This is a genomic window from Nocardia grenadensis NBRC 108939, assembly GCF_001613445.1.
Taxonomy (GTDB): Bacteria; Actinomycetota; Actinomycetes; order Mycobacteriales; family Mycobacteriaceae; genus Nocardia; species Nocardia grenadensis.
Genome location: NZ_BDCJ01000004.1, coordinates 172,287 through 229,957 on the forward strand (window position 1 = coordinate 172,287; position 57,671 = coordinate 229,957).

Genomic DNA, 57,671 nt, shown 5'->3' on the forward strand with positions numbered 1-57,671 from the left:
CAGACCTTGCCGATCGGGCCGCTCGTCGGCGTGATGCCGTGGAACTACCCCTACTATCAGGTGGCGCGCTTCGCCGCGCCGAACCTGCTGCTGGGTAATTCGATCATCCTGAAGCACGCCTCGATCTGCGCGGCCTCGTCGAAACTCATGGCCGATGTGCTGCACGACGCGTCGGTCCCGGAGAACGCGTATATCAATGTGTACGCGAGTTCGGGGCAGATCGCCGAACTGCTGGCGCATCCGGCGATCCGCGGGGTGTCGTTGACCGGTAGTGAGCGAGCAGGCGCCGCGGTCGCGACCGAGGCAGCGAAGAATCTGAAGAAATCGGTACTCGAACTCGGCGGTTCCGATCCATTCATTCTGCTCGACACCGAAGATATGGCCGAAACGGTCCGCGTCGCCGCCCGGGCACGCCTGTCCAATGCCGGTCAGGCGTGCAATTCGCCGAAGCGCTTCATCATCCTGGACGATCTCTACGACGACTTCGTCGACGGGCTGGTGGCCGAGTTCGAACGCGCGGTCGTCGGCGATCCAACAGACCCGGAGACCCAGGTGGGGCCATTGTCGTCGGTCACCGCCCGCGATACCGTCGCGGACCAGATCGGCACCGCCGTGCAGCAGGGCGCGAGCCTGCACACCGGCGGCAAGCCGTTGGACGGCGACGGCGCGTTCCTCACACCCGCCGTCCTCACCGGTATCACCCCGGAGATGAACGCGTACTCGGAAGAGGTCTTCGGCCCCGCCGCGATGGTCTACCGGGTGTCCTCGGTCGACGAAGCGGTACGCCTGGCCAACGATGTGGAATTCGGCCTGAGCGGGTCGGTGTGGAGCACCGATACCGCACGAGCCGCCGAAGTCGCCGATCGGCTCGAGGTCGGGATGGCATACATCAACGAACACGGGACGACACTGCCCGGGCTGCCGTTCGGCGGCGTGCACCGGTCCGGTTACGGTCGTGAGCTGGGGCGCTGGGGAATGGGCGAGTTCGTCAACGCGAAGCTCCGGCGCATCTCGGCCCACCCCCACTAGATGTGATGTCCAGGGAGGTTGGTCAGTCTCGAGTGCTCATCGATCTGCTCGCCCACCTGGGCCCTGAACTGGATCGGGTGTGGGCGGTGACAGCGGATCTCGCCGGACCGGCGCGGCTGAACGTGTCGTGGGCCGGGTCCGATACCAGTCCGGCCTGGCTCGATATCGCCCGGGAGTACACCGAGTTCTGGGTCCATCAGCAGCAGATCCGCGATGCGGTGTCCCGGCAGGGGGCCGACGAGGTCGCGCTGATGCGCCCCGTGCTCGTGACTTTTCTGCACGCGGTGCCCTGGGCGCTCCGCGATCGAGTCCGGGCCCGCGGGACATCGGTGCGTTTCGAGATCACCGGTCCGGCGGGCGGTAACTGGTCGGTGACGTCCGACGGAACGAGGTGGGATCTGATCGCGGCGCGGCCCGAGGAGCCCGCCGCGGTCGTTCGTATGGACCAGGACGTGGTCTGGCGGCTGGCGACTCGCGGGATCACCGTCGAGGAGGCGCGGCGGCGCTCCGAACTTCGGGGCGACCCGGAACTGACCGAATCGGCGACGACGCTGCTCGCCGTGGTCGCCTGAGTCGGCGCCCGGCGGACAGCGCAGGCCGGGCCGGATTGGGCAGCCCGTGGTGGTCGGTCCGGGGTCAGAAGCGGCGTTCCGCGCTCGGTGTGGAGAGATACGTGTTGTTCGTGACGGACTACAGCACCCCGGTGGGTTACTTCATGGCCACCCGTCACCCCGCGGCTGGTTCTTCATCGGCTCCTCTCGCGGCCGTCGGCGGCGCTGGTGCAGCAGGAAGACCTGCGGCAACCAGGCCAAAGCGGCCCGCTACCGCTCCTCGCATCCGTGATGCCATCGACCGCGACCGCAATCCGTTGAAACCGGCATGAACTCCGGGCTGCGGCCGTCGGAGCGGCTGCTCACCGAGGTCCGGCCTCGCGCAGTCGGTCGGCGAGCCGGGCCAGCACCGGCCGCTGGCCGGTGCTCAGCTTGTCGTGGGCGGTGGTCAGATCGAACCATTCGGCCCGATCGACCTCGGGAAACGTCCGGTATTCGCCCGACCGCGGCGGCCACTCCATTTCGAAAGTCCCCGGCACCACCCGAGCCGGATCGAGGTCGCCCTCGACCGCCCACACCGTCACCTGCTTCTTACCCCGCCCGCTGCCGTACCGCACCTCGCCCAGCGCGATCCACTCCCCGTCGGGCACCGGCACACCCAGCTCCTCGTCGAATTCGCGACCGGCGGCGGCGCGGGCGTCCTCGGTCTCCGGCTCGTACTCACCCTTGGGGATCGACCAGGCCCCCGAATCCTTACGCGCCCAGAGCGGCCCGCCCATATGCCCCAGCAGCACGTGCACCTCCGGCTCACGACGAAACAGCAGGACTCCCGCGCTGTACTTCATGGCGTGCAGTCTGCCGGACTCCACGCCGGCGGCGAGAATTACCGAGAACGAGACCGGCCCGGGCCTGTCGGCTCCCCGGTCACTGCGGGGTGACGGGCCATTTCAGCGCCGTGAGCAGTTTCGCGCGGTCCTCGGGCGAACCGGTCCACTTCTCGTCGTCCTCGACGATATCGGTCAGGGCGCGGAACACCACGTCCAGCAGCCCCGGGAACCGGGCCTGCAGATCCGCGTAGCGCAGGCGCATCACCCGGGTGCGTCCGGTGACCGTCGTCCGGGTGATGCCCGCTTCGCGTAGGACCCGGTAGTGGTGCGAGAGCGTGGACTTGTGCAGGTCGATGTGCCGGCCGAGTTCGCCGCAGTTCTCACCCTCGTCGGCGGCCAGGCAGGCCACCAGTTGGAGCCGGATCGGGTCGGACAGCGCGTGCATGACCGCCGCCAGCTCGAGGTCGGCGGTATCCGGGTGCGACAACTCGGCGGGCACGAACGCGCCTCCCTCCAATGCTTGACAGTTTGAGAATCATACAACAATCATTGTTGGACGTTATTCAAACAATCAGGAGGCAGCATGTCCGGCGAAGCACGCACACCCGTCGCGGTTCTGGGGCTGGGATCCATGGGTTCGGCGATCGCGCAAACTTTTCTGACAGCCGGGCATCCGACGGTCGTGTGGAACCGCACCGGGGCGAAGGCCGGCGCACTGGTCGAGTTCGGCGCCATCCGCGCGTCGTCGGCGGTCGCGGCCGTCGCGGACGCTCCTCTTGTCGTCGTCTCACTGCTCGACGACGACGCGGTGGGCGCGGCATTGCGCGACGCGGGTCCGCGGCTGCGCGGGCGGGTGCTGGTGAACCTCACCTCCACGACTCCCGAGCAGTCGAGGAGGCGTGCCGAATGGGCCGGTCACCACGGTGCCGAGTACGTGGACGGTGCCGTCATGGCGGTGCCGCAGGGCATCGGTACACAAGATGCGCTGCTGCTGTACTCGGGCTCCGAAAGTGGTTATCGCACAGCGGAACCGGTACTGCGCACGCTCGCCGGACAGGGCACCTACCTGGGCGCGGACCCCGGACGCGCGGCCGCGTTCGACGCCGCGCTGGTGTCGGTGTTCTGGCTCTCGTTCTTCGGTGTGTCCCTGGGCCTCGCACTCGCCGCGGCCGAAGGGATCGAGGGCAGTGAACTCGTCCCGTTCACACCCGCCGTGGTCTCGCTGCTGCCCGATATGGCGGCGCAGACCGCCGCGCAGGTCGAGGCCGGGCACTATCCCGGTGACGACACATCCATTTCATCGGCCTATACCGCCTTCACCACACTCCGCGACGTGATCGCGCGCCACGGGATCGACACCGGCGTGCTCGACGCGACGGGCGAGGTCTTCCGGCGCGCGCTGGCGGCGGGTCACGGGGCCGAGGGACTCGCCCGTCTGGTCCCGGTACTCGCCGGCAACCGCTGACGGTTCACGCGGGCCCCGGCGTCGAACGACATTCGAGCACCGGCCACCGCCCGAGCCCTTCCGGGTAGTGCGGCCACTGCGGGCTCGGAACCACCGCCGCGCACCGGACCGAAACCGGGCGCGATCACCGGCCTCGGACCGGAGCGGGGACGCGGGCCCGAGGATCGATACCCTGACCGGCGGCCCGGGCGCGCTTCGAATGTCGGGAACTTCGCCGGAGGGCTGCGGGTTCTCCCGGTCCGCTGCCGCGGCATCGGCGGAGCCGGTTTCGTGGCGCTGACGACCAGCGCGGCCCGCCCCCGGACCGAAACCCGTCCGGCCACCCGGCCGGGTGCGCCGGATCAGGTCGCCGGGGGCTGGGCCGGCATCGGCAACTGCTGCTCGCAGACGTGTCCCACGAATTCGCCCGTCGTGGCCGCGGGCAGGTGTCGCGCGATATCGGCCTCGGTGACGATCCCGATCAGGCGGCCGCCCTCGGTCACCGGGAGCCGACGCAACTGGTACCGCTCCATCATCGACAGCGCGTCGGCCACGTCGATATCGGCGGCCGTGGTATGCAATTCGTCGGCCTGAGCGAACTCTCCGGCGGTGGAGGTCGCCGGATTGCGGCCGAGAGCCACACAGTTCACCACGATGTCCCGGTCGGTGACGATCCCGACCGGCCGCCCTTCGCCGTCACAGATCGGCAGGGCGCCCACATCGCGCTGCCGCATCTGCTCGGCAGCGGTGGCCATGGTGTCCCGCACGCCGATGCACACCACTGCCGGATGCATGATGTCACGCACTGTGGTCATACTTCCTCCTGGTTCCGAGGTCGTTACCTGTTGTTCGTTCATCACGCTCCGGCGGCGCCGGCGTGGCACTACCCGATCGACTCCTGGAAGGTCACGCCCTCCTGGAACGCCTGCGCGACGTCGGCGAAATCGGCGACCGGGTAGACCTGGTATTCGGCGATCACGCCGAGTTTCTGGGGACCGTCGAGCAGGTCCATCTGGTTGTCGGTCTCGATCGCCACGAATCCGCCGGTGCCGTCGAGCAGGCCGACCATCTGGTGGTGGGTCACGCCATCGGCCGGTTTCCAGCTTCCGAACACTTGCAATGCCCGCTGAATACTCGCCTCGTTCGCCGCTGCGGAGCCGTTCCAACGATACGTCCAGGAAACCACGTATTCATCGTTCCTCCCAGAGATGTTCCGAAGATGTTGTTCTCGTGCCGCGCGGCCCGCCCGGAAATGCCGGACCACCGGCGCGACCGCCGGATCACCTCTTCTCGACGGCCTGCCCCGGCCCTTTCACACCGTCGCCGTGATACCGCTGCGGACGGCCTGCGCGACGGCCGGATGGGCGAGGTATTCGGGGGCCGGACCGGGTGGCGGTGGAGCGACTCCGGTCCAGCCACGCCGTACAGAGCCGGCCGCGAAGAGTCAGTCGCGCATATCCGCCGTCACCGCAGTCCGGCCGGGTGGGTGTCACGCCGCCGTCACCGCGACCGGCTCGGTGGCGCGGAGCCTCCGCGCCCCTGTTCTCCCCCTCGGCCGGGCCGGCGCCGAAGCTGCCGGACACGGGGAAGAAGACATCGCGCTGTACGGGCGCGCAGTCGGCACCGGCCCGTACCGGCGGGCGCGCGAGCAGGCCGGCCAGCTGGGGTGAGGGTGGCACGCCGAGCTCCCGCGGGATCAACCGGTGGACCGAAATGGTCCGTGCCCGTCCGCTCGGCTTGCGCACGGGCTCGGGCGCGCGACTCTACTGCCGTACGACCGGCACCGCGCGGTACCGGTCCATGCCACCGCCTATGCAGCGATCGACATCCCCGGGCGGGCCGCCGCCTTACGCGGCCGATAGGGACGCCAGAAAACAGGGCAGGGTCGGTGGGTACTGCATGGTGCAGACGAGGCCGGCCTCCGTGGCAGCGTTCTCTCGTTGCGTCACCACGGGCTGCTCGAGCGGCAGGGCCCGAGACGGAACCGCGATGGCGAGAGGAGCCGCCGAGAGGAGAACGGCGAGAATTCCGCCGCGAACAGCATTGCGCACGATGTTTCCTTTCCGAGTGACATCCCGACCCACACATGTTCCAGTGTGCCGGAGTCGGCCCGCCCGTCCGGCAGACCTGTGCCGGCACCGCACGGATTGCGGCACCGGCTTCGGGGAACTCCTGGACAACCGACTACATCCGAACGAACAGCTTCCGGTGGTCAGCCGCCCGATTGTGCGGCACGACCGGGGCGTCACCCGAACAGCAGGAGGTGTTGCGTTGTCCGTGGACCGACGCGACGGAAATTCCGGGACAGACGTCGAACAGCCCGGCGACCAGGCCCGGCCCCGTGCGGCCGCCGAACGATTCGCCGTCCGGAGCGCCGCGGGGTTGCTCGCAACGATGGGCGCCGGGATCGGGTTCGGACTGCTCACCGCGCTGGTCCGGGTGCGGTGGCAACCCTTGCAGGCCGCGGATCAAGCGGTCGCCGACCGGGTGACCGCTGTCGTCGCCGAGCACGCGATCCTGCGCGATATCCTCTTCGCCGTCACCGATCTCGGCGCGACGCTCACGTTGACCGGGGTGCTCGCCGTGGGTGCGCTCTGGCTGCTCCTGCGTCGTCTGTGGCGGCCGGCCGTGCTCGTAATACTCACCGGCGCGGGCGGATTGACCCTCAACCCCGTGGTCAAAGAGCTCGTCGCGCGGCTACGGCCGGTGGTGGAAACCCCGGTCTACCGCTCCGACGGGTGGAGCTTCCCCAGCGGGCACGCCATGAGTTCCCTGGTGTGTTACGGCATTCTCCTCCTGGTTTTCGCACCCGTCCTGCACACGAGAGCCCGGCGCGTGGTCACCGGGTGCGCGCTCCTGCTCGTGGCGGCCGTCGGGCTCAGCCGGATAGCGCTGGGCGTGCACTACCTCACCGATGTCCTCGCGGGGTGGCTGCTCGGCTCGCTGTGGCTCACCGCGATCACCGCCGCGTTCCATCGCTGGCGTGGTGACGCCGGGCTCGGCCATACGGGCCCGCTGCCCGGCGACGTCGGGCCGGACGAGCGAGACGACCTCCGGCCGGTCCCGGACCGGCACGCCCCCACGATGCCGCATCCATGGCGCGGGCTCGGCGAGCTCGCAGTCGCGTGGGTTCTGCTCGTGGGACTGCTCATCGGGATCGGCAAGCTGGTAGACCTCGGCGGAAACGGCAGTATGCTCGCCCGCTGGGATCACGGTGTCGTGACCGCACTGGCCGCGCACCGCGATCCCGCTCTCACCCCCGTGCTCGATGTGTTCGGCGAAGTCGGCAACACCATCGCGGTCGTTATCGTCGCCCTGGTCATCGCCGTTCTCGCGGTGGCGGTCCTGCGCAGCCGGCGACCGATGTTGTTCCTCGGCGTCGCACTGCTGGGCGAGGTCACGCTGTTTCTCACCGCCTCCGCCATCGTCGACCGCGCGCGACCCGACGTCACCCCGCTCGATCCCGCACTGCCGCCGACCTCGAGCTTTCCGTCCGGACACCTCGCCGCGTCCCTGACCCTCTACGCGGGCAGCGCCGCACTGCTGTGGTACTCCACCCACCGGCGGCCGTATCGGCTGCTCGCCGCGGCGCTGCTCCTGATCCCCGCCCTGGTGGCGGCGCAGCGACTGTATTCCGGTGCGCACCACCCCACCGACCTCCTCGGTTCGGTGCTGCTGGCATCGATATGGATCACGGTCTCCTGGTGGGTCGTCCGGCCGGTGCCGGCGCGCGCGACTACCCGCGAAGTTTCAGCAGCAGGTAGGCCGCCATGGACGGGCCGTCGGTGAGCACCCCGGTGCGCAGCATCGCCTCCACCTCCGACTCGGGGAACCACCGCTGGCGCATATCCTGTTCGGTGTGCTCACGATTCGGCTCGCCGGGCGTCAGCTCGGTCGCGAGGAACACGTGACAGCCCTCCCCGGTCATCGCGTTCGCGCAGTGCAACCGGCCGAGTCGTTCCAGCCGGCCCGCCGTGAATCCGGTCTCCTCGGCGAGTTCGGCCGCGGCCAGTTCCTCCGGGCTACCGGTCACGCCCTCGGGGAAGGCGCCGGACGGGAACTCCCACGACCGGGCCCGCACGGGATAGCGGTACTGTTCCACGAGGTGGAAACCGCCGTCATCCCACGGGATGACGAGCGCGAAATCGGGTTTGTCGATCACCGAGTAGAGCCCGGGTGACCCGTCCGCGTGCTCGATCCGGTCCTCGCGCAGCGATAACCACGGATTCCGGTAGACGACCCTGGACGACAGCGTTTTGATGGACACTCCTCCAGTGTCGCGCCTTGTCTGTGCCACCGTCCGGTCACCGGCCGTGACGATTTTCGTGCTTCCGGCTCGCAGCGGCTCCGCGCCGGCGCAGTTCTGTTCGCTCCAGCCAGGTGTAGACCGCGTCGTACCCGGCGATACCGAGCGCGATCGATCCGAGAAGTCCGGTGATCACCGTGGCCGGGATCAGGCCCAGCATTCTGCAGAGCACGGCGGCGACCACGAACCCGATACCGACTACGAGGTTCCACTTCCCGATGCTGCCCATAACTCCACCGTCTCTCCGGGCGGTGTAGGCACCCGGTTCGAAGCCGCTCTCCGGAAACCTGTACCGCATCGCTCTTCGTTCGTCGAAGCCGTTGAGCACAATCGACAACGCGGACCGGCACTCTTGTCCCCGTCGCACGAATCTGCGGCCCGACGACGAAAGTCGTCACCGTTGCGGAACCGGAGCGCAATCCTCTTCGTTGCCTTGGTGTCCGCGGATGGCAAGACCCCCGGTATGGGGTCGGGCACAGGCATCAGACACGGTGTAATCCTCGGCCGCCGTGGGCAACACAACCATAAATAGTGTTGCCGTGTTACATTCGAAAGGGCCCCCAGAGGGCGACCGTTCGGTATGTGATGGAGGCGCGATAATGACCGATACCGCCCTCTCGCTCGGTGTTCGGCCCCGCGGTGTTCAGCCGGTCGGCGCGGACACCGACCGGCCCAGCATCCCCCGCGCCTACGACTACAGCCTGGGCGGGAAGGACAACTACGAGGTGGACCGTTCGGCCTTCGAACGGATCCGGCGAACCGCGCCCCGGCAGGGCGATGTGCACGTCACGAACCGACGCTGGCTGACCCGTGCCGTGCGATCGCTGGCCGAAGGAGCCGGGGTCCGGCAGTTCCTGGATCTCGGTGCCGGACTGCCCACCCGCGATCCCCTTCATGTCGTCGCGCAGGAATGCGGACGCGGCGATGTGGAATTCGTGTACATCGACAACGACCCGCTCTGCGTCGCCCACGGCCGGGCGATATTGGAGCGCAACGAGAACACCCATTACCTTCCCGGCGATCTCACCGATCCCGCCGCCACAGTGGACAGGGCCGGCCGCTACCTGAACCTGCGGCAGCCGATCGCGGTCCTGTTGGGTGCGGTGCTGCACCACCTCGCCGACGACGACGATCCAGCGGGCGTCGTGGCGCGGTACATCGATCTGCTCCCGGCCGGTTCGTATGTGGCGATCACGCACTACTGCGATCCCGGCCCCAGTCGTCCCGAACTCCACGAGCTGGCCCGGGAACTCGAACGGTACATGCAGGAGGAATTCGGTTCGGGACGGTACCGCAGCCCGGAGCACATCCGGGGATTCTTCGGCTCGCTGGACCTGGTGGAGCCGGGGCTGACCCCGCCGGACGAATGGTGGCCGCAAGGGCCACCGGTCCGGGTCGCGGCACCCGAAGAACACCTCATCCTGGGTGGTCTCGGACGGAAACCGGGGCGCTACCTCGAACCGCTCCGGCTGGTCCGCCGATAAGCCTCCCGGCGCTTCCTCAGCCGGGGCCGCTCCGAACCAACACCGCTGCCCCGCGTGGTACCGCATCGCAACAGGCGCCCGTCACTCATCACACCCGGCGGCGACCAGGGCGCGTAGGGTGGGGTGACGGGTGCACATTTGCCTTGAGACTCCAGGGTCGGCCCGGCCACGATGCAGTAATGCATCTCGACTGATCCAGGTCTTTTATGAAGCCAACCAGTTTTTCCGCCGTACCTCGCGGCCCCGCCGCACCGTCGTCGAGAACGCCCGACGACCAGCTGACCTTCCGGACTCTCCGGCGTGGCGAAATCGTCGTTCTGGCCGTCCGCGGCGAAGCGGACGCGTTCACCCTGCGCCTATGGCGGCAGCGGGTGCGCGAAGCCGCCGACAGCGCTACCACCGGATGTGGCGCGCTGATCATCGATGCCACCAGGCTCGATTTCCTGTCGTTGTGCACACTGGGGGCCTTGGCGGCAGACGCGGCGGACTACCGCCGCGTCGGTGTGGAGATATGCCTGGTGACCGGTAACCCGAGCCTCGCGCGTCTCGCCCGCATCGACCCCCATACCGCCGGCCTGCCCATCCGGTCCACCGTCGTCGCGGCGGTGACCGCGCTGCGGCCGGAGACCGCGACGGTCGGGCCGGGCCGGTCTCGAGCCCCGCTCATCACCCGGGGCGAGCCGGGAATCGACCGGCCCGCTTATCTGGCTGGCCAGATCGTTCCCGGACACACGGCCGGAATCCCGGACGCTGTGATCGGTGCGGCCACACCGCGCCGCCGCTAGTTCGCATTCCGTTCGACCTGCACCCCGGCCGGGGACCACGGTCTCCGGCCGGGGTTTTTCACGCCTCCGGCCGGGCGAGCACCATCACACCGGTGCCCCGACGTAGGGTGGGAGGCGGGCGTGGCCACCGGCAGACGCACGCGGCGACGCCGCCGGCCGAGGATGGGTCGGCACCTGCTGCGGAAGGTATCCCCGACCATGGCGACCAGCACACAACCCGGTGACGGCACGTCGGACACCGCCGAGCGGTCCCGGATACCGGCGGACCTGGCCGAGCGATTGGGCGGTCCGGCCCGGTACCTGGAGTCCCGGACGGATGTGAAGGACACTCTGCAGGGCATTGTCGATACCGCGGCGGGTACCGTGCCGGGCGCGGCGTACGCGGGCATCTCGGTGATCACGCGGCGGCGGACGATGGAGACACTGATCGTCTCGGCGGCGCTGGTCGAGGAGATCGACCGCGCCCAGATCGAGTTCGAGCAGGGGCCATGTCTCAACGCGCTGTACGAACGCCACACCGTGGCACTCCCCGATACGGCCAGTGAGAAACGGTGGCCACGATTCGCCGCGCGCGCCGCCGACCTCGGCATCGGCAGTATGCTGTCGTTCCAGCTCTATGTGCTCGGCGATGATCTCGGCGCCCTCAATCTGTACGCGCAGGTGCCCCGCGCCTTCGGCGCCGACTCCGAGCGGGTGGGACGGCTCTTCGCCGCCCACGCCGGCGTGGCGATGGCCACCGCACAGCAGGTTTCGCAGTTGAAGCACGCCATCGACACCCGCGACCTGATCGGTCAGGCCAAGGGCATTCTCATGGAGCGGCACAAACTGACCGCCGAACAGGCCTTCGCCCTGCTGGTGCGGGCCAGCCAGCACAGCAATACCAAGCTCACCGAAGTCGCCTCCTACCTCTGCCGCAGCGGCGAGTTGCCCACCGGCCGGTAGTGCGGGCCGGAGGTACGCCGCGTCGTGGCCCTGTGCACCGGACCACAATCCTTCAACCACACTGAAGGCACTGTTAAGCTTCAGGCCACCTGAAGGCCTAGAGGGAGCTGTTCGTGCACAACCTGCTGCTGTCGGTCCATGTCCTGTCCGCGATCGTTTTCATCGGAGGCCCGGCTGTGGCCACCAGTCTGTTCCCCCGCTACGCGCCGGTGTCCGGAACCGTCGCGGCGGCGACGGAACGTCATCACGCCGTCGCCGCCGTCCTGCACCGGATCACCGGCACCTACGCCCGGCTCGGCCTGATCGTGCCCGCTGCCGGCATCGCCCTCGCGATCCTCCAGAACCGCCTGGGCGAGATCTGGATCACCATGGCGCTCGTTCTCACCACATGCGCTGCGGCGGTCGTTATGACGATGATCCACCCGATGCAGCGCCAGGCCCTCGATACGCCCGACGACGGGCAGCGACTGCGCACTCTCGGCATGATCACCGGCGGCTACAACGTGCTGTGGCTCATCGTCGTGGTGCTCATGATCGTGCGCCCCGGCGCCTCCTGACCCGGCACGACCGGCGACGAGGTCACCGTGCCGACCACCCAAACGAAATGAGGACCGATGAGCATTCGCCACTACCTGTACCGCGCACCTTCTCTGTCGGCGCGAGAGGCGATCGACGCCGTCCGCGACGGAGCGCTGATCGTGGATGTGCGTCGGATGTTCGAATGGAATCGCACCCACATTCCCGGCGCGCTCCACCTACCGCTCGAACAGATGACGACAGGATGGGAACAACTGCCCGACGATCGGCTGCTGATCACCTTCTGCACCGGCGGCCTGCGGTCCTACGGCGCCGCGAACCTACTCGTCGACCACGGCTTCGAGGCCGTGAACATGTCGGGCGGCCTGATCGAATGGCGGGCCGCCGGCGGCGCGCTCGAGGCGGGTGGGCTACCGGGCCGGTGACGGCCGCCGCTCCGAAGACGGGAGTGTCCCGCGGCGAGACCTCGAACACCCCGCCCGGCCGGCACCGAAAATCAGCAATCGAGCGGCCACCACATTCTTACCCTGTACGGGCCGAACCCATTCCCATCGACTCCAGCACTTGCGCAGGTGAGCCGGAATATTGTGCGATTTCCGTGGGTCGAACTGCCAACGTTCCGCAAATTTCCGACATGCGCATTCTCTGTCAACGGTGGTTAAGTTCTCGTTGTTCGTCTCCTCTCACAGCCCGGAAAGTGATCGAATGTTCTGTACCGGAGGAGAAAAGGAAATATCGTCCGGGCCCATGCCCAGGAGGTTGTCACCGTGACCGAGACCAGCGGCGCCACGCTGCGTCCGTCCAGACTGGACCGGTTGGTCCAGCTCGACGAGAACGAGGAACTGTCCGTCGAAGACGTGCGGTCCGCAGCGCGCGAGCTAGGTCTGGCGGAGGGACAACTTCAGCAGTGGCTGACGGTTCACAGAGCGCGGCGTACTCCGCCCGCGCCGGCGGTGGTCCCGGAAGCCGCCACTCGCATCATGGGTTACCGCGACGGCGAACACCGGGACCGGATCTCCGAAGTCGTACTGACCACCGGTGACGATGTACTGCCCCGGATACCGGACAGCGATGTCACCACATTTCGCGCCGACGCCCACCGCGAGCTGACCGCCTCGGAATTCGCCCGCCTCGACGCGGTGTACACCGAAGGTATCGAGGCGGCCTGTCGCCGACTCACCGCGCACACCGGCCGCCCGTGCACGCACCACCACCCGGACGGCGCCGCCGCGGCCGCACCGTTCGGTGGCCCCGGCGCCGCCGGATACCTCTCGGGCGCCCGTCCCGGGTTTCCCGAGACGAACCACCCCGGCGATCGGCGCGAAATCCTCGGGCTGTACCGGTTTCTCGGCGAACTCGCCTGCGGCAGTCCGGGCCGTGGACACACCGTGGCCCGGCTGCGCGGGGCGCAGGCCGGCTTCCTACTGCACGGTATGCGATTGGAACTGCCGCCCGACCTCAACTATTCGGTGGGCCCGGGGTTGACCACAGCGCGCATCGAGGACAGCACCATCGACAGGATCCGCCAGCGCACCACGAACCCGGTCGACGCGGCGGCGCTCGCCACGGTGTTGTGTACCGGCGCCACCACAGTGGAACTCGGCTCGGTGCCGTGTACGGGGCTCAGCCGCGACGGGCTCGTCTTCACCGGGCCGATCGGTTACATGCAGGCCGCGGACCTGTACGTATGGGTTCTGCCGAGTCCGGTGCGGACGCTGCTGCACGAGGCCCGCGCGTACCAGGAAGCCCGCCCCGAGCCCGCGCCGAGACTGTTCGCCGGCGGCATCGGCGGTGCCGGTCGCCGCCTGCGCCAGACCGCCGCGCGGTGCGCGGTGACAATGCCGGACCTCCATCACTGGCACCACAGCTGGATTCGCGGGGCCGGGTTGCTGCGGGGGGTCGACTCACCGGAGCCCGCGCGCAACACCGATATGTTGTTCGCGCTGCGGCTCTGCCCGGATCCCGCGCCGCCGCGGAGTCGTTCGGTCTGATACCGCGGCGATACGATTCGCCGCCCGGCCGTGGGCGGCCGACAGGCGCAGCGGGCCGGACGCGCCGTGTCGGCGTTCGAGAAAGTCCCGGACGCCGCCGATGCCCACGGGAGTGGTCACCCGGGCCATGCGCCTTCCGGGGCCGCAGCGCGGCCGGTGGTGTGCGCGGGTACGGACGGCGCGGTGGGCACGCCGTGTCCGGGGAGGACTGTCGCCAGGCCCCCGAGCACGTCGGCCGTCTGGTCCGCGGGACCGCCCCGGGTGTGCGCGGCCACTGTGAAACCGGGGCCGAACGATACCGAGGCGACCTCCTGCGGCGGGGCATCCGACCACCCCCATTTCGTGCCCTGGACACCGGGCAGCGCGCCCGTCCCCCAGTTCTGCTCGGTGCCGTCGGTGGCGCGGGGTGCGGCGGTGGCCATCCAGGACAGGATCGGTGAGGCGGGATCGGTGCGCAGTGTGGCGTCGAGGAAGTCGGCGACGTCGGCGGTACTGGTGGTGGCGCTGCCCCAGTTCGGTCCCGGCCGGGTTTCCGCCAGCCCGTATTCCGTGGCGACGGCCGCGATGGCCCGGGGGTATTTCGCCGCCACCGCGTCGGCGGCCGCATCGTCGGAATACCGGATCATCCGCTCACCGTGGGCGAGGTCGTCCGCCGAACCGTCGCCGTGGCGCAGTGCGTAATCGGTGAGGTAGAGCTTGGCCAGCGACAGCGCGCTGCGCACCTGGTGTTCGTCGGCCGTACCCCAGTGCAGGCCGGTCAGTGAACGCACCGAGATGGTCGTGCGTGGCGCGGGCTCGCCGGCTGCGGGCGGAACCGGGACAGGTACCGGCGCCGCCCGCGCGACAGGAGGGCCGAGAGCGCAAGAGGTGACGAGTGCGGCGAAGGCAAGAGCGCGGTAGTCCATAGCCTCTCCCGGCGTCGGTGCGGGCACGGCCGGCCCGCGTCATCGACCACGTTCCCCCGGACACGGCGCACAAACTCCGGTCACGACTCATCGCGGTAACAGTCGGCGAACGGTGCAGCCAACCCGGCGGACCGACCGGCCGGATCCGCCGGCGCACCGGTCAAGCCCGCCCGGCCGCTGGTTCCGCCGCCGCCGGCGCGATGGCCCGCGGCCGCCGGGCGGCACCGCACAGGAGTGCCGCCACCACACACAACCCCGCGGCCACCACGAAGGCGAGATCGTAGGAACCGTGGGCGTCCCGCACATATCCCGCGCCGAACGCGGCCACCGCGGCACCGAGCTGATGCGCGGCGAACACCCAGCCGAACACCACCGGAGTCGAGGCACCGAACCAGCTGCGGCAGATCGCGATCGTCGGAGGCACGGTGGCGACCCAGTCGAGACCGTAGAAGATGATGAAGACCCAGGTGCTCGGCCCGGCGCTCGGGGAGAGCAACGCCGGGAGCAGCAGCAGTGACGCCCCGCGGCCGAGGTAGTAGATCACCAGCAGCACGCGGGGATCCACGCGATCGGTGAGCCAACCGGAGAAGACCGTGCCCGCGACATCGAAGATCCCGATGGTGGCCAGGAGCGAGGCGGCCACCGTGACCGGCATACCGTGATCGTGCGCGGCGGGTATGAAATGTGTGCCGATCAATCCGTTCGTCGTCATGCCGCAGATGGCGAAACTCCCCGCGAGCAGCCAGAACGTGGGTACGCGGGCACCCTGCGCGAGCCCGGCCGGCGCCGTGAAGGTCGCGTCGGGCAGTGGCTCGGCGGGGGGCTCGGCTTCGCCGCCATAGGCGGTGAGGCCCATATCGCCGGGACGGTCCCGGATGAACAGCACGACCGGTGGGATCACCGCCAGCGCCGCGAGGGTCACAATGATCGAGGCCCAGCGCCACCCGAACGCCTCGGTGGCCCCCGCGACCACGGGCAGGAATACGAGCTGACCGGTCGCGCTCGCCGCGGTGAGCACCCCGGTGACCAGTCCGCGCCGGGCCACGAACCACCGGGTGGAGACGGTGGCGACGAAACCCATCGAGAGGGATCCGGTACCGAGCCCCACCAGCACACCCCACAGCAGTACCAGCTGCCAGCTCGCGGTCATGCCGGCGCCCACGCCGGTCCCGGCGGCGATGAGCAGCAGCGCGCCGACGAGTATCGGACGCACGCCGAACCGGTCCATGAGCGCGGCGGCGAACGGCGCGGTGACGCCGAACAGCACCATGTTCACCGACATCGCGGCGCCGATCGTGGCATGCGACCAGCCGAATTCCTCGTGCAGCGGCGTCATCATCACACTCGGTACCGCCCGGAATCCGGCGGCGCCCAGGATCGCCACGAAGCTGACACCCGCGACGATCCAGGCGAAATGCAGTCGCGGCCACCGCCCGGCGCGCACGCCACCGGGATCGATCTTCGTCATCACGATGATCAGCTTCCGGTAGTCGCGGTCACGCCACCAGTGGCAGAATCGACAATATGCGTGAAAATCATGCCAACAGCAGTTCTCTCCGGCGGCCGCATACCGTCGCCGTGCTGTTGCTCGATCCGGTGGTCGGTTTCGACGCGACCATCCCGTCGCTGGTGTTCGGCGAGGCCACCGACGACGACGGGAACCCGCTGTACCGGGTCGTGACATGCTCCCTCGACACCGGGCCCGTACCCGCCACCGCGGGATATTCGATGGTCGCCGCGGCCGGACCGGAAGTGCTCGCCACCGCGGATACGGTGATCGTGCCGGGCACCAAGTACCGCGCCGCCCGCTCCGGCGGCGAACTCGGCACCGCCCTCGCCGCGGCACTGGACACCGTGCCCGCCGATGCCCGGATGGTGTCGATCTGCACGGGCGCGTTCGTACTCGCCGCCGCGGGAGCCTTCGACGGTCGCCGCGCCACCACCCACTGGCGCTACGCCGACGATTTCCGCCGGCTGTTCCCGGCGGTCGAACTCGACGAGACCGTACTGTTCGTGGACGAGGGCGAAGTACTCAGTTCGGCGGGCCTGGCCGCCGGAATCGATCTGTGTCTGCACATCATCCGCCGCGACCACGGCGCCACCGTGGCAAACCGGTCCGCCCGATACTGCGTCGTACCGCCCTGGCGCGAGGGCGGGCAGGCCCAGTTCATCGAGCATCGGATACCCGGACCCGACGATCTCAGCACCGCCGCGACCCGGGCGTGGGCACTGACCCGGCTGGCCGAGCCGCTCAGCGTAGCGGTCCTCGCCACGCACGCGCAGATGAGCCCGCGTACCTTCAGTCGCCGATTCCGGGCCGAGACCGGGCTGTCCCCGGGGGCCTGGCTCCGCGACCGCCGGATCGATCTGGCGCGGGAACTGCTGGAGTCGGCGGATATTCCGGTGGACGAGGTCGCGGAGCAGTCCGGGCTGGGTTCACCGGACAACCTCCGCCACCATATGCGGCGTGGCCTGGGGATGTCGCCTTCGGCGTACCGGAAGACATTCACCGGCTTGTGACGGCGGCGCCCACCCGCCAGTGGGAATGTGCCCGGGCCCGTCCGGGTAGATTTCCACCGTGGCCGAAAAGCTCAGCATTGAACAGCAGGGCCGCCACCGATGCCCATAGATGTACCGACCGCGACCGGACTGGTGATCCCGGGTCAGGAGTTCCGATGGGACGAGGCCGATGCGCGGCGCTATCGGCACGCTATCGGCCAGCACGATCGGCAATCAGGGGTACTGCCCACTTTTGCCATGACCGCGCCCGGCGCCTTCGGTATCGCCTCCCCGGATTTCTATCACCAGCAGCCACCGGAGATCCGTTTCCCCGGTATCCGATTGCGTCTGGCCACCCTGTTGCAGCAGGAACAGGAGCTCCGGGTACACGCCCGGATACCGGAGTCCGGCGTCGCGTGGTGCCACAGCCGGGTGCTCGAGATAGCGGATCGCGGCTCCGCCGCTGTCCTGGTACAGCGCACCGAACTGATCGGCGCCGACGGGGTACCGCTGGTGTCCGGTGTCTCACGCATTCACGCGCGCGGCGAGGGCACCGGCACGGGCAGGGGCACCGGCGGAAGTTCACCGGCCCCACCCGCTCCGGATCGGGCAGCAGACGTGGAGATCGTCGTCCGTACCGACGACCAGCAGGCGGTGTGGTATCAGCGCAGCGGGAAGAACAACTCGATGCGCGGCAATGTGCACACCGATGCGGAATTCGCCCGCGCGGCCGGTCTGGACGGTCCGATCTTGCAGGGGGTGTGTACCTATGCGATGGTGTGCGCGGCGCTGGTCGACACCGTTCTCGATGCGGAGATCGCCCGCCTGCACACCTATACCGGACGATTCACCGGCATCGTGTTCCCCGGCGAATCACTCCGCACGCGGGTCTGGACCGGCAACCGTGTACACCACTATCACACCACCGTGCCCGAACGCGGGGACAAATCCGTCCTGGTGGGGGACCTGCGCACCGACTGAGGAACTGGTTCTCACCCGGAGGCCATGAACGCGGCGATCTCCCCGGCCACAGCGTGGGCGTTCTCGATGTGCAGATGGTGTCCTCCCGGGAGCGTGACCTGACGCAGTTTCGGGACGATACCGATCCGGGCCGGATAGTAGGGCTCCACCAGCGCTGTGCGCTCGGCCGCCACCAGTAGCGTCGGTGCGGTGATCTCGCCCAGGAAGGCGAGCACCTGTTCCTCGGCGAGAGTCGGGGTGATACCGCGATTGAGCCGCACATCGTGGCGCCAGGAGAATCCCTCCGGTACCTCGATCAGGTCCCGCGCCACCAGCAATTCCGCCGTATCGAGAAGGATATCGGCGAGTTGAACCCGCGTTTTCACGGCGTGCATGCGGCTGCGGTACACCGGATGCCGATCCCCGCGGAGATAGGTGTCGAGGTATCGGGCGATGCCGGACACCGCCTGTTCCGGGGCAGCGGACAGTGGCCCGATGGCGTCGATCAGCACGAGTCGATCGACCTTGTCGGGATGAAGTCCGGCGATGAGGGAGGACACCGCGCCGCCGAGGGAATGCCCGATCAATCGGAATCGGTCCCAGCCCGCGGTGTGGGCCAGTTCGAGTACACAGGCCGCGTAATCGAGATAGCCACAGGTGATCGACGGTATCGGGTCGGACAGACCATGGCCGGGAAGGTCGACCGCGATCAGGTCGGCACCGGCGAGTTGTTCGGCCAGTGGATCGAATCCGGCGCAGTTGTCCAGGATGCCGTGCAGGCATAACACGGGCAGTCCGCTACCGCCCCGACTGCGCCGGCCGCGCACCGTGATTCCGGCCTTCGGCAGCGAGAAGGATACCTCGTCCATCGCGGTCACCGGCGGTCCAGCCGTTCCAGCACCAGATCCGACAGCTGCAGCACACTCGGTCCCTTCATCAATTCCATGATCGTGACCTTGGTTGCCAGCTCCCGTTCCAGCCAGGCGCTGATCTCCACCGCCAGCAGCGAATCCAGGTAGTCCATGAGCGGCATGTTCTCGTCCAGCGTGTCGAGTGGGATGCCGAGCACGGCGGCCAGGCGAACCTTCAGCGCGCCACCGAGCAATTCGGCGCGATCACCCGCACCGCACGCGTCCAGCTGCTGCCGCAGCGAACCACCCACGGCAGCGGCGGTGGCACTCGCGGCCCGGACCGCCAGCCGCTCGTAACGAGGATGGCTCTGCGCAGTGATGCCGTGATGGCCGAAGAACTGCGCCCAATCCATCGGCAGGACGCCGACCTGCGGCGCGGTACCGGACCACAGTGTCGTCAGCGCTCGATAGGCAGCGGCGGCACTGAACCCGCGCATCCCGGTCGCTTCGACGAACCGGCCGATATCGTCGTGCCGGGCCACATATCCGGCATCCGAGATCGCACCCCAGTTCACCGACAGCGCCACCTGCCCGCGTGCCCGTCGCGTATGGGCCAGCTGATCGAGGAATGCATTGGCCACCGCGTAGTTGCCCTGCCCGCGGTTGCCCACCATCGACGTCGCCGAGGAGAACAGTACGAAAGCTTCCAGTGGCAGACCGGCGGTCAGTTCGTCGAGATACTGCGCCCCGAACGCTTTTGCCGCCAGCACCCTGCGCACTCGCTCGGCGTCCAGATCGGCCAAGAGCGCGTCGTCCAGCACCATCGCGCAGTGCAGCACTCCGCGCAGCGGCGGCAGCCGGTCCTCGATCCGGTTCAGTACCGCGGCCAGCTCGGCGCGGACGGAAACGTCCGCGGCTTCGACCGTCACCTGTATGCCCCGGTCGCGCAGGGACTCGACTCGCGCCGCCTGTTCCGCACCACCGATCCCGGAGCGGCCGAGGAGGACGAGGCTCCGCACCCCGGAGGCCACCAGCGCCTCCGCCATGGCCAGCCCGAAACCACCGAGACCGCCGGTGATCAGCCAGGTCCCGTCGAACGAGGGTGTCCGCGGCGGCGGCACCACCGCGACATCCCGTTCGCTCATCGCCAGCACCACCTTGCCCACGTGGCGCGCGGCAGCGAGATGACGGAACGCCGCCTCGGTCTGCGCCGGGTGGAAGACCCGGTACGGCAGCGGCCGCAGCTCACCGGAGTCGAAACGCCGCATCAGCGTCCGGAACACCGTATTCGTCGCCGCCGGCCGGTCCACCAGCAACTGCCGCAGATCGAAAGCGAAATAGGTGAGATTGCGCAGAAAAGGACGCAACCCCATCCTGCGGTCCTGCAACAGATCCCGTTTGCCCAGTTCGACGAAGCGTCCGTAGGGAGCCAGGCAGGCCAGACTGCGCGTGGCTCCTTCCCCGGCCAGCGAGTTCAGCACCACGTCGACACCGGTGCCACCGGTCGCTGCTCGGATCCCATCAGCAAAATCCAGTGCGCGCGAATCGAACACCTCGCGGACGCCGAGCGTACGCAGCAGGTCGCGTTTGGCCGGGCTGCCGGCGGTAGCGAACACCTCGGCGCCGGCCGCGCGGGCGATCTGCACCGCGGCCAGACCGGTGCCACCGGTGCCGGCATGGATCAGGACCCGCTCCCCCGCGCCGATCCGGGCGAGTTCGTGCAGGGCGTACCACGCGGTGAGAAAGACGATGGGCACCGATCCGGCGGCGTCGAAGCCGAGCGTCTCCGGCTTCGGAACCACATGCGCCACGGAGACGGTGAGATGACTACCGAGACTGCCCTGGGCCGGGCTGACCGCCACCACCGCCTCACCCACGCGCAATCCGTCCACTCCACTGCCGACCCGGGTGATCACCCCCGCGCATTCGGCGCCGAAACGTGGCTCGGTGGCCGATTCGAGCGGCGGGATCTGGCCGAGCGCGATCATCACATCCAGGAAGTTCAGGCCGGCCGAGACGACCTGGATCTCGACCTCTCCGGCCGCAGGCGCGATACGGTCGCGCTGGTGATAGGCCAGCGAGTCCAGTGCACCGGGCGCTCCCGAGGTCAGCAGGAAACCGCGCTCCGCCGGCACGGCAGCTCCCGAGATGAGCTCCGCGCGGGGCGTGAAGGTTTCGAGCCGTCGGACGAACCGTTCACCGCCGCGGACCAGGACTTCGCGCTCGAGCCCGTCGGCCAGCAGCTCTGCCCGGAGCGCGTCGAGATCTCCGGATGCGGGTTCGGCATCCAGATCCAGCGCGGTGAATCGCAACCGCGGCAGTTCCACCGCGACCACCGCTGCCAGACCCCATACCGCCGCACCGGCGCGATCGGTATGCGTACACCGGAAAGCGTGCGCTCCCCGGGTCACCTCGACCACTCGCGGCCATGGCGCGCGGTCGTCGTCGTGACAGACCCGGCGCAGAAGTTCGAGCACGGCCAGCGTCGTCGCGGTGAGGTTTCCCTCGAAGGAACCACCGCCGCCACCGCGGAGATCGATGATCGCGGCGGGCGCCATATCGTCGAGATCGATATCGTCCGGTCCGCGCACCACGACCGCGCGGCCGCCGTGCCGCTCCAGATCACCGGCCAGCTTTTCGGCCAGTGGATCGCCGTCGGCGAGGACGAGCCACGGGCCCACGGGCTGCGGGAGGGCCGCGGGGGCCGGCTTCAATTGTTCGGCGACCGTGCGGGCCACGATCACCGACTGTGATCCGGCGCCGGTATGCGCCGGATCTCCCAGTACCACCACCTCGTCGAAATCCAGCGACCGCAGTAGTTCTTCCCAGTCCGCCGCGGCCAGTAGCGGTGTCTGCGGACGCAACTGCTGGTCCCGGAAGGACCACCAGCCCTCGGTGAGGCCGAAGGTGAGATCCAGCCACGGGTTGCCCGGAGTTGCCTCCAATAACATGAGCATTCCGCCCGGGGCGAGCATGTCTTGCAGGTAGAGCAGCGTTTTCTTGGCGTCAGCGGTCGCGTGCACCACATCGGAGGCCACCACCAGGTCGAATGTCGCCGGATCGATGCCCTGGGCGGCCGGATCGTGTTCGATATCCAGCACCCGGTAGTCCACGAAGTCGTGACCGGCGAAACGTTCCCGGGCCGAGGCGAGAAACGCCGGGGAGATATCGGTGAAGACGTATTCGGAGCGGTCGGCGGGCAGCACGGGCAGCAGGCTCGCGGTGAGCCCACCGGTGCCGCCGCCGACTTCCAATATGCGCAGGGTGCGCCGCGGGTCGGCGGAATCGGCCAGCCGGCGCAGCACTTCCCGGCCCAGCACGTTGTAGAACCGGGCGATCGGCGAATTCTGATAGATCGCCTCGAGATCCACCAGGGACCCGTCGGCGAACAGCAACTCGACCGGATCGGCAGCACCGGTCAGCACGTCGTACAAGCGTGGCCCGGTCCGGCGGAGCAGCAGCAACTCCCACGCGCAGGAGGGGTGTTCGGCGAACAGTGCGGCCCACTGCGCCTCCGCGTCGTCGGCGACCGCCGCGGTGAACTGGTACTGCTCGCCGCGCTCGCGCAGCGCTCCGTGGTCGACGAGCAATCGCAGCAAACCTCGCAGGGCGCGACAATATTTCGGGAGAAGACCCGGGAGCTCGGCCACCGCGAACTCCTCCGCGGGCCCGAACTCGTCCAGGCAGCGGGCCACATAGGTCGCGCACAACCGGGCAATATCGCGCTGGTAACCGGTGGCATAGGCGGAACTGCCGAGCTGCCGCGACAGCAGGTCGGCCAGCGGGACGAGCTCGCCGGCGAGGGCCGTGGGGTCTGCGGTGAATGCGCTGTGGTCGGGCGGCGCCACCGGTCCGGTAGATCGCCATTCGAGAGAGTAGAAGTGCTCGTCGAGGCCGGCGGCCTCGCCGTCGGGACGGGTACGCACCGCCTTACCGGACAGCGAGGTGTACTCGGCGACCACCGCGCCCGAATCGTCGAGCAGGTAGATATCGACGAGCAAGGTGTCGTCGTTCTTGCGCGGCCGGGTGTAGCACCACACCGGCAGCTCGACCCGGTCGTACACCCGGACTCGCTCGATGCCGGTGGGCAGATAGCTGATCGGCAACAGTCGGCCCGGATACTGCGGCACCGGATGCAGGATGGCGCTTTGGAAGCAGGCGTCGAGTACCGCCGGATGCAATAGATAGCCGTCATCGCGGCGGCGCAGTACCCGCGGGACCTGAATACGGGCGAGTGCCTCGCCCGGTCCGATACCTATCCGATCGATACCGCAGAAGGCGGGCCCGTAGGCATACCCGCTCTGAGCGAAACGGCCGTACACATCGACGGCTTTCGCGGTGGCCGTGCACCGTTCGCGGATCGCGGCCAGGTCGAAGACCTGCGTGTTCCCGGTGCCGGAGTCCAGGACGTGGAAGCGCCCGCGCGCATTGCGCAACCAGGTGTCGCCGCGCACCGAGCGCTGATGGAATTCGAAGGTCCCGTCCTCCAGGTCCAGTTCGAGCCGGCTGATCTGCGGTTCGTCGGACAGCACGCACGCCCGCTCGAACTCCACGAACTCCAGCGCGCACGACTGCCCCGTCGCCTCGGCCGCCGCGGCCAGGGCCGCTTCGATGTAGGCGGCGCCGGGCACGATCACCGAACCGAACACATCGTGCTCTCGAACCCAGGACAGCCGGTAGTCGTCCCAGCTGATCTCCCAGGTGGGCCGGGCGCCGTCCACCGGTTTGAGCATGGGATGGCGCTGCCCGCCGGCCCGGTAACGCTGCGAGACCTCGCTCTCGTTCCAGAACGACTGCCTGATCCACGGATTCTTCGGCACGTCCAGCACCGGAACGCCGGCCGGATGGCGCCGCTGCCAGTCCACCGCATATCCGCCGGTGTAGAGCCGGGCGAAAGTATCCAGGAATACCGCCCAGTCGTCCTTCTTCCGCATGAGCGACGGCACGATGGTCGCCTCGGCGGAGATCTCGGTGACCGAGTTGGCCAGTACCGGATGCGGGCTCAACTCGACGAAGGTGTCGTAGCCGTCCGCCAGCATCGCGCGGATCGCCGATTCGAACAACACCGGCTCCCGGAAGTTGCGCCACCAGTATTCGGTGCCGAGTTCCGAGCCTGCGATGCGGGCGCCGGTGAGCGTCGAGTACAGCGGGATCTCGGTCTCGGAATGCGCGATCTCGCCCAACGCGTCGAGTAGTTCCGCGCGCAGCGGATCCATATCCCGGCTGTGACAGGCGCAGTTGACCCGCAGCAGTCGTGCGAATACACCGCGGTCGGCCAACTCGGTGGCCAGCGCCTCGAGCACCGGGCGCCGCCCGGACAGCGTGCTCGCCTTCGGGCTGTTCAGCGCGGAAACCCACACATCATCGGGGTAGCGTGCGGCCAGTTCCCCGGCCTGCGACTCGGGGACCGCGACGAACATCATGCCGCCGGTGGGGTCTGCGCCGTCCTGGATCCGCGCCCGGTGACAGATCACCTTCAGCGCCTCGGACAGGCTCAGGGCTCCCGAGACATGCGCGGCGGCGATCTCACCCATACTGTGCCCGATCACCGCGTCCGGTTCGACACCCCAGGAACGCCAGAGCTCGACCAGCGCCACCTGTACGGCGAACATCGTCGGCTGTAGATAGCGGGTCTCCCCGATACGCGACGATTCCTCGTCGGCGGTGAGCGCTTCGTGGATGGACCAGTCGATGTACCGGCGGGCCGTCCGATCGCATTCGAGAATCTTGTCCCGGTACACCGGCGCGGTCTCCAGCAGTGTGCGCCCCATGGCGTACCACTGCGGTCCCTGTCCGTTGAAGACGAACGCGACCTTCCCATTGCCGCCGCGGCGCGCCTGTCCGGTGACCACCTCGCCCGCCCGCAGTTTGGCGGCGGCCGCCGCCGCATCCCCGGCGACCACGGCCCCGCGGAATTCGAGATGGCCGCGGCGCAGCGCCGTAGCGGCACTGTAGGAGACCAGGTCATCGGCGTTGTCGAGTGCCTGTGCGTGCCGCACGCCCAACTCGTCGAGCGCCGCCGCGCTGCGCGCGCTGAAAGTGAGCACGGCCGGTACCCGGCCGGCCTCGGGTCCGTAGGGCTCGGGAGCCGGTCCGGAGGCCTCGGTCGCCTCGCCCAATACGACGTTGGCGTTGGTACCGCCGAAGCCGAAAGAGTTGACGCTGGCGTAGGCCACCGGATGTCCCGCGGGCCACTGCTGTCCGGTCGCGGCCACCGCGATCGGCAAGGTCTCGAACTCGATATCCGGATTGCCCGCACGGTAGTGGAGGCTGGGCGGCACCCGCCGGTACCGCACACACAAGGCGGCCTTGATCAAGCCGGCGATACCCGCGGCGGCCTCCAGGTGGCCGATATTCGTTTTGATCGACCCGAGCAGCGCGCTGCGGCCCGGCTCGCGGCCGGCACTCAGCACCCGGCCGAGCGCGTTCGCCTCGATCGGGTCACCCACCGGCGTACCGGTCCCGTGCGCCTCGACATAGCCGATCTCCGCGGGTGCGACCCGCGCAGCTGCCAGTGCGGCACGGAAGTTGGCCTCCTGTGATTCGCCGCTGGGCACCGTGATGCCCTGGGTGCGGCCGTCCTGGTTGACGGCGCTGCCGTGGATCAGCGCGTAGACACGGTCACCGGCCGCGCGGGCGGCGCTCAGCGGTTTCAGCAGGACCAGACCCACCCCCTCACCGCGCACATAGCCGTTCGCCGACGCGTCGAAGGCCCGGGACCGGCCGTCCGGCGACAGCATGGCGGCCTGGCTGAGCGCAATACCGAACTGCGGTGTCAGCATCAGGTTCACACCGCCGGCCAGCGCCAGTTCGCTTTCCCCGCGGCGCAGGCTCTCCACCGCCAGATGCACCGCGACCAGCGAGGACGAGCACGCCGTATCGATGGTCATACTGGGCCCGCGCAGATCGAACGTGTAGGACAGGCGATTGGAGACGATGCTCATGAAGGTGCCGGTAGCCGAATGCGGGCCGAGCCCCTCCACTTCACCGGGCGCGGATTGGAGCGCGCCGTAGTCCTGGCTGCACGCGCCGATGAACACACCGGTCCGCGTACCCGCACAGGAGCCGGGCACGATACCCGCGTCCTCGAAGGTCTCCCAGGCCACCTCCAGTAGCTGCCGCTGCTGCGGGTCCATCTGCTCGGCGATCCGTCCCGAGATCCCGAAGAAGGCGGCGTCGAAGGTGTCGACCTCATCGAGGTAACCGCCCTGCCGTGCACTGATCCGCCCGGGCTGCTGCGGTTTCGGTGAATAGAAGCGGTCGACGTCCCAACGGTTGCCGGGGGTGGGCGTGATCGCGTCGACGCCTTGCTCGAGCAGCTCCCACAGGTCCCCTGGTCCGGAGACGCCGCCGGGGAGCCGGCAACCGATGCCCACGATGGCCACCGGCTCGCTGTCGCTGTAGTTCATTGCTGCTCCAGATATTTGAAGGCGGCGAGCACCTGTGCTGTGGTGTAAACGTCCTGGGTCGCCCGGAACGAGCTGTAGCTCTCGGTTTCCGGGTACGGGTAGCGGCCGCCGAACCAGGATCCGTCGTCACGCCGCCGGTCCAGCAGCCAGTCCACCGCGCGCCGCACCGGGAGCTCATCGATCCCGAACCCGGTCTGGGCCAGAGTCATCAACGCGAGCGCGGTCTGCAATTCCGGTGCCGACGGCTCCCCGCGGAATCCGGGAACCTCGGAGAACCAGCTGCCGTCGGGACGTTGCTGTTCGAGTACGAAATCACGTGCCCGAGCAGCGGCCGCGTAGTCGCCGAATTGTACGAGCGCGGCAACCGCGGGGCGCATGAGATAGTAGTGCGTACAGTAGTAGTACCAGTTGATTCCGAAATGGCCCTTGTTTTCCTGCTTATCGGCGAGAAAGTAGAGGGCTTCGTCGAGATGGTCCGGGTCCACCCCGGCCTCGTCCAGCGCGCACAGGGCAAACCCGGTTACCGAGGACTCCAACTGAAATGCTCTGGGGATATGGCTGTGCACTTCCGCCCACGGCCCGTCCGGCCGCTGCCTGCTTCGCAGGAATTCGGCCTTCTGCCGGGCTTTTTCACCGTATCCCAGAAGCGCCAGCGATGAGATGTACTCGCAGCTGGTCTCCGTACAGTACTCGGCGGGCCCGATCTCGGTCGCGCCCCAGCTGAGCATGCCGGTCGGCTTCTCACGCGTGGCCAGAAAGGCGAGTATCCGATCGATCACTGCTTGTAGGACGGCAGGTAACACCTCCTGCCACAGTGCCATAGCCTTCAGCGCGTTGACGGAGTCCCACTCCTGGAACACCACTATCGACGGATCCTCGGCAATCGAACCGTCCGGCTGCTGAACCATTTGGAAGTACTCGCACGCCTCGGTCACCACTCGATCGACCGATAGTGAACGTTTCTCGAAATGATCGGAAAGCATGCCGACTAAAACGGGCTGTCTTCCGAGTAATTACAGCAGCCAGAAGTATTTCGATCGCTCATATTTCACTCCGCGTACCGCAGGAAAGTTCCGACGGCGAATGGCGCGCCGACACCCGCGAAGCTAACACAACGCAACTATTCCGTGGAACTCCCAGATTTGGGAATAGTCGACTTGCGTGGACCGCACAGTTTCGGAGGCGGGGCGGGCCTGCTCTCGATACGCGGACTTCCCGGGCCGCCGTCGCGGCACCCCTTCTCGGCATTTCGAGCTACCGTTTGCGGCGCCGCATTGAGTGCGGTACGTTCCCGCCTGCCGGAGTCGCTGATCCGGTGGATTTGGAGTCACGAATGAATCGTCGAGCTTTCGAACCGCTTCGCTGGGTCGAGGTCACAACACTCGGCGATCTGCTGGATCGGCGAGCGCATGAGCATCCCGAACGCATCGCCCTGTCCTTCCCGGATGTCGAGGTGACCTACGCTCAGCTCACAGCACGTGCCGATCTGCTCGCCCGCGGGCTGCTCGCCGCCGGTGTCGATACCGGCGACACGGTCGGAATCCTGGTGCCGAACTGCCCCGATTCCATTGCCGCACTCATCGCGGTGACGCGGATCGGCGCCCTGCCGGTGCCGATCAACGGCCGGTTCAAGGAACGCGAACTCGCCCAAGTGGTGGACCACGCGCGGATGCGGCTGCTGTTCGTCCATTCCGGCACACCGATTCCAGCTCCGGTGCGACAGCAGTGCGAGCGGCTGCGCGAGCTGGTCCAGCTGGGTCCGGGCGAGCCGCCGGCGGGTATCCGCAGCGAGCGCGAGTTCCTCGACGCGGCGGCGGAAGTGGATCCCGGCGCGGTTCGCGAGCGCAGCCGCTATGTCCGCGTCCGCGATACCGCGGTGGTCATGTACACCTCCGGCACCTCCGCGAGCCCGAAAGGCGCCATGATCAGCCACGAGGCGCTGATCCGCTTCGCGGACGGCGCGGCACACACCCGGCTCGAACTTGTCGGCGCCGACCGTGTGTGGACACCATTGCCCCTGTTCCACATCGGTGCTGTCGCCTTCGCGGTCGCCAGTATCTACGCCGGGTGCACCTACTGCCACGTCGGCCTCTTCAATCCGGCTGCCGCGCTGGAGCAATTGGAGAAGCAACGCGCTACGGTCGCGCTGCCCGGTTTCGAGACGGTCTGGCTGCCCGTGCTGAACCATCCCGACTTCGCGGACCGTGATCTGTCGGCACTTCGCCTGGTTATGACAGTCGGCGTCCCCGAACGTGTTCGCGAGATGGCGAATCGTCTTCCGCACGCCGTGCAGGTCTCCTGTTTCGGGATGACCGAGGCTTCCTCCTTTCTTTCGCTCAGCGAGCAGACCGATACCCAGGAGCAGCGAACCACCACCGGCGGCCGACCACTGCCCGGAATGCAGTGCCGGGTGGTCGATCCCGAGACAGGGCTCGACCTGCCACCCGGTTCGGAGGGCGAACTGTTGTTCCGGGGGACCAATTGCTTCGACGGCTACCTGCACGATCCGGAACTGACCGCGAGATGTTTCGACGACAAGGGCTGGTTCCACACCGGTGATGTAGCGGTGATGGACGCCGAGGGCCGGGTCACCTTCGTGAGCCGCCTCAAGGACATGCTCAAAGTGGGGGGCGAGAACGTCTCCGCGGTGGAGGTGGAGGATTTTCTGCTCCGCCACCCCGCAGTCCACATCGTGCAGGTGGTCGCCGCGCCGGATTCCTACTACGTCGAAGTACCGGCCGCCTTCATCGAACTCGTGCCGGGCGCGACCGCGACCGAACAAGAGATCATCGACTACTGCCTCGGCAGCATCGCGACATATCGAGCGCCTCGCTACGTGCGGTTCGTCGACGAATGGCCCATGTCGGGCACCAAGATCAAAAAATATGTGTTGCGCGAACGTATCCGGGCCGAACTGGCCGAACGTGGTATCGATCGCGCACCGAAGCTACATGCGCCGCAGGAGATCCGATGAGCGGCGGACTACACACCGTCACCCGGCTCTACCGGAACTCGCTGCGCCTGCACACCTCCACCTTGCTGGGCGATCCCGTTGCTTCGGTGCTGAATCTGCGGAGAGGCAGCGACGGCCACACCCACTACGAGCGGATCCGGGCCCGCGGTGATCTGATCCGCGGACGCAGTGGACTGTGTATGACGGCCTCGCACGCGGTGTGCAAAGAGGTGCTGCGCGACAACCGGTTCGCGGTGGCACCCACCTCCGCTGTCCGGCTGAAGCTACGTCCACTGCCCGGACAGCACACCGATTTCCTGGTGCATCCGCTCGACGACTCTCTGGCCTCCGCCAACCCTCCGGAACACACCAGGCTGCGTAAGCTCGTTGCCCCGCTCTTCGGTGCCGCGCAGCTGCGCGCGCGCCGTGAATTCGTCGAAGAACTGGTCGAGCGGCAACTGGACGCTCTCGACGGCGGCGAACCGGTCGATCTCATCGACGCCTTCGCGCTGCGCATTCCGAGCCTGGTCATCGCCGAGCTACTCGGTCTCCCGGCCGCCGACCACGATCATTTCGCACGCTGGGGAATCGAGTTCGGCGCGACGGTGGATGGGGCGCGCGGGGTGCGCGAGCGCCGGCGCACCCAGGTGCTGCTCGCCGAACTCACCGACTATTTCGCTGCGGCGGTCGCGAAGCGTCGTGCCGAACCAGGCCCCGATCTGATCACGGCGCTCGGCGCCGCGGTCGACGAAGGCGCCATGACCGAAGCCGGTCTGGTGGCCACCTGTCAGGCACTGCTCATCGGCGGTTTCGTCACCACCGCCAATATCATCGGCAACGCGGTGGTCGCGCTGTCACAGTACCCCGCCCAGCATGAGATGTTCGCCGCCGACCCGGGACTGGCCGGGGCCGTGGTGGAGGAAACGCTGCGGTGGGAAGCCCCCGCACAGTACAGCGTCCGAGTGGCGGGCGAACCACTCGAACTGGCCGGTCGGCAGCTGACCGCGGGCACTCCAGTGGTGGCCCTACTGGCCGCCGCCAACCGCGATCCGGCAGTGTTCGCCGAACCCGGCCGCTTCGATATCGCCCGGCGGAACGCACGGGAGCATCTGGCGTTCGCGGCCGGTGTGCACTACTGCTTGGGCGCAGGACTGGCCCGGATGGAGGGTGAGATCGCGCTGCGCGGCCTCTACCGCCGTTTCCCCCGGGTACGTGCGGTGGGGGCACCCGTCTACTGCCCGTCACGGGTCATCCGCGGCCCACGGCACCTGCTCGTGCGCACAGACAGCTGAGTTCGCCCCCGAGGGATATCACCGACTCTCCCGTTTCGAGCCGGGCCGACTCTCGACGGCCGGCTATCACGCGAGGTGAATCATGTCCCATCCGTGTCTTTCTCGGTCCCTTCGTCGCTGGACTGCCGCACGCCGGGTGTCGCTCCCATCGGCGGCACTGCTCGCCGGATCGCCGGCGCAACAGCACCCGCCGCCGCGAACTACGACACACTCGGGGTGCGCCACGAAGTATCGACCCCTGGTGCGGTCGTCGCGGACGGGCCGGCGGACAACACTATCGCCACGGCCTTCTGCACTCCGCGGCATTGGGCGGACGGCCCGCGCCGGGCCGACGTGCTCGTAGCGGGTGCGACCTACAACCGGGAGTACTGGGACTCCTCGTTCGATCCGGAGACCTACTCCTACGTCGACGACACCTCGGCCGCCGTGCGAGCGACGTTCAGTTTCGACTGCCTCGGCACAGGTGCCATGCGCAAGCGCAAGGCACTCTCCGTTGGTTTTCGGCGATTACCACGGGGACCGCAGTGTGCCCGGCGGAGACTTCCGGGCACACTGCTACCGGCGAGAACACCGCCCGATCAGGGGGCTTCAGGACTTGTCACCGCGGGCCGATCCGAACCTCCGGAAGGCGACAGCCGACGCAGCAACAGTTACCCGGCCACCGCCCGAGTCGGCCCGGATCAGGCGGCCGTGGTGATGGAAGCGGCCTCGTCGGGTTCGGCCATCGCCTGCTCGCGCAGGGTCCGCAGCGTTTTGGCGAGGATGCGTGACACCTGCATCTGCGAGATCTCGAGCCGTTCGGCGATCTGCACCTGGGTCATGTTCGCGAAGTACCGCCAGACCAGGATCTGCCGCTCCCGCTGCGGCAGTTCCGCGATCAGCGGGCGCAGTGTCATCGCGTCCTCGAGCAGCCGGTAGCAGGGGTCCTCCCCGCCGAGCCGGGCCAGTACCGCCGGCGGCGAGACGCCGTCGTCCTGGTCGTCGGAGGGAGCGTCGAGGGAACTGCTGGTGTGCGCGTTACCGGCGATGAGCGCCCTGGTGACGTCGGTGAGATCGGCATCGAGTTCCGCGGCGATCTCGCGCGCGGTGGGCATCCGGCCCAGCCGCTGGTACAGCATCTCGGTGGCCGGGCCGATTCGCAGATGCAGTTCCTTGGTGCCGCGCGGCACCCGCACGGCCCAGGTGTGATCACGGAAGTGGCGGCGCACCTCGCCCATGACGGTCGGGATGGCGAAGGACAGGAACGAGCTGCCCCGCGACCCGTCGAAGCGGTCCACCGCCTGGACCAGGCCGAGCCGCGAGATCTGGAGCAGATCGTCGAACGCTTCGCCGCGGCCGGAGAACCGGCGCGCGATATGTTCGGCCAGCGGCAGGCAGCGGTACACGATCTGCTCGCGTAGCGCCCGCCGGCGCGGGTCCTCGGGTGCCAGCGCGGCCAGCTCGGCGAAAAGCGGTTCGATGTTGTCGTAGCTGTCGCCGGGACCGGGCACATGGGTAGTGCGTGACGCACGGTCTCCGGCGTACCGGTCGGTCGTGGCTTCGGTCGTTTCGTTCACCGGATGCTCCTCGGGCTTTCCCAAACCTCGTTGGACGGGATATACCCCCGCCATGTGGTGATTGAAACGTGATCTGAAAATCCCGCGAGTGTGAAACGGCCGACGCCGGTGGCGATGTTTCGGACGGTCGAAAACGGTCATGCGCACATGACGGGCGCCGTAGCCGGCAGACAGTCGTGCGGCGCGATCGCCCAGGCGAGAGAACGGAGGACCGATGACCATTCAGGACACCATCGCTCAGCTGAACCAGGACATCACCACGGCCGAGGATGCGGGTGACGAAGCCACCGCGGCCCGGCTGCGCCGGGAACTGGAAACCGCGCTGCGCAGCGCCGAGGACCCGGACACCGGGCAACAGGGCGCCCAGTAGTCGCTCCGGAATACCGGCGGGGACGCTCGGTGCGGGCGTCCCCGCCGGCCGTTATCGCGCCGGTGGCGCGACAGTGGTCGTACAGAAGGTCTGGCACTGCCCCGGGGTCGGCGTCACCTGTGCCGGCTGTTCGCCGAAATCAGCGGTGCTCACCAGGATCATCACCAGCAGCGCGCCCCCGACCACCAGGCCGAAGATGAGCAGCGTGGGCCACAGCCAAGTGCGCATCGGCCGCTCGTCGGCAACCGGTACCACCGGCACCACTGTGCCCGCCGGATTGATCGCATCCTCGGGACCCGCCGGGTTCACCGGACTCGCCGGGTCGAGCGGGTCCGCCGGATTGAACGGGCTCACCGAGCCGGGCGCGCCGCCCTCGTCTTCGGCCTTCACACAACACCTCCAGTAGGTCTCGTGTGCCGGGTACCCCGAAAACGGCTCCGCTCACGTGAGTTCGTCGGGTGCCGCCGGGTCAGGACGAGATGTAGATACTCCAGTCGGGAAAGCCCCACCGGCCGTTGTGCTCGCCGCGTTCGATCCCACCGCCGTAGGTGCCGCGGCAGCCGATGCCGTTCCAGAGTTTGACCTTCCGGTCGGTGAGGTTGCGCACCGACGCCCGGCCGACGACCCCGACCGCACTGAGATCGATACAGCCGCTGGGGTTGTCGATGATCTTCTCCACCCGACTCCCCTCGGCGATCCACCGCAGTGCGACCTGCCCGCTCGCGGCGTGCGCGCTACTGTCCACTGCCGATGTCACCGCTATCGCCATCGCGGCCGAACCCAGAGCCATCACGAAACGACGCATACGAGAACCTTCCTGAACGGGAGGACATCCCACACGGAAACCGATCGAGCGCCGACCATTACAGCCGAACCCTCCCCCGTGCCCGCGCCGACGCGCCGGTGTCGATGCCGGAAAATGCGGGCCCGCTGCATGTTCGGACCACGCACCCCGCGATGTCACCGCCCGACATACCCTCTGACCAGCCGATACGAACCGGACAGCGGTCCAATCCCCGTCGCCGCCGCGCGAAGCCCGCCAACGCCCCTTTCTTCAGAGGTTCCCCATCACGGCCATACCGTCGGTCGGCCCACCCTTGCGGGGCAAGGTTCTCGGGGACAGTTGATCCTCGGTGAAAGGTCCGGTTATGCCCGATCTCGTCTTCCTGCTCGGCAGGATCCGGCCCGCCGGCGCTCGCCCGGGTCCACCTCGATACCGGCGGGCCGGCTCGGCTACGCCGGCCGCGACCCCGCGGTGACCTGATCTCGGACGCCCGGTTACCGCCGCAGCGGCACAGGCCGCTGTCCCACCGCGACGCACTCGATTCCGAACCCTCGACGACGGGTCAGTGTGTGCGCCGCCGGGCCCGTTCCAGTTCGACCGTCGCCGCCCGGACCGCGTCCCGGGCGGCGCGTTCGGCGTTGCGGGCGAATCGGTGCCGGTCTTCCGCCGCGGCGAGTTCGTCGCGGAGTCCGGTCAGCCGCGCGGTGGTGGCCGCGAGGTGCTCGGTCGCACGTTGTGCTTCCTTCTCGGCGGCGGTGAGAGCCTCGCGCGCAGCGGTTTCGGCGGCGCGGAGTTCTTCCCGCGCGCGCAGCCGGTCCGTTTCGGCGCGCGTGTATTCGGCATCGCCGGCCTTCTTCTTCGGCCGTGTCTCCGCGTCGGCGGCCTTCGGCTTGCCCCGGACCACGGACAGATCGGGCTCCACCGGGCCGAAGCCCGCATAGCTCTGCGCGGTGACCAGGGTGCCGGCCCGGACCTGCTCGGCGATATCGGGATCGGCCAGAGCGGCCGTCAGCGTCTCGCCCACCTGCCGCAGTACCGCTCCGGAAACGGGTCGGCCCCGGCCGGCGGCCACCTCACCCGCCCGTTCGGCCAATGCGTCCACCACCTGCCGGCGCTGCCGGGTCAGTTCACGCAACCGGGCACCCGACAGTTGCCGCTGCGCCGTTCGCAGCTCGGCGCCGAGCCGCAGCAGGGCGTCCACCTCCCGAGGGGCCGCACGCACCAGTGTGTTCACCGCCCATGCCGCGACCGTGGGTTTGCGCAGGGCCGCGATCGCCGCCGCCAGTTCCCGATCCCCGAGTTCCTTTGCCGCACCGGCGCGGGCGTCGCGCGCGGCGACGAACTCCGCGGGCGCCAGCCCGTACAGGTCGGCGGCCACCTCGCCCAGGCTCATACCGCACGAGCCTAGCGGCGCGGGGCGCGCCCGGATCGGTACGCGCGAGCGGGTCAGCGCGCCTCGATCGTGCCGCGGAGGATGTGCAGCAGGCCTTCGGAATCGTCCCGTACCGAATTGTGCCCGCCGTCCAGTGCGTATGTGGTCCACGCGGGGTCCCGGCCCAGGCGCGCGTACACGCCGGTGAATGGTGAGGAGGTTGCCCATCCGGCGGCGTAGACGTAGGTCATATGGGATCGAGATTCACGCCGGCCCGGCGCAGGTGGCCGCGTCCACCGACGCCGGTCGGCGTCGACGGCAGCACTCGGTGCCCTTCGTCCGGCGGCTGTCCGGAAGCTGGTGCAGGCGTGCTGTGCGATCCACAACCCGCGCTGGTCGCCGACCACAGTGTCACCGCCGGGGCACCGCGGCGCATCGCCCACGACGTCGGTGGGTGATGTCCTCGAAACACCATCCGCCGTGGCACATACGCCCACGACTCCGGCGGTCGAGGCCGACCGCCTCGCGACGACCGAGTACGCCGAGGGGATCTCGCGCCGAAGGCCACCGGAGGCGACCGGTTGCCCGCATCGCACCCGGCGGCGGCCTACCGGGGGCACGTTCCCGCCGCACTGGGCGGTCCGGTGCGGCGTCGGTCTCGATCACGCGTCGTTTCCGCAGGTCGCGACGGCGTCTCCGGGGCGTCTGAGGAAAACTGTGGGAATGGGTGCGCCCGCCACGGAGGTACCGGCCGCGCAACGGCATCGCAGACTGCTGCGTAGTGGGGTGTGGTCGGCCTATCTGCTGGCGCTGCTGGTGGTCACCGTGCTCTTCGGCCCGCCGACCCAGCGGATCTACCAGGCGCTGTGGATCGTCGTGGGGATCGCGGCATTCGCACCGCACCGGCCGTGGCGGGACCAACTACGCATTCTCGTGGACTGGGTGCCGCTGATCGCCGCGCTGGTCGTCTACGACCACACCCGCGGTATCGCCAATACACTCGGGATGCCGCTGCGCGTCCGCGAACCGGTCGGGGTCGAACGCGCCCTGTTCGGCGGGGCCGTGCCCACGGTGTGGTTACAGGAGCAACTGAACGGTGACGGCGGACGGCCCTGGTGGACCGTATTCACCGGCCTCGTCTACACGAGCCACTTCCTGGTGCCCTGGCTGATCGCCGCGATCCTCTACGTCTTGTCGCGGGAGCGCTGGTCGAAATATATGCGCCGGATCCTGCTGCTGTCCTATCTCGGTCTGGTGACCTATGTCCTGCTGCCCGCCGCGCCGCCCTGGTACGCCGCCCGCGTCGGGGTGATCCCGGCCGAGATCCACCGAAGCACCGGTTTCGGGTTCCGGCTGTACTCGGTCGATATCGGCGCCGACTGGCTGGCCGCGCAGAGTAATCCCGTCGCCGCGATCCCGTCGCTGCACGCGGGCTTCGCGCTGCTGGTCGCGGTCGCGCTGTGGCCGTCGGCCCGGCAGTGGTGGTGGCGGATCCCGTTGGCCGCCTTCCCCGTGGCGATGGGTTTCACCCTCGTCTACGGGGGTGAGCACTATGTGATCGATGTGCTGTTGGGCTGGGTGTACGTCGGGCTGGCGATCGGGCTGGCCACCGCCTGGGAGCGGCGCCGGACACCGGCGGGACCGGTCCCGGCGCCCACATCCGCGGCGCCGGGCGGCGATCGCGGCGGCTAGCCGGCCGGGCCGCGCGATACCCAGGGCGCCAGCAGCAGCGTGGCGGCCCGGCGGATATCGGCCACCGCCTGTTCCGCACTCAATTGGCCCGCCGTGGCCCAGGTCAGGATGCCGTAGGCGCACTGTTCGGCGAGCCGGGCCAGCTGTTGGTCCGCCTCGTCCGGTTCGCCGATTCCGGCGGCGGCGAGGATCCGGTCGCGCAGGGTGGGGTCGACCGCCACCGGCCCGGCCGAGCGCACGGCATTCGCCGAGACCAGCATGGCGCGACCGAGCAGGGGGCGTCGGAGCAGCCCGGTCACCGCCGATTCGAGCAGGTCGGCCACGGGGCCCACCGGATCGGCCGGGTCCGCCACCGGCACGGGCAGGTCCGCGACGGCCGATTCGAGTACGCCCGAGTAGAGATGATGTTTGGACGGGTAGTAGCGGTACAGCGTTCCCAGCGCCACCCCGGCGGCCGCCGCGATATCGGACATCTGGACGTGTTCGAGCCCCTGTTCGGCACCGAGCCGGGCGGCGGCGCGCAGGATGGCGCGCCGGCGCTCGTGCTGGAGCATGGTGGTCGGCCGGCCCGGCTCCCTGGGTTCGGCGATCCGCGGCACTGGGTACCTCCGTTCGGAAAACTAGAATTCACTCTAGTATTTCCGGGCTCCCGGTTGTAGAACTGGGTGTGGCCCGATCCCGAACCCCGAACGGAGACCCAGTTATGCCCCCTGTCGATCCCGGTCGCTACGGCCCGTGGGCGGTGATCACCGGCGGTTCCGAAGGCGTGGGCCGATCGTTCGCCCGGCAACTCGCGGAATCCGGTATCCACCTGCTGCTGGTGGCCCGGCGGGCCGGTCCGCTCGAAGACACCGCCGCGGAATGCCGGGCCCTGGGCGTCACGGTCCGCACCCTGGCCGTCGACCTCACCCACCCGGACGCCACGACAGCGGTACTCGACGCGGTCGCCGATGTGGAGGTCGGGTTGCTGGTCCACAATGCCGGCGCCAACACCCACAGCGCCGAGTTCCTCGACGGCGATCCCGCGGCCTTCCAGCAGGTCGTCGAACTCAACATCACCACCCCGCTGGCGCTGATCGCCGGATTCGGGACCGCGATGCGCGATCGGCGCCGCGGCGGGATCCTGCTGGTGGGTTCGCTGGCCGGCTACCTGGGATCGCGGCGGCACACGGTCTACGGCGGAGTGAAGGCATTCGGCCGGATCTTCGCCGAAGGTCTCTGGCTGGAATTGCGCGAGCACGGCGTGGACGTGCTCGAACTCGTCCTCGGCGTCACCCGCACCCCGGCGATGCAGCGCGTGGGTCTGGACTTCGACATCCCCGGAATGCCGGTCTCCGAACCCGACGAGGTCGCGACCGAAGGTCTCGCGGCGCTGGGCCGAGGCCCGGTCCACGTCATCGGCGCCCATGAGCGTCTCGCGGCCCGGCGCAGCGATCCCGATCGCGCGGCGGCCGTACTGGGCGCGGACCGGATGATGCGGCGACTCATCGGCGCCGCCGAAGACCCGCCGCGGTGAGAGTCGGGCTGTCCACTCCGATCGTGGTCCGGGTACCCGGTACGGCCTCTCCCTGGGAATCCGGCGGGGGCACCGCCGAACTCGTTCGGATCGCCGAACTCGCCGACGAACTCGGCTTCGATCATCTGACCTGCTCCGAGCACATCGCGGTCCCCGCGGCCGATACCGAGACCCGCGGTTCGACCTACTGGGATCCGCTGGCGACACTGTCCTATCTGGCGGCACGGACCAGCCGGATCCGCCTGGCGACCTCGGTCATCGTACTGGGATACCACCATCCACTCGCGCTGGCCAAGCGTTACGGCACCCTCGATCGGCTCAGTGGCGGCCGGGTGGTGCTCGGGGTCGGTGTCGGCTCACTGGAAGCCGAATTCGCCCTGCTCGGTGCGGAATTCCCGGAGCGCGGCGCCGCCGCGGACCGCGCTCTCGAGCAAGTACGGGACGCGTGGGGGCGGCGGGAGGTCGGCGAGTTCGTCGTCGACCCGCCCGCCACCTCGACCACCGCACCGCTGTGGGTCGGCGGCCGCACCCGTCGCTCACTGCGCCGGGCCGTGGCCCTGGGCGTGGGCTGGGTACCGTTCGGCCTGTCCACGGACACGCTGGCGGCGCATCTGGCCGCGGTACCCCCGCCGCCCGGTTTCGAGGTGGTACTGAGCCCGGGCCGGGCCCTGGACCCGCTCGCGGATCCCGCCGGCACCCGGTGGCGGCTGACCCGATTACGCGATATCGGCGCCACCGTGGCCTGCTGCGCCCTGCGGGCCACCGATATCGACCACTACTGCGAACAGCTCGCGGCGCTCCGCGCGGCGGCCGGCCCGCTCTGAGCACCGCAATGGAAAGGAAAGCTATGGACGAGGACCGTTTCGCGCGTCTGGAAGCGCGTGTGCGCCGGCTCGAGGACGAGGTGGCGATCACCCGGCTGCTCGCCTCCTACGGCCCGTTCGTCGACGCCGGGGCCGCCCCGGATGTGGCCAACCTGTGGACCGAGGACGGTGAATACGATGTCGAGGGCTGGTCGATGCGCAGTCGCGCGGATATCCACGCGATGGTCGAATCGGCGGCGCACCACTCCCTGATCGACGCGGGCTGTGCGCATTTCCTCGGACCGTCCCGGGTCGTCGTCGACGGCGATACGGCCACGGCGGTCTGTGAATCACTGCTGGTGCGCCGGTACGACGACGGCTACCGGGTGTGGCGGGCGGGGGCGAACAGTTTCCGGCTCACCCGCACTCCGCACGGCTGGCGGATCACCCGCCGCGTCACACGGGCTCTCGACGGTGCCCGGCAGGCCCGGGACCTGTTGCTCACCAACATCTCTCCAACGGCGGACTGAGCCGCACCGGGACCCGGCGGACCGCCCCGGCCGGCGACGGTGGCCGAGCCCGCCACCCGGGTCAGCGAGGCCGGTCCCAGGCCCGGATGGTCGCGCAGGTGGTACCGGTGTACTCCGCGACGCTGGAGTTCGGGCTCGTTACCGGTCAGTGAACTGCCGGCCGGCCATCGTCTCGTTCCGGGCGCTACCCGTCCCCGACGGATGACGGTCGATACCACCGCGCCGAGCGAACGCCCGGCGTGTGACCCAGGCCGCCACAGGCCAACGTTTGCCGCCGGGTACCAGGTGGTAGTCATCCAAGGAAATGCTCTCGCGTGGTCCGTCCCTCGCCAAGACGGTTCGGGAGGGGGCGGCACAACGGGCAACAGGTGGCTAGGAGAGTCGGGTGTCGGTAGTTCTCGTGCTTCAGGCACGCGGTCTCGGTGATCTACTCACCGCTGTTCCGGCATTACGTGCACTGCGCCGGGCCCGCCGCACCGATCATCTGATGCTGGCCGCCCCGCATCGCCTACGTCCCATCGTCGATGTGATCGCCTGCGTGGACGAGTTCGTGCCCATCGCCGATCCGCAGGGCCTGCGCTGGGACGGGCCGCCGCCGAAACTGGCGGTGAACCTGCACGGCGCCGGCGCCGCCCCGATCGTGCAGCTCGGCAAGACCGGAGCCGAACGGATCCTCACCTACGGGAATCCGGCGTTCCCGGAGATCCCGGCGCCCGATTGGAAGCCCGACCACCATCCGATCGACCGCTGGTGTCATCTGCTCGAATTCGATGGGATCGGTGCGGATCGGCGCAATCTGGGCCTGGTACCGCCGGTGGCCACCACCAGCCATCGCGACAGCGTGGTCGTTCATATCGGCGCGAGTGCGGCGGCCCGGCGCTGGCCCGCCGACCGATTCGCGGCGGTGATCCGGCATCTGCTGGTGCTCGGTCACGAGGTGGTGCTGACCGGCGACGAGAGCGACCGGGAGAACGCGCTGGGGATCGCGGCCCGGGCCGGGCTGTCGGGCCAGCGAGTGCTGGCCGGTAAGCAGAACCTGATCGAACTGTCGGCAACGGTGGCCGAGGCCTCCGTCGTCCTGTGCGGGGACACCGGCGTCGCCCATCTCGCCACCGCCTTCGGGACCCGCACCGTGCAACTGTTCGGCCCCACGGCCCCGGATCAGGGCGGGCCGCCGCGGCACCTGCTGACCCGGCACGAGGTGCTGTGGGCCGGGCGCATCGGCGACCGTCACGCCACCAGCACCGATCCCGGCCTGCTACAGATCGGCTCGACCGAGGTGGTCGCCGCCCTCGACCGGCAGCTGAGCAAGCGCCGGCACGAAGCGACCGTGCCCGGCAGTACGGCGTACCGCCGGGTCGGCTGAGGCCGGGGCGCTAGCGGTCGTCCCTGTTCGCGGCCTCGGTGAGCGCGGCGGCGTAGGCGGCCAGGGCGCTCTGCCAGAACTGTTCCAGGTAGTCGCGGGCATCGCTGAGACCACGCGGGTCCAGTGAGTAGAGATGACGGTTGCCCATCGGCCGCATCATCACCAGCCGCGCGTCCCGCAGTACCCGCAGATGCTGCGATACCGCCGAGCTGGTGATCCCGACCTCGGCGGCGAGTTCCCCGACCGAGCGCGGCCCGGCCGGCAACGCTTCGAATATCGCGCGCCTGGTGGGGTCCGCCAGGGCGATCAGCGGCGCGACTCTGTTAGCGACCACTGAAACAGTGTCGATCTTCTGGCACACTTCGGTCAAACTAGATCAATGTCTCACCTGCGCAGCTCGGCGGGCGATATTTCCGGTTCGTTATCGGAAGGCAATCCGCGACCTGCACTTATATGATCTCGTGACTGTTGCCACACAATTGCTGACTCGGCGTGTCGGTCCCCTAGCTTGTAACCATGCCCGTGACCCTTCCGTTACCTTTCCGTAAGCTCACGGTGTCGTCGATCGGCCGTCGCCCCATCACGACACAGGTTGTCGCCACCTCGACAGCCCTCTGCGCCGGTTTCGCCCTCTTCGCCGCGGGAGCCGATTCCGGTAACGAACAGATCACCCCGGTGGCCGCCACTTCGGAGGCGCCGGCCGACCCCGCCGACCGCTCGCCCGCCGAGCGGCCCGCCATCTCGCACGACCCCGCCGCGTGGGCCCCCCATCAGGCCGCCGGCGACAACCAGCCCGCTCCGGTGTCCTTCCCGTTCTTCGAGCCACCACGGCCCACCACGGTACAACCGGCCGACGGCGTCGTATCCTCGGGCTTCGGGGCACGCTGGGGCACCAACCACAACGGCATCGACTTCGCCGCGAATATGGGTTCGCCGATCCGGTCGGTCACCGACGGTGTCGTGATCGAGGCCGGCCCGGCCACCGGCTTCGGCCTGTGGGTTCGCGTCCAGCAGGATGACGGCAGCGTCGGCGTTTACGGCCATATGCAGGACATTCTCGTCTCGGTCGGCCAGCAGGTGCAGGCCGGTGACGTGATCGCCACCGTCGGCAGCCGCGGCCAGTCCACCGGGCCGCACCTGCACTACGAGGTCCACCAGCCCGGTATCGGCCCGGTCGACCCCCTGCCCTATCTCGCCGGGCGCGGGCTCGTCCTGAACAACCCCGGCTGACCCTTACCCACAGCCGATCCGACGGCTCCCGGCATACCGGGGTACCGGCCGCACATCGTCCCGCAGTGGGACGCGGCGGCCGGATCCCCGTTCCTACCGTCGGTCCATGTCCACACCGCTCCTCGGCGTCCCGGCTACCGGACGCCCCACCACCTCCGATCCACGTCGGGTGATCGGACGCCTGCACCGGCCATTGCTGCTCAGCTCCACGGCAATGGCCGGTCTGGTGTTTACCGGCCTGATCGCGATGATGGTCGACGACCGCGTGCTGCTCGGCGAATCGGTCTGGCTCAAACCGGTCAAATTCGGGCTGGCGTTCGTGCTGTACTCGCTCACTCTGGCCTGGCTGCTGTCGCTACCCCACCGCGGTCGCCGGGTGACCTGGTGGCTGGGTGTCGTGTTCTCCGTCACCGCGGTCGTGGACGTGGGATTCATCGTGGTCCAGGCCGCGCGGGGCACCTTCAGCCATTTCAACACCGAAACCGACCCGGTCAACGAAATCGGGCAACTCATCTTCGCCTCGGGTGTCCCGGGTCTCTTTTTCGCGAATCTGCTGATCGCCGTAATCGTTTCGATACGTCCGGGCGCGGATCGGCCCACGGTGTGGGCCATTCGCGGTGGGCTGGCGATGGCGGTGGTCTCGATGGCACTGGGATACCTCATGGGTTTCACCGGGACCCAGCTCACCCGAACCGCCGACGGCCGACTCGTCGAACTGGCCGCCGGGCACACCGTGGTCGACGCCGCGACCCGGGAGGCCGTCGGCGCACCGGACGCGGTGCCGGGTATGCCGATCACCCACTGGAGCACCCTGGGCGGCGATCTGCGCATTCCCCATTTCATCGGATTGCACGGAATCCAGGTGGTACTGGCCGCGGTGGTGATCCTCGCCTGGTGCGCGCGACGTCACCCCCGGCTGCGCCCGGCCCGGACCCGCAGCAGATTGATCGGGGTGATGATCCTGGGCGGGGGCGGTCTGCAGGCGATCACGTTCTGGCAGGCGATGCGCGGGCAGCCACTGGTGCACCCGGACACCGCCACCCTGCTCGCGCTGTGCGGCCTCGGCGTCGTGGTGACGATCCTCGCCGCGCTCAGCGTCGGGTCCACCCCGGCGGTCGGCGGCGAGACGATCTCGCCGCCGCGCGCACAGTGCGATTCGGCGCAGGTCAGCGCAACCGTTCGGCGTCCCGGGCGAGTTCGACCAGCACCGCGCTGAGCCGCGCGAGCTCGTCCCGGTCGGCGCCTTCGTCGACGGCCGTCGCCACATCCTCGGCCGCGCAGCGCGCGGCGAACCACCGGTCGGCCAGCGCGGTGGCCTCGGCGGCACTGAGCACCACCGAATCGGCGGGGATCCCAGTGCCCTTCACATTGTTGCGATGCTCATAGGCGCGCTGGCGGCAGGACTGTCGGCAGTAGCGGCGCCGCCGCCCCGCTTCCGAATCCACTATTTCCCGACCACACCACAGGCACGACTCCAACCGGCGCGACATGACCCGACACCCTAATAGGAACTCTCGCAGCGGCACACACCGCACACCGCGCGGGACCATTTCGCCCAACCCCGTACAATTACAAGGCTTGGGAACGGAAAGACCCTGACGAACGTTGACATGAACAGGGCGCACGGCCTGGACCGGCACGAATCCTCGATTCGTGGCACAGCCAACGGCCCGCGCACGTGACCCTAACGGTCGGCGGGCGACAACGGCCGGCGAACGCGACCTACCAGGTCGCGGTAGCAAGACAACAAGGGGTCGACCCATCGGCTCGCGCCCCCGGCGCGGGTTCCGGTGCCCCGCAGCGGATACACCGTCGGTGTTTCCGCTCCGGTGTTCCGGAGCCCCTCGGCAGGGCACCGCGGGCCCGCGCGCGGCAACGCGCCGACAACACAGAGAGGACCTGTACAGATGGCAGATCGCGTACTCCGGGGCAGCCGGCTCGGAGCGGTGAGCTACGAAACCGACCGCGACCATGATCTGGCTCCCCGCCGGATCGCCCGGTACCGGACCGACAATGGTGAAGAGTTCGATGTTCCGTTCGCCGACGACGCCGAGATCCCGCCGACCTGGTTGTGCCGCAACGGCCAGGAAGGTGTGCTGATCGAGGGCACCACGCAGGAGGCGAAGAAGGTGAAGCCGCCCCGCACGCACTGGGACATGCTGCTCGAGCGGCGCAGCAAGGACGAGCTCGAGGAACTGCTCAAGGAGCGGCTGGAACTGCTCAAGACCCGTCGCCGGGGCTGAGCCCGGCCGACCCGAACGGCACACCGAAGGCCGTGCCCGCCGGATATCCGGCGGGCACGGCCTTTGTCGTGCTCAGTGACTGGCCACCCGGCGGTACTGCAACAGCGCCAACGGCATCGCGATCAGCAGAATGGCCACCGAGCACAGGATCGCGTATTCGACGCAGTGCTCGGCCGGCCAGCCGGTCGCGGTAGGGAACATCGGGGGCGCGCTGTTGTCGAACAGTTTCCGGCCGGTCGCCGCGACCGCGGTGATGGGATTCCACTCGGCGATGGTGGCGAGCGGCTCGGGCAGGGTCTGGGCCGAGATGAACGCCGAGGAGATGAACGACAGCGGGAACAGCCAGATCAGCCCGGCACTCTGGGCGACCTCGACATTCGGGGCGACAAGACCGGTGAGCGCGCCGATCCACGACATGGCGAAGGCGAACAGCAGGATCACCGCGTAGGCGAGTGCGGCCTCGGCCAGGCTCCCATTGATGCTCCAGCCGACGATGTACCCGCACACGGTCATCACCACCAGGCTGACCATGCTCACCACCAGATCGGAGAGCGTGCGCCCCATCAGCACTGCCAGCCGGGACATGGGCAACGCGCGCATCCGGTCGATGATGCCCTTCTCCAGGTCACCGGCCAGTCCGACAGTGGTGAACGCAGCACTGAAGGCGACGGTCTGGGCCATGATTCCGGCGATCAGGAACTCCCGGTACTGGCCGCCGCCCAGTGAGGCACCGAATACGTAGGCGAACAAGAAGACGAACATCAGCGGCTGCACCGTGGCCGTGACCAGCAATGTCGGCACCCGCATGATGGTGATCAGATTGCGATGCGCCACGATCGCACTGTCGCGGAAGAACCGCATACGCGGTTCGGTGGACTTCGGAATCCGGTGCGAGCCGGGCGCGTGGGACAGTTCCGCCTCCGTCTCTTCGGTCTTTCCGGTAGTTTGACCGACCGCCACTTCTGCGGTGCTCACGACATGATCTCCTCGGGGACGTCACTGGTTTCCGGCTCGGATTCCGACGCTGCCGGGGAGCCGGTGATGGACAGGAAGACATCGTCGAGGCTGGGCCGGTGCACCCGGGCATCGACAACATTCACCTCTGCGTCATCGAGCCGGCGCAGGGCTTGGACCATGGTCCGGGAACCGTCACCGACCACCACCGACACCTCGTCGACACCCGCCTCGTGGGCGGGTTCGCCGATTCCGATTTCGGCGAGAACCCGCAGTGCGGGCGCCGGATCCTGGCCGGGACTCAGCGCGACGGTGAGCCGGTCCCCGCCGATCGAGGATTTGAGTTCGTCCGCCGAACCGCGGGCGATGACCCGGCCCTTGTCGAGCACGGTGATCTGGTCGGCCAGCCGGTCGGCCTCCTCGAGATACTGGGTGGTCAGCAGGACCGTGGTGCCGTCACGGACGAGTTCGCCGATAACCCGCCACATATCGTTGCGGGCCCGCGGATCCAGGCCGGTGGTCGGTTCGTCCAGAACCACCACCGGTGGGCGGGCGACCAGGGCACCGGCCAGATCCAGTCGCCGGGTCATCCCGCCGGAATAGGTTCCGGCCCGGCGGTCCGCGGCATCCTCGAGCCCGAATTCCCCGAGCAGTTCCCGGGCCCGCGAGGCCGCGCGCTCGCGCGACATACCGTAGAGTCGCGCGACCATCCGCAGGTTCTCGTAGCCGGTGAGGTTGGCGTCCACCGCCGCGTACTGACCGGACAATCCGATGAGTTTGCGGGCCGCCGCCGGATCGTGCAGGACGTCGACATTCGCGACCCGGACGGATCCGGCGTTCGGCCGCAGCAGGGTGGTGACGATCCGGACAGCGGTGGTCTTACCCGCGCCGTTGGGACCGAGCAGCCCCAGCACCGTGCCTTCGGGGATTTCGATATCGACCTCGTCCAAAACGCGGACGCGGCCGTAGTACTTCACCAGACCGGTGATCTGTACCGCGGGCTTCACTGAGCGTTCTCCTTCGTTTCGATACCGGGCTGCGGTGCCGTGGCCGCCCCGCGCAGGTGTTCCCGGAGCACGGGTCCGAGCACCGCCAGGGATTCCGGGGTCGTCATCTCCGCGTGCGTGCACGCCAGTTCCCGGGCGTGCACGGCACCGGTGACGAAGCCCCGCCAGGCCTCCGGGCGGCGATCGGGGGAGGCAAGGTTCACCGGGTCGGTGCCGGCGGCGAAGAACAGCAGATCGCCGTCGAACACACCGGGCCGGAAACCATTGGCCTGGACGGTGCCGTCGGCGTAGCCGGCGTACAGCCGTTCCAGATGGTCCACCGTGAGTGCCGCGAACGGGCCGGGACGCGACCGCAACAGTTCGGCGGCCTCGGCCAGGGTCGGTTCCGCTCCGTCGGCGACGAGATCGCCGCCGAATTCGCCGAGGATCTCGGCGACGCCGGGCACGGCGTCGGTGGCCAGTTCATCGGAGAGCCGGTAGCTGTCCAGCATGGTGAGCAGCGCGACCTCCTCGCCGGCCGCCTGCAGTCGGACGGCGATGTCGTGCGCGATCAGTCCGCCCAGCGACCAGCCGAGCAGCTGGTACGGCCCGTGCGGTTGCACGGTCCGGATGTGGGCGATGTAGTGCTCGGCCGCTTCGCCGATCGAACCGAATCCCGGTTCGCCGCTCGCCTGTGGTGACTGCAGCCCGTAAACCGGCTGATCGGCGGGCAGTTCGGCGAGCAGGCCGGCGTAGCACCAGGACAACCCGATCGCCGGATGCACACAGAACAGCGGGGGCCGGCCGGTCCCGGTGCCCGGGCGCAACGGCAGCAGGGGAGCCAGCGCCAACCGCATGGCATCGGCGGCGGAGCCGTCGCCGAGCCGGGCGGCCAGCGCGGCCGGGGTGGATTCACCGAACAGCAGTTGCATCGGCAGGTCGTACCCGGCCTCCCGGGCCCGGCCGACCACCTTCGTGGCGAGCAGTGAATTACCGCCCAGTTCGAAGAAGCCGTCTCCGGCGCCCACCCGGTCGACCCCGAGCACCTCCGCGAAAATATCGCACAACGCGGCCTCTACCGGATTGGCGGGCGCCCGGTAGGCCTCGGCGGCGGTGAACACCGGTTCGGGCAGGGCGGACCGGTCGAGTTTGCCGACCGGAGTGAGCGGCAGCCGGTCGATCAGCATGATCGACTGCGGAACCATGTAATTGGGCACCAGTTCGGACACATGCGCGGTGAGTTCGGCGGCGGTGGTGACCCCCGCCGCTGCCTTCACATACGACACCAGCGCGGTCGCGCCCGCGGCCGTCCGATGTCCCGCGGTATGAGAGAACTCGACCGCGGGGTGCCGGCTCAACGCCGCGTCGATCTCGCCCAGTTCGATCCGGAAACCGCGGATCTTCACCTGATGGTCGGTCCGGCCGACGTATTCGATATCGCCGGGACCGCCGTCGCGCGCCGTGCGGATCCGCACCAGATCCCCGGTGCGGTACATCCGCTCCCCCGGTTTCCCGAAGGGATCGGCCACGAAGCGCTGGGCGGTGAGCCCGGGCCGGTCGTGGTACCCGCGGGCGAGCGCCCCGCCGGCCAGGTACAACTCGCCGGTGACCCCGAGCGGCGCCGGGCGCAGCCGGGCGTCGAGCACCATGGCCGCGACACCGCGGATCGGTTCACCGATCGGGATCGGACCACCGGGTACCAGGGGCGGCGACATAACGGTCACGATGGTGGTTTCGGTGGGTCCGTAGACGTTGTGCAGATTGCGGCCCGGCGCCCAGCGCGCCACGACTTCGGCCGGCAGGGCCTCGCCACCGACCAGTACATGCTGGAAATCGGTGACACCTTCCGGGTCCACCGTCGCCAGGGCGGCCGTGGTGATGAAGGCGTGGGTGATCCGTTCCGCGATCAGCACCCGGGCCAGATCCGCACCACCGACCACACCCGACGGGGCGAGCACCAGGGTGGCCGCGCCACCGAGCGCGAACAGCAACTCCAGCATCGCGGCATCGAAACTGGGGGTCGCGAAGTGCAGGATGCGACTGCCCGGCCGGACATCGAAGCGGTGGGCCGTCTCCGCCGCGAAATTGGACAGCCCGCGATGGGTGACCACCACACCCTTGGGAGTTCCGGTGGAACCGGAGGTGTAGATGACGTAGGCCGGGTTGTCCATCCGCAACGGGGTGATCCGGTCCGCGTCGGTGAGCGCGGCGCTGGATGCCCGCAGCACCTGTTCGCGAACCTCGTCGTCGTCGAGGGCCAGCCAGTGCGCCCCTTCGGGCAACTGCTCCCGGTACTCGGCCAGCGTGAGACCCAGGGCCGCGCCGGAATCCGAGAGCATATGGGTGATGCGCGCAGCCGGATAGCCCGGATCCACCGGGACGAACGCGGCGCCGGTCTTGGTCACCGCCAGGACCGTGGCCACCGATTCGACGGTACGCGGAATACCCAGCGCCACCAGCGTTTCCGGCCCCACGCCGTAGCCCACAAGCACCCGGGCCAGCCGGTTGCTCCAGCGGTCGAGCGCGTCGTAGGTGACCTCCACGCCCGCCCCGGCGAGCGCGACCGCCTGCCGGTCGACGTGCACCGCGGCGGCGAAGACCTCGGCCAGGGTGCACGGCTGGTCCGGATCGGCTCGACGCAGCGGCGCCAGCGCCGACCATTCGGCAGGCTCGAGCAGCTCCAGATCACCGATGACCACGGCGGGGTCGGCGGCGATCGCGCCGAGCAGCCGGACCAGGCGGCGGCCGAGCCGGGCCGCGGTCGGTTCGTCGAAGAGATCTCCGCTGTAATTCACCGCCACGCCGATACCGTCGGGCGACCGGTCGGCGCCGCGGCATTCGGTGAGGGTGAACTGGAGATCGAATTTCGCGATACCGGCGTCGATATCCATCGCCTCGATACTCAGGCCCGGGAGTTCCAGGGCGCGTACCGGTTCGTCGCGTACCGACAGCATCACCTGGAACAGCGGGTGGTGCGCCTGGGAACGAACAGGGTTGAGCACTTCGACCAATCGCTCGAACGGCAGGTCCGCGTGCCCGAACGCGTCGAGATCGGTATCGCGCACGGTGTCGAGCAGATCGGTGAACCGGTCGTTGTGGGCAACCGAGGTTCGCAGGACCAGCGTATTGACGAACATGCCGATCATCCGGTCGAGTTCGGGCCGCCCCCGGCCGGCAACCGGGGTGCCGACGGCGATATCGCCGACGCCGGTCATCCGGTGCAGCAGCACCGCCAGCGCGGCGTGCAACACCATGAACAGGCTCACATTGTGGCGTCCGGCGAGTTCGCGCAGTTCCCGGTGCACCCCTGCGTCGACTCGCTCCTCGACGGTGCCGCCGCGGTAGGACGGTACCGGCGGCCGCGGGCGGTCGGCGGGGACGGCGAGCAGTTCGGGCAGTCCCTCCAGCCTGGTGCGCCAGTAGTCGAGCTGCCGGCGGATCGGGGAGCCGGGATCGTCCTCGTCGCCGAGCAGTTCCCGTTGCCACAGGGTGTAGTCGACATACTGGAGTTGCTCAGGGTCGGTGTCGGGCCGGGCGCCGAGCCGGATCGCCCGGTAGGCCGTCGCCACATCGGCGGCCAGCGGTTCCAGCGACCAGCCGTCCATCGCGATGTGGTGCACCACCAGCACCAGGATGTGATCGTCCGGCGCCACCACGAAAAGCGCTGCCCGCAGCGGTATTTCGGTGGCCAGGTCGAATCCGGGGGTGATGAACCGTTCGATCGCCGCTCCGTGGCCCGCGTCGCCGGCCACCGGTGCGTGCAGGGTGACCGCGGCGTCGGCCGCGTCGAGCACCCGCTGTACCGGCTCGCCGCCGACCTCCGGGAACACCGTCCGCAGTGTCTCGTGCTGTTCCTGTACCCGGTGCAGCGCACCGCGCAGCGCCGCGTGATCGAGCGGACCGCGCAACCGCAGCACCACCGGAATGTTGTACGCGCCGCCCGAGGTGTCCGAACCGCCGAACCGGTTGAGGAACCACAGCCGCTGCTGGGCCGGGGACAGCGGAATCCGCTCGGGTCGCTCCCGGCGCACCAGGGCGGCCCCGGTGCCGGCGGATTCCCCGTCGAGACGGGCCGCGAGTTCGGCGACCGTCGGGGCGGCGAACACCGTCCGTACCGGCAGTCGTACTCCGGTGGCCGCGTCCAGGCGACCCACCAACTGGGTGGCCAGCAGCGAGTTGCCACCGATATCGAAGAAACTCTCGTCGGCATCGGTGATCGTCACGCCCACCAACTCGCCCATGATCGCGGCGACCCGGCGTTCGGTCTCCGAACCGAGCACGCGTCCGGATGCGGTGGCGGGCAGGACCCGGGGTTCGGGCAGCGCGGCGGTATCCAGTTTGCCCACCGGCGTGAGCGGGATCTCGTCGAGCAGCGTGAACGCGGCCGGGATCATATGCCGGGGCAGGCGACTGCTCAGATGGTCGCGCAGTTCCTCGGGTTCGGGGCATATCGTGGGATCGGCCGGGTGGATGAAGGCGACCAGCCGGTCCGAATCGCCGAGCCGGCGCACCTCGACATGGGCGAAGTGCACCGCCGGATGCGCGGTGAGCGCGCCGGCGATTTCCCCGAGCTCGATGCGGAAGCCGCGCATCTTCACCTGGTTGTCGCTGCGGCCCAGATAGCGCAACCCGCCGTCGCGGGTCCAGCGCGCGACATCGCCACTGCGGTAGAGCCGGGCCCCGGGCGGTCCGTAGGGGTCGGCGACGAACCGCGCCGCGGTGAGCCCGAACCGGTCGTGATAGCCCCGCGCCAGGCCCGGACCACCCAGGTACAGCTCACCGGGTACCCCCACGGGCACGGGCCGCAGGCGTTCGTCGAGCACCACGGCCCGAGTCCCGCGGACCAGATCGCGTAGGTCGCCCGGGTTGCCGGCGGTCAGCGGCGTCACCGAGATCACGATGGTGGTTTCGGTGGGTCCGTAACCGTTGAACAGGCGGCGGCCGGGCGCCCAGCGCGCCACCAGCTCCGGCCCGGCGTGTTCACCGCCGACCATCAGACCCCGCAGCGCCGGCAGCGGCCAGCGCTCGTGGTCGATGGTGGCGAGCGCCGCCGGGGTGATGAAGGTGTGGGTGACCCCGGTGCGGGTCATGAATTCACCGAGTTCGTCACCGCCGTACACATCCGGCGGCACGATGACCATGGCGGCACCGGATCCGATGGCGAGCAGCAGGTCCAGGATCGCCGCGTCGAAACTCGGCGACGCGAAGTGCATGGTGCGCGCGGCGGGGTTCACCGCCAGCCGGTCCCGGAACTCGTCGGCGAGATCGGCGACCGCGCCGTGGGTCACGATGACACCCTTCGGCTTACCGGTGGAGCCGGAGGTGTAGATGAGGTAGGCCGCATCGCTGATCCGCACCGGGCGCAGCCGGTCGCTATCGGAGACCGGGCCCGCGGCCTCACCACCGATCTCACTACGGCCCGCGGGGGAATCCAGCAGCAGCCAGTCGATCTCGCTGCCGCCCGCCGCGCGCAGCCGTTCGGCGTACCCGCTGCGGGTGATCCCGACCGAGCAGCCGGAATCGGCGAGCATATGCGCGACACGCTCGGCCGGATAGTTCGGATCCACCGGGACGAAGGCGGCTCCGGCTTTGGCGACAGCGAGCATGGTCGTCATCGAATCCGCGGATCGGGTGAGCCCGAGAGCGACCTTGTCGCCGGTGCCGAGTCCGCGCCGGATCAACGCGCGGGCCAGGCGGTTGGCGCGACGGTCGAGGTCGGCGTAGGTGAGTACCGTCTCGTCCTCGTACAGCGCCGGGCGCGGTCCGTGAGCGAGTACGGTGGCACCGAACAGAGCGCCCAGGGTGCGCGGGATCCCCGGAGCGGGGCCGCGGGCCGGGCACAGGGTGTCACGTTCGGCATCGGTGCGGGTGTCGATATCGCCCACCGGTACGGTCGGCCGGGCGCCGATCGCGGCGAGCACCCGCAGGAAGCGGTCCGCGAGCGCCTCGACGGTGGTCGCGTCGAACAGTTCGTCGGCATAGACGAATTCGAGGTCACCGCCGGTGAGATCGTCGGCGCGCAACTCCAGATCGAACTTCGCGCGCGCGATATCGAGCGGGGCCGCCCGCACCGCCAGCCCGGGCAGTGCCAGGTCGGGCACCGGGGTGTCCTGCACGGTGAGCGCGACCTGGAACAGCGGGTGGCGCGCGGTGGCACGCGGATCGTGCCCGAGCGCGGCCACCACCTGTTCGAAGGGAATATCGGCGTGCGCGAGCGCGGCGAGTTCGGTATCCCGGTCCTCCCGCAGGAGGTCGGTGAACGGGCGCGCCGGATCGACCAGGGAGCGCAGCACGAGCGTATTGACGAACATCCCGACCAGATCGGCGAGCCGGCTGTCCGTGCGTCCGGCGACCGGGGTACCGATGGCGATATCGCGGCCACCGGTGACCGCCCGCAGCAGTACCGCGAGCGCCGAACGCAGCAGCATGAACGGGCTCACGCCCTCGGCGTGGGCCAGATCCACCAGGGCGGTGCGCACCGGCTCCGGAATACTGCGGCGGACCGAGGCGGACGTCTGCTCGGGTTCGGTGGGGCGGGGCCGGTCGTAGGGCAGGGGTAGTTCATCGGGCAGACCCACCAGCCGGTCCCGCCAGTAGCCGAGCTGGCGCGCGGCGAGGCTGTCCGGGTCGGCCTCGCTACCGAGGTGCTCACGCTGCCAGAGACCGAAATCGGCGTACTGCACCGGCAGCGGTGCCCACTGTGGCGCGGCACCGGCGCGGCGGGCCTGGTAGGCCAGCGCCAGATCCCGGATCAGCGGCCCCATCGACCAGCCGTCGGCGGCGATGTGGTGGAGCACCACGCCGAGCCGGTAGCGATCCGGCCCGGTGCGCAGCAGGGTCACCCGCAACGGAGTCCCCACGGTGAGGTCGAATCCTGTGGTGGCCGTTTCCCGGAGCGCCGCTTCGGCCCCGGCGTCCTCGGTCTCCTGTGGTTCCAGGGTGGGCAGCGCCCAGGCGGCGGGCAGAATACGCTGCTGGGCGCCGTCACCGTCGGCGGGGAAGACGGTACGCAGGACCTCGTGCCGTTCGACGATATCGCCGAGCGCCGCTCGCAACGCGGGTACGTCCAGCGCGCCGTCGATATCGAGAACGAACGCGATGTTGTAGGCGCTGGATTCGGGCGCGAACCGGTTGAGGAACCACAGCCGCTGCTGCGGCAACGACAACGGCAGCCGCGCGGGCCGCGGATCGTAGGCGGCCAGCGGGATCCGGGCGGTGGCCGGAGTCCGCAGCAACTGTTCGGTCAGCGCCGCGACGGTCGGAGCCTCGAACACCGTACGGACCGGCAGGTCCACCCCGAACCGGTCGTAGAGCTCGCCGACCAGCCGAGTCGCCAGCAGCGAGTTGCCGCCCAGGTCGAAGAACGGGTCCTCGGCACCGGTCACCGGACAACCCAGCACCTCCGAGAAGACCTCGGCGACCCGGCGTTCGGCCTCGGTGGCGGGCGCGCGGGAGGTGGAGCCGGTGCTCAGGAACACTGGTTCGGGCAGCGCCTTACGGTCCAGCTTGCCCGACGGCGCCTTCGGGAACTCCGGCAGCACGGTGATGGCGTCGGGGACCATGTACGCGGGCAATTGACCGCGTACGGCCGCCCGGACCACGGCGGGATCCAGTGTGCTGTCGGCGACCAGATAGGCCGCCAGCCGCTGCCGGGCGTGCGCGTCGGTGTGTACCACCGTCAGTGCCGACCGCACCCCGGGATGGCCGCGCAGTACGTGGTCGATCTCCGATAGTTCGATCCGGAAGCCACGCAGTTTGACCTGATCGTCGGCGCGGCCGAGGAACCGCAGCCGCCCGGTCCGGTCGGCCACCACCAGATCACCGGTGCGGTACATCCGTTCGCCGCGCCGGCCGTACGGGCCGGCCACGAAACGGGAGGCGGTCAGGCCGTGCCGGCCCAGATAGCCGCGAGCCACCCCGGGGCCCGATACGTACAGTTCACCCGGGGTACCGGGCGGTACCGGACGCAATCGGGAATCCAGCAGGAACAACCGCATACCGCGCACCGGGTGGCCCAGCGGCACCGGACGGCCGGGCCGCATCGGGCCGGACATGGTGGCGGCCACCGTCGCCTCCGACGGGCCGTACATATTGTGCATGCGGTACCGGTCGGCCCAGGCCGCCACCAGTTCGGGACTGCACGCCTCACCACCGACCATGACACTGTGCAGCTGATCCAACCCGGACGGATCGACCGTGGCCAGGGCCGCAGGGGTGACGAACGCGTGTGTAACGGCTTCGGCCCGCAACAGTTCGGCGAGTTCGGCACCGCCGTAGATATCCGGCGGCGCGATCACCACGGTGGCCCCGCAGACGAACCCGAGCATCAGTTCGAGCACCGAGGCGTCGAAACTCGGCGAGGAGAAGTGCAGGGTGCGCGCGGCCGGGGTGACGCCGAACAGATAGCACTGTTCGGCGGCGAAGGAGGACAGTCCGGCGTGGGTGACGACGACGGCCTTCGGCGTGCCGGTGGAGCCCGAGGTGTAGATCAGGTAGGCCGGATGCGCGGCGCGCAGCGGCGCGATCCGGTCGGCATCGGTGATCGGCGCCGCGGACACGGCGGCACAGTCGATGTCGATACCCGGCGAGCCGAGGATCAGCCACGATTCCACGGCACCGGGCACCTCCGCCAGCGCCGCGACCTGCTCCCGGCCGGTGACCCCGAGCCGGGCGCCGGAATCGGTGAGCATATGGGTGATCCGGTCCGCCGGATAGCCCGGGTCGACCGGGACATAGGCGGCACCGGTCTTGGCGACCGCCCAGACCGCGGTGATCGCGTCCAAACCGCGCGGCAGCGCCAGCGCGACCACGGTTTCGGGTCCGGCCCCCTGCTCGATCAGCAGCCGGGCCAGCCGGTTCGCGCGTTCGTCCAGCTCCCGGTAGGTGGTGTCCCGGCCGCGGTACCGAACCGCGACCCCGTACGGGTCCTTGACCGCCGACCGGCCGAAGAGGTCGGCCAGCAGCACCGGCGATTCGGCGGGTCCACCCGCCAGTGGAACGAGATTGCCGCGCTCGCGCCGCTCCAGCACCTCGATATCGCCGACCGGCCGCCGGGGGTTGCCGACCGCCGCGTCCAGCACGGCGACGAACCTGCGCGCGATCGCGGCGACGGTCCGCTCGTCGAACAGATCGGTGGCGTAGCCGATCTCGGCATGCAGTTCACCACCGGCGTTGTCGTCATGGATCTCGAGCTGGAGGTCGAATTTCGCGATGGCCCCGTCCAGCGGCAGGATCTCGGTCCGCACCCCCGGCAGCGCCAGTTCGATTTCACCGGCGTTGTCGTAGGACAGCATCACCTGGAACAGCGGATGACGCGCCCCGGAGCGTTCCGGGTTCACCACCTCGACCAGCCGCTCGAACGGAACGTCGGCGTTGGCGAAGGCGTTCAGATCGGTTTCCCGGACGATATCGAGCATCCGCTCGAAATCGGCGCCGGGATCGACCTCCGTGCGCAGCACCAGGGTGTTGACGAACATCCCTACCAGTTCGTCCAAGGCAGGGTCGGTGCGGCCCGCGATGGGGGTGCCGATCACGATATCGGTGCTACCGCAGATACGGGCCAGCAGCGTGGCCAGCGCGGCGTGCACCACCATGAACATGCTCGCCCCGCGCGCGGCGGCCAGTTCCGCGGCCGCGCGGCGGGTGCCGGCCGGGATGGTGAACGAGACCTGCCCGCCTCCGGTGGAGCGGCGGGCGGGACGCGGACGGTCCAGCGGGAGGTCGAGCTGATCGGGCAGTCCGGCCAGTTCGGCCCGCCAGTGGGTGATCTGCCGGCTCAGCGCACTGCCCGGATCGGATTCCTCGCCGAGCAGCTCCCGCTGCCACAGCGCGAAATCCGCGTACTGCACCGGGAGCGGAGTCCACCGCGGCGCCTGGCCGGCGACCCGTGCCTCGGCCGCGGTGGTCAGATCCCGGACCAGCGGCGCGACCGACCAGCCGTCCCCGCAGATATGGTGTAGCACCAGTACGAGGACATGGCTGTCGTCGTCGAGGGAGTACAGGGCGACCCGGACCGGGAACTCGGTGCGCAGATCGAACGGCCGGGAGACGAATTCCGCGGCCAGACCCGTGATCCGGGCGCTGTCGGCCTCGATCACGTCGAGGGCGAGCCCGGCGTCGGCGGCCGGATGGATCTGCTGGTAGGGGCCCTCGCCGGACTCGGGGAAGGTGGTCCGCAGGCTTTCGTGCCGCTCCAGCACGTCGAGCAGCGCGGCCTGCAACGCCTCGATATCCAGGATGCCGTCCAGCCGGACGGCGAGCGGCATATTGTAGGCGGCGGCGTGCTCGGCGAAACGGTTCAGGATCCAGAGCCGCTGCTGGGCCGGGGAGAGCGGGATCCGGTCGGGCCGGGCCATCGGGACCAGCTGTGGTGAGGCGAGGTCCGGTTCGTGTACAGAGAACCGATCGGTCAGTTCGGCGATGGTGCCCGCCTCGAACAGATCACGGATGGTCAGCGCGGTACCGAGCGCGGTATTGATCCGCGCGACCGCGCGGGCGGCCACCAGCGAGTTGCCGCCGAGTTCGAAGAATCCGTCCTCGATTCCGACCTCGGGCACACCCAGCAGTTCGGCGAATATCGTGGCCAGGACTTCTTCCACCTCGTTGCGCGGCGCGATCCGGGCACGCTGTTCGGTGGGTTCCGGGGCCGGTAACGCCGCCCGGTCGATCTTGCCGTTGCTGTTCAGCGGCAGTTCGTCGAGCACGGTGACCGTGGCGGGCACCATGTATCCGGGCAGCGAGCGGGCCAGTCCCGCACGGACCTCGTCCGGTTCGGGCACCGCCCCGCCGCGTGCCACCACATAGGCCGCGAGCCGATCGCCGGCGGGGCCGCGGTGCGCGACACAGACCGCGCGGGCGATCCGCTCGTCGGCCAGCAGTGCGGATTCGATCTCACCGAGTTCGATGCGCAACCCGCGGATCTTGACCTGGAAATCGGTGCGGCCCAGATACTCCAGCACCCCCCGGCGGCTCTCGGCGGACCCGAGCTGCCAGCGGGCCAGATCGCCGGTGCGGTACATCCGCGCGCCCGGGGTGAACGGATCGGCCACGAACCGCTCGGCGGTCAGCGGCGCCTGACCGGTATAGCCGCGCGCCAGCTGCACACCGGCCAGGTACAGCTCCCCCACCGCGCCCGGCGGGACCGGGCGCAGCGCCGCGTCGAGTACATAGGTGCGGGTGTTCCACACCGGCGAACCGATCGGGACCGATTCGGGGTCCGGCGAGCAGCGCCAGTAGGTCACGTCGACCGCGGCCTCGGTGGGCCCGTACAGGTTGTGCAGCTGCGGGCCCGGCAGCGCCGCGTGGAAATCACGCACGGTGGCCGGCGGCAGCGCCTCCCCGCTGCAGAAGACGCGGCGCAGTGACGCGCAGTCGCCGACTTCGGTATCGGTGACGAAGACCGAGAGCATCGAGGGCACGAAATGCACTGTGGTGATGCTCTTCTCGCGGATCACCCGCGCCAGGTAGGCCGGATCGCGGTGCCCGTCCGGACGCGCCACCACCAG

General features: G+C 69.1%; 47 protein-coding genes (2 of these 47 cut by a window edge). 24 read left to right on the forward strand and 23 right to left on the reverse strand.

What is annotated here, in order from left to right; translation table 11 throughout:
• The 3 genes in view from NGR01S_RS05790 to NGR01S_RS32310 are tightly spaced (at most 49 nt apart) and all read left to right on the forward strand, a layout consistent with a single transcriptional unit that may run on beyond the window.
• A protein-coding gene (locus tag NGR01S_RS05790) for an NAD-dependent succinate-semialdehyde dehydrogenase (protein ID WP_063035130.1) crosses the window boundary here: on the forward strand, positions 1-1,029 show its 3' portion. Its footprint begins 354 nt before the window's first position; only the last 1,029 of its 1,383 coding nucleotides appear in the window; the start codon falls outside the window, past its left edge; the stop codon is at positions 1,027-1,029.
• Between the two features lie 5 nt (positions 1,030-1,034).
• Positions 1,035-1,601 (forward strand): hypothetical protein, encoded by a 567-nt coding sequence (locus NGR01S_RS05795; RefSeq protein WP_174551662.1) that lies wholly within the window; start codon positions 1,035-1,037, stop codon positions 1,599-1,601.
• Positions 1,602-1,650: 49 nt separating this feature from the next.
• Positions 1,651-1,872 (forward strand): CGNR zinc finger domain-containing protein, encoded by a 222-nt coding sequence (locus NGR01S_RS32310; protein WP_245664450.1) that lies wholly within the window; start codon positions 1,651-1,653, stop codon positions 1,870-1,872.
• A 70-nt stretch (positions 1,873-1,942) separates the two neighbouring features.
• Here the strand turns inward: NGR01S_RS32310 and NGR01S_RS05800 are convergent, their stop codons facing one another.
• Both NGR01S_RS05800 and NGR01S_RS05805 read right to left on the reverse strand, forming a co-directional pair.
• A complete protein-coding gene (locus NGR01S_RS05800; RefSeq protein ID WP_063035190.1) occupies positions 1,943-2,425 on the reverse strand; it encodes an NUDIX hydrolase in 483 nt (160 codons plus the stop codon).
• Positions 2,426-2,504: 79 nt separating this feature from the next.
• On the reverse strand, positions 2,505-2,906 hold the full coding sequence (locus tag NGR01S_RS05805; RefSeq protein WP_245664451.1) for an ArsR/SmtB family transcription factor: 402 nt from the start codon (positions 2,904-2,906) through the stop codon (positions 2,505-2,507).
• Between the two features lie 84 nt (positions 2,907-2,990).
• Between NGR01S_RS05805 and NGR01S_RS05810 the strand changes: the two genes are divergently transcribed.
• Positions 2,991-3,872, forward strand: coding sequence for an NAD(P)-dependent oxidoreductase (locus NGR01S_RS05810; protein ID WP_063035131.1), 882 nt, complete (start codon positions 2,991-2,993; stop codon positions 3,870-3,872).
• Positions 3,873-4,213: 341 nt separating this feature from the next.
• On the opposite strand, the gene NGR01S_RS05815 is transcribed toward NGR01S_RS05810, so the two are convergent.
• The 3 genes from NGR01S_RS05815 to NGR01S_RS31460 all read right to left on the reverse strand — a co-directional run bounded on the left by NGR01S_RS05815 (position 4,214) and on the right by NGR01S_RS31460 (position 5,902).
• Positions 4,214-4,666, reverse strand: a complete 453-nt coding sequence (locus NGR01S_RS05815; protein WP_063035132.1) for a CBS domain-containing protein — start codon at positions 4,664-4,666, stop codon at positions 4,214-4,216.
• 68 nt (positions 4,667-4,734) lie between these two features.
• Positions 4,735-5,115, reverse strand: a complete 381-nt coding sequence (locus tag NGR01S_RS05820; protein WP_307718762.1) for a DUF3303 domain-containing protein — start codon at positions 5,113-5,115, stop codon at positions 4,735-4,737.
• Between the two features lie 583 nt (positions 5,116-5,698).
• The gene (locus tag NGR01S_RS31460; RefSeq protein WP_063035133.1) at positions 5,699-5,902 is read right to left on the reverse strand and encodes a hypothetical protein; all 204 of its coding nucleotides are present in this window, start codon (positions 5,900-5,902) and stop codon (positions 5,699-5,701) included.
• A gap of 226 nt (positions 5,903-6,128) precedes the next feature.
• On the opposite strand from NGR01S_RS31460, the gene NGR01S_RS05830 reads away from it, so the two are divergent.
• Positions 6,129-7,640 carry a phosphatase PAP2 family protein gene (locus NGR01S_RS05830; protein WP_063035134.1) on the forward strand — a complete coding sequence of 504 codons (1,512 nt, stop codon included), beginning with the start codon at positions 6,129-6,131 and terminating at the stop codon, positions 7,638-7,640.
• Here NGR01S_RS05830 and NGR01S_RS05835 read toward each other — a convergent pair.
• Positions 7,588-8,118 carry an NUDIX domain-containing protein gene (locus NGR01S_RS05835; protein WP_245664453.1) on the reverse strand — a complete coding sequence of 177 codons (531 nt, stop codon included), beginning with the start codon at positions 8,116-8,118 and terminating at the stop codon, positions 7,588-7,590. The genes NGR01S_RS05830 and NGR01S_RS05835 overlap by 53 nt on opposite strands.
• 37 nt (positions 8,119-8,155) lie before the next feature.
• Positions 8,156-8,386 (reverse strand): hypothetical protein, encoded by a 231-nt coding sequence (locus NGR01S_RS05840; RefSeq protein WP_063035192.1) that lies wholly within the window; start codon positions 8,384-8,386, stop codon positions 8,156-8,158.
• 370 nt (positions 8,387-8,756) lie between these two features.
• Here NGR01S_RS05840 and NGR01S_RS05845 point away from each other — a divergent pair, with 370 nt between their 5' ends.
• From NGR01S_RS05845 to NGR01S_RS05870, 6 genes are all read left to right on the forward strand, one after another.
• Positions 8,757-9,641: an SAM-dependent methyltransferase gene (locus NGR01S_RS05845; protein ID WP_084480411.1), complete on the forward strand. Its 885-nt coding sequence runs from the start codon at positions 8,757-8,759 to the stop codon at positions 9,639-9,641.
• 206 nt (positions 9,642-9,847) lie between these two features.
• Complete coding sequence (locus NGR01S_RS05850; RefSeq protein WP_063035136.1) at positions 9,848-10,426, forward strand: STAS domain-containing protein; 579 nt, start codon at positions 9,848-9,850, stop codon at positions 10,424-10,426.
• Positions 10,427-10,624: 198 nt separating this feature from the next.
• The gene (locus tag NGR01S_RS05855) at positions 10,625-11,368 is read left to right on the forward strand and encodes a GAF and ANTAR domain-containing protein (RefSeq protein ID WP_084480426.1); all 744 of its coding nucleotides are present in this window, start codon (positions 10,625-10,627) and stop codon (positions 11,366-11,368) included.
• 113 nt (positions 11,369-11,481) lie between these two features.
• Positions 11,482-11,925, forward strand: coding sequence for a DUF2269 family protein (locus tag NGR01S_RS05860; protein ID WP_063035137.1), 444 nt, complete (start codon positions 11,482-11,484; stop codon positions 11,923-11,925).
• A 57-nt stretch (positions 11,926-11,982) separates the two neighbouring features.
• Positions 11,983-12,330 (forward strand): rhodanese-like domain-containing protein, encoded by a 348-nt coding sequence (locus NGR01S_RS05865; RefSeq protein WP_063035138.1) that lies wholly within the window; start codon positions 11,983-11,985, stop codon positions 12,328-12,330.
• 342 nt (positions 12,331-12,672) lie between these two features.
• Positions 12,673-13,896 carry a hypothetical protein gene (locus NGR01S_RS05870; protein WP_063035139.1) on the forward strand — a complete coding sequence of 408 codons (1,224 nt, stop codon included), beginning with the start codon at positions 12,673-12,675 and terminating at the stop codon, positions 13,894-13,896.
• Between the two features lie 116 nt (positions 13,897-14,012).
• Here the strand turns inward: NGR01S_RS05870 and NGR01S_RS05875 are convergent, their stop codons facing one another.
• Complete coding sequence (locus tag NGR01S_RS05875; RefSeq protein WP_174551663.1) at positions 14,013-14,666, reverse strand: hypothetical protein; 654 nt, start codon at positions 14,664-14,666, stop codon at positions 14,013-14,015.
• 295 nt (positions 14,667-14,961) lie between these two features.
• Positions 14,962-16,269, reverse strand: a complete 1,308-nt coding sequence (locus tag NGR01S_RS05880) for an MFS transporter (protein ID WP_063035141.1) — start codon at positions 16,267-16,269, stop codon at positions 14,962-14,964.
• A gap of 56 nt (positions 16,270-16,325) precedes the next feature.
• Between NGR01S_RS05880 and NGR01S_RS05885 the strand changes: the two genes are divergently transcribed.
• Both NGR01S_RS05885 and NGR01S_RS05890 read left to right on the forward strand, forming a co-directional pair.
• Positions 16,326-17,321 (forward strand): GlxA family transcriptional regulator, encoded by a 996-nt coding sequence (locus NGR01S_RS05885; RefSeq protein WP_063035142.1) that lies wholly within the window; start codon positions 16,326-16,328, stop codon positions 17,319-17,321.
• 99 nt (positions 17,322-17,420) lie between these two features.
• On the forward strand, positions 17,421-18,281 hold the full coding sequence (locus NGR01S_RS05890) for a MaoC/PaaZ C-terminal domain-containing protein (protein ID WP_063035143.1): 861 nt from the start codon (positions 17,421-17,423) through the stop codon (positions 18,279-18,281).
• An 11-nt stretch (positions 18,282-18,292) separates the two neighbouring features.
• On the opposite strand, the gene NGR01S_RS05895 is transcribed toward NGR01S_RS05890, so the two are convergent.
• From NGR01S_RS05895 to NGR01S_RS05905, 3 genes are read right to left on the reverse strand one after another with little or no spacing between them, the layout of a single operon-like run.
• Positions 18,293-19,129 (reverse strand): alpha/beta fold hydrolase, encoded by an 837-nt coding sequence (locus NGR01S_RS05895; RefSeq protein ID WP_157107140.1) that lies wholly within the window; start codon positions 19,127-19,129, stop codon positions 18,293-18,295.
• A gap of 5 nt (positions 19,130-19,134) precedes the next feature.
• Positions 19,135-26,520: a type I polyketide synthase gene (locus tag NGR01S_RS05900; RefSeq protein WP_063035145.1), complete on the reverse strand. Its 7,386-nt coding sequence runs from the start codon at positions 26,518-26,520 to the stop codon at positions 19,135-19,137.
• The gene (locus tag NGR01S_RS05905; RefSeq protein WP_169811873.1) at positions 26,517-27,428 is read right to left on the reverse strand and encodes a prenyltransferase/squalene oxidase repeat-containing protein; all 912 of its coding nucleotides are present in this window, start codon (positions 27,426-27,428) and stop codon (positions 26,517-26,519) included. The genes NGR01S_RS05900 and NGR01S_RS05905 overlap by 4 nt, the downstream gene beginning before the upstream one ends.
• Before the next feature lie 425 nt (positions 27,429-27,853).
• Here NGR01S_RS05905 and NGR01S_RS05910 point away from each other — a divergent pair, with 425 nt between their 5' ends.
• On the forward strand, positions 27,854-29,494 hold the full coding sequence (locus NGR01S_RS05910) for a class I adenylate-forming enzyme family protein (protein WP_063035147.1): 1,641 nt from the start codon (positions 27,854-27,856) through the stop codon (positions 29,492-29,494).
• On the forward strand, positions 29,491-30,765 hold the full coding sequence (locus NGR01S_RS05915; protein ID WP_063035148.1) for a cytochrome P450: 1,275 nt from the start codon (positions 29,491-29,493) through the stop codon (positions 30,763-30,765). Before NGR01S_RS05910 ends, NGR01S_RS05915 begins: the two co-directional genes overlap by 4 nt.
• A gap of 680 nt (positions 30,766-31,445) precedes the next feature.
• Here NGR01S_RS05915 and NGR01S_RS05920 read toward each other — a convergent pair.
• Positions 31,446-32,321: an RNA polymerase sigma factor SigF gene (locus tag NGR01S_RS05920; protein WP_373861390.1), complete on the reverse strand. Its 876-nt coding sequence runs from the start codon at positions 32,319-32,321 to the stop codon at positions 31,446-31,448.
• A 214-nt stretch (positions 32,322-32,535) separates the two neighbouring features.
• On the opposite strand from NGR01S_RS05920, the gene NGR01S_RS30805 reads away from it, so the two are divergent.
• Positions 32,536-32,691: a hypothetical protein gene (locus NGR01S_RS30805; RefSeq protein WP_157107141.1), complete on the forward strand. Its 156-nt coding sequence runs from the start codon at positions 32,536-32,538 to the stop codon at positions 32,689-32,691.
• Between the two features lie 51 nt (positions 32,692-32,742).
• Here the strand turns inward: NGR01S_RS30805 and NGR01S_RS05925 are convergent, their stop codons facing one another.
• From NGR01S_RS05925 to NGR01S_RS30810, 4 genes are all read right to left on the reverse strand, one after another.
• Positions 32,743-33,081: a hypothetical protein gene (locus NGR01S_RS05925; protein ID WP_063035149.1), complete on the reverse strand. Its 339-nt coding sequence runs from the start codon at positions 33,079-33,081 to the stop codon at positions 32,743-32,745.
• 79 nt (positions 33,082-33,160) lie between these two features.
• The gene (locus NGR01S_RS05930) at positions 33,161-33,496 is read right to left on the reverse strand and encodes a hypothetical protein (protein ID WP_063035150.1); all 336 of its coding nucleotides are present in this window, start codon (positions 33,494-33,496) and stop codon (positions 33,161-33,163) included.
• Between the two features lie 541 nt (positions 33,497-34,037).
• A complete protein-coding gene (locus tag NGR01S_RS05935; RefSeq protein ID WP_063035151.1) occupies positions 34,038-34,868 on the reverse strand; it encodes a hypothetical protein in 831 nt (276 codons plus the stop codon).
• 53 nt (positions 34,869-34,921) lie between these two features.
• The gene (locus NGR01S_RS30810) at positions 34,922-35,098 is read right to left on the reverse strand and encodes a hypothetical protein (protein ID WP_174551664.1); all 177 of its coding nucleotides are present in this window, start codon (positions 35,096-35,098) and stop codon (positions 34,922-34,924) included.
• A gap of 472 nt (positions 35,099-35,570) precedes the next feature.
• Here NGR01S_RS30810 and NGR01S_RS05940 point away from each other — a divergent pair, with 472 nt between their 5' ends.
• Positions 35,571-36,539 (forward strand): phosphatase PAP2 family protein, encoded by a 969-nt coding sequence (locus NGR01S_RS05940; protein ID WP_084480414.1) that lies wholly within the window; start codon positions 35,571-35,573, stop codon positions 36,537-36,539.
• Here NGR01S_RS05940 and NGR01S_RS05945 read toward each other — a convergent pair.
• Complete coding sequence (locus tag NGR01S_RS05945) at positions 36,536-37,138, reverse strand: TetR/AcrR family transcriptional regulator (protein WP_063035152.1); 603 nt, start codon at positions 37,136-37,138, stop codon at positions 36,536-36,538. The genes NGR01S_RS05940 and NGR01S_RS05945 overlap by 4 nt on opposite strands.
• Positions 37,139-37,242: 104 nt before the next feature.
• Here NGR01S_RS05945 and NGR01S_RS05950 point away from each other — a divergent pair, with 104 nt between their 5' ends.
• The 4 genes from NGR01S_RS05950 (at position 37,243) to NGR01S_RS05965 (ending at position 40,754) form a co-directional block, all read left to right on the forward strand.
• On the forward strand, positions 37,243-38,055 hold the full coding sequence (locus NGR01S_RS05950; RefSeq protein WP_063035153.1) for an SDR family NAD(P)-dependent oxidoreductase: 813 nt from the start codon (positions 37,243-37,245) through the stop codon (positions 38,053-38,055).
• On the forward strand, positions 38,052-38,879 hold the full coding sequence (locus NGR01S_RS05955; protein WP_063035154.1) for a TIGR03619 family F420-dependent LLM class oxidoreductase: 828 nt from the start codon (positions 38,052-38,054) through the stop codon (positions 38,877-38,879). The genes NGR01S_RS05950 and NGR01S_RS05955 overlap by 4 nt, the downstream gene beginning before the upstream one ends.
• Positions 38,880-38,902: 23 nt before the next feature.
• Entirely contained in the window at positions 38,903-39,388 is a 486-nt protein-coding gene (locus NGR01S_RS05960; protein WP_063035155.1) for a nuclear transport factor 2 family protein, read from the forward strand.
• Positions 39,389-39,773: 385 nt separating this feature from the next.
• Positions 39,774-40,754 carry a glycosyltransferase family 9 protein gene (locus NGR01S_RS05965; RefSeq protein ID WP_063035156.1) on the forward strand — a complete coding sequence of 327 codons (981 nt, stop codon included), beginning with the start codon at positions 39,774-39,776 and terminating at the stop codon, positions 40,752-40,754.
• A gap of 10 nt (positions 40,755-40,764) precedes the next feature.
• Here NGR01S_RS05965 and NGR01S_RS05970 read toward each other — a convergent pair whose 3' ends face one another.
• Positions 40,765-41,088, reverse strand: coding sequence for an ArsR/SmtB family transcription factor (locus NGR01S_RS05970; RefSeq protein ID WP_063035157.1), 324 nt, complete (start codon positions 41,086-41,088; stop codon positions 40,765-40,767).
• 182 nt (positions 41,089-41,270) lie between these two features.
• Between NGR01S_RS05970 and NGR01S_RS05975 the strand changes: the two genes are divergently transcribed.
• Together NGR01S_RS05975 and NGR01S_RS05980 are read left to right on the forward strand one after the other, a co-directional pair.
• Positions 41,271-41,984, forward strand: a complete 714-nt coding sequence (locus NGR01S_RS05975) for a M23 family metallopeptidase (protein ID WP_063035158.1) — start codon at positions 41,271-41,273, stop codon at positions 41,982-41,984.
• Between the two features lie 106 nt (positions 41,985-42,090).
• Positions 42,091-43,200, forward strand: a complete 1,110-nt coding sequence (locus tag NGR01S_RS05980; RefSeq protein WP_174551665.1) for a hypothetical protein — start codon at positions 42,091-42,093, stop codon at positions 43,198-43,200.
• Here the strand turns inward: NGR01S_RS05980 and NGR01S_RS05985 are convergent.
• Positions 43,151-43,474, reverse strand: a complete 324-nt coding sequence (locus NGR01S_RS05985; protein WP_030519041.1) for a hypothetical protein — start codon at positions 43,472-43,474, stop codon at positions 43,151-43,153. The genes NGR01S_RS05980 and NGR01S_RS05985 overlap by 50 nt on opposite strands.
• Positions 43,475-43,891: 417 nt before the next feature.
• Between NGR01S_RS05985 and NGR01S_RS05990 the strand changes: the two genes are divergently transcribed.
• Complete coding sequence (locus NGR01S_RS05990) at positions 43,892-44,227, forward strand: RNA polymerase-binding protein RbpA (protein ID WP_030519040.1); 336 nt, start codon at positions 43,892-43,894, stop codon at positions 44,225-44,227.
• 72 nt (positions 44,228-44,299) lie between these two features.
• On the opposite strand, the gene NGR01S_RS05995 is transcribed toward NGR01S_RS05990, so the two are convergent.
• The 3 genes from NGR01S_RS05995 to NGR01S_RS06005 all read right to left on the reverse strand — a co-directional run.
• Positions 44,300-45,088 carry an ABC transporter permease gene (locus tag NGR01S_RS05995; RefSeq protein ID WP_063035197.1) on the reverse strand — a complete coding sequence of 263 codons (789 nt, stop codon included), beginning with the start codon at positions 45,086-45,088 and terminating at the stop codon, positions 44,300-44,302.
• Between the two features lie 110 nt (positions 45,089-45,198).
• On the reverse strand, positions 45,199-46,188 hold the full coding sequence (locus NGR01S_RS06000) for an ATP-binding cassette domain-containing protein (protein WP_063035159.1): 990 nt from the start codon (positions 46,186-46,188) through the stop codon (positions 45,199-45,201).
• A protein-coding gene (locus tag NGR01S_RS06005) for a non-ribosomal peptide synthetase (protein WP_084480416.1) crosses the window boundary here: on the reverse strand, positions 46,185-57,671 show its 3' portion. 2,055 nt of this gene lie beyond the right edge of the window; 11,487 of the gene's 13,542 nt are visible here — the last part of the coding sequence; its start codon lies beyond the right edge, outside the window; its stop codon occupies positions 46,185-46,187. Before NGR01S_RS06005 ends, NGR01S_RS06000 begins: the two co-directional genes overlap by 4 nt.

What these genes read in the sequence shown, in the direction of transcription:
- NGR01S_RS05910 (WP_063035147.1), top strand. Translation starts at nt 27,854, where the DNA reads ATGAATCGTCGAGCTTTCGAACCGCTTCGCTGGGTCGAGGTCACAACA.
- NGR01S_RS05990 (WP_030519040.1), top strand. Translation starts at nt 43,892, where the DNA reads ATGGCAGATCGCGTACTCCGGGGCAGCCGGCTCGGAGCGGTGAGCTAC.
- NGR01S_RS30805 (WP_157107141.1), top strand. Translation starts at nt 32,536, where the DNA reads ATGACCATTCAGGACACCATCGCTCAGCTGAACCAGGACATCACCACG.
- NGR01S_RS05810 (WP_063035131.1), top strand. Translation starts at nt 2,991, where the DNA reads ATGTCCGGCGAAGCACGCACACCCGTCGCGGTTCTGGGGCTGGGATCC.
- NGR01S_RS05995 (WP_063035197.1), bottom strand. Translation starts at nt 45,088, where the DNA reads ATGCGGTTCTTCCGCGACAGTGCGATCGTGGCGCATCGCAATCTGATC.
- NGR01S_RS05985 (WP_030519041.1), bottom strand. Translation starts at nt 43,474, where the DNA reads ATGTCGCGCCGGTTGGAGTCGTGCCTGTGGTGTGGTCGGGAAATAGTG.
- NGR01S_RS05980 (WP_174551665.1), top strand. Translation starts at nt 42,091, where the DNA reads ATGTCCACACCGCTCCTCGGCGTCCCGGCTACCGGACGCCCCACCACC.
- NGR01S_RS05895 (WP_157107140.1), bottom strand. Translation starts at nt 19,129, where the DNA reads ATGGACGAGGTATCCTTCTCGCTGCCGAAGGCCGGAATCACGGTGCGC.
- NGR01S_RS05960 (WP_063035155.1), top strand. Translation starts at nt 38,903, where the DNA reads ATGGACGAGGACCGTTTCGCGCGTCTGGAAGCGCGTGTGCGCCGGCTC.
- NGR01S_RS05890 (WP_063035143.1), top strand. Translation starts at nt 17,421, where the DNA reads ATGCCCATAGATGTACCGACCGCGACCGGACTGGTGATCCCGGGTCAG.
- NGR01S_RS05840 (WP_063035192.1), bottom strand. Translation starts at nt 8,386, where the DNA reads ATGGGCAGCATCGGGAAGTGGAACCTCGTAGTCGGTATCGGGTTCGTG.
- NGR01S_RS30810 (WP_174551664.1), bottom strand. Translation starts at nt 35,098, where the DNA reads ATGACCTACGTCTACGCCGCCGGATGGGCAACCTCCTCACCATTCACC.
- NGR01S_RS05905 (WP_169811873.1), bottom strand. Translation starts at nt 27,428, where the DNA reads ATGGTTCAGCAGCCGGACGGTTCGATTGCCGAGGATCCGTCGATAGTG.
- NGR01S_RS05880 (WP_063035141.1), bottom strand. Translation starts at nt 16,269, where the DNA reads ATGACGAAGATCGATCCCGGTGGCGTGCGCGCCGGGCGGTGGCCGCGA.
- NGR01S_RS05900 (WP_063035145.1), bottom strand. Translation starts at nt 26,520, where the DNA reads ATGAACTACAGCGACAGCGAGCCGGTGGCCATCGTGGGCATCGGTTGC.
- NGR01S_RS05855 (WP_084480426.1), top strand. Translation starts at nt 10,625, where the DNA reads ATGGCGACCAGCACACAACCCGGTGACGGCACGTCGGACACCGCCGAG.
- NGR01S_RS05950 (WP_063035153.1), top strand. Translation starts at nt 37,243, where the DNA reads ATGCCCCCTGTCGATCCCGGTCGCTACGGCCCGTGGGCGGTGATCACC.
- NGR01S_RS05935 (WP_063035151.1), bottom strand. Translation starts at nt 34,868, where the DNA reads ATGAGCCTGGGCGAGGTGGCCGCCGACCTGTACGGGCTGGCGCCCGCG.
- NGR01S_RS05975 (WP_063035158.1), top strand. Translation starts at nt 41,271, where the DNA reads ATGCCCGTGACCCTTCCGTTACCTTTCCGTAAGCTCACGGTGTCGTCG.
- NGR01S_RS05845 (WP_084480411.1), top strand. Translation starts at nt 8,757, where the DNA reads ATGACCGATACCGCCCTCTCGCTCGGTGTTCGGCCCCGCGGTGTTCAG.
- NGR01S_RS05865 (WP_063035138.1), top strand. Translation starts at nt 11,983, where the DNA reads ATGAGCATTCGCCACTACCTGTACCGCGCACCTTCTCTGTCGGCGCGA.
- NGR01S_RS05800 (WP_063035190.1), bottom strand. Translation starts at nt 2,425, where the DNA reads ATGAAGTACAGCGCGGGAGTCCTGCTGTTTCGTCGTGAGCCGGAGGTG.
- NGR01S_RS05940 (WP_084480414.1), top strand. Translation starts at nt 35,571, where the DNA reads ATGGGTGCGCCCGCCACGGAGGTACCGGCCGCGCAACGGCATCGCAGA.
- NGR01S_RS05850 (WP_063035136.1), top strand. Translation starts at nt 9,848, where the DNA reads ATGAAGCCAACCAGTTTTTCCGCCGTACCTCGCGGCCCCGCCGCACCG.
- NGR01S_RS05930 (WP_063035150.1), bottom strand. Translation starts at nt 33,496, where the DNA reads ATGCGTCGTTTCGTGATGGCTCTGGGTTCGGCCGCGATGGCGATAGCG.
- NGR01S_RS05795 (WP_174551662.1), top strand. Translation starts at nt 1,035, where the DNA reads ATGTCCAGGGAGGTTGGTCAGTCTCGAGTGCTCATCGATCTGCTCGCC.
- NGR01S_RS05915 (WP_063035148.1), top strand. Translation starts at nt 29,491, where the DNA reads ATGAGCGGCGGACTACACACCGTCACCCGGCTCTACCGGAACTCGCTG.
- NGR01S_RS05885 (WP_063035142.1), top strand. Translation starts at nt 16,326, where the DNA reads ATGCGTGAAAATCATGCCAACAGCAGTTCTCTCCGGCGGCCGCATACC.
- NGR01S_RS05815 (WP_063035132.1), bottom strand. Translation starts at nt 4,666, where the DNA reads ATGACCACAGTGCGTGACATCATGCATCCGGCAGTGGTGTGCATCGGC.